Below are 43633 nucleotides of genomic sequence, written 5' to 3'. Positions count from 1 at the left end.
CCCCCCGCCCCTCCGCCGCCCTGCCCGTCCGGTCAAGATCCGGGCAACTTCCGGGATGTAGCGGCCTCCGAGACCGCAGAAGGCACCTACATCCGGGAAGTTGTCCGGATCATGGTGGAGGTGTGCGGGCTCGCGGTGGTGGTGACCGGTCAATAGGATCGACGCATGGTGGCCGAGGGGAGCGCGGGCGGCAGCCTGCTCGCCATCAGCGACCTGCACGTCGGGCACCCGGGCAACCGGGCGGTGGTGGAGGGGCTGCGTCCGGGGTCGCCGGACGACTGGCTGATCGTCGCCGGGGACGTGGGCGACACCGTGGCCGACGTCGAGTGGGCCCTCGGGCTGCTCAGCGACCGCTTCGCGCGGGTCGTCTGGGCGCCGGGCAACCACGAGCTGTGGACGCCGCCGGCCGACCCGGTGACGCTGCGCGGCGTCGCGCGGTACCAGCATCTCGTCGACCTGTGCCGGCGCCTCGGCGTGCTGACCCCGGAGGACCCGTACGCGCAGTGGCGCGGGCCGGGCGGGCCGGTGCTGGTGGCGCCGCTGTTCCTGCTCTACGACCACAGCTGGCGCCCGGAGGGGTTCGACACCCCGGAGGCGGCGCTGGCCGAGGCGTACCGGACGGGGATCGTCTGCACCGACGAGTTCCTGCTGCACCCCGACCCGTACCCGAGCCGGTCGGCGTGGTCCGCGGCCCGGGTCGCCGAGACCGCCCGGCGCCTCGCCGGGCGGGCGCCGGGGCTGCCGACCGTGCTGGTGAACCACTGGCCGCTGCTGCGCGAGCCGACCCGGATCCTGCGCTACCCGATCTTCGCCCAGTGGTGCGGCACCGAGGCCACCGCCGACTGGCACCTGCGCTTCGACGCCGCGGCGGTGGTCTACGGCCACCTGCACATCCCCCGCACCACCTGGCACGACGGGGTGCGGTTCGAGGAGGTCTCGGTGGGCTACCCCAGGGAGTGGCGGTCCCGCGCCGTACCGCCGTCGCTGCGGCGGATCCTGCCCGCGCCCCCGACATGACGACGGGCCCCGGCGCACCGGGGCCCGTCGGCGTCGTCCGGCTCAGGCCGTCACGGCGTCCAGCGACTTCTTGATCGCCTTCGGGTCGGTCGGCTTGCGCGGCGCGTCCGCGCGCAGCTCGATCATCCGCTCGCCGATCTCCTGGAGCTGCTTACGGCCGAGCGCCTCGCGCACCTTGGGGAACCACTCCTGCTCCTCCTCCTCGACGTGGTGCAGGACGCTCTCGATCAGCACCGTGGTCTTGGCGTTGAAGCGCTCGTCGTCGGCGTCCATGGTGAACAGCTCGGCGCAGAGCACGTCGGCGACGTGGTGCTCCTCGTACGACTCGAGGATGTCGTCCTCCAGGTCGGGCAGGAGCTTGCGGATCTCCGGGTACATCACCTCGTTCTCGAGGTAGGTGTGCACCGTGAGGGCCTCCAGGATCTCGCTCACCAGCTTCTGCCGCTGCGCGGCCGGCCCCTCCTCGGCATCCTGGAAGGCCTTGAACAGGCGGCGCATCTCCTTGTGATCCTCTTTCAACAGGACGATGGCATCGGTGGACACCGTTGACCTCCTCGGCTCGTTCGACGCCTTCTCCCGTACCCCCGCTGTGAGCAGCGAAAACGGGTGGGGCCCGGCGGATCACCGCCGGGCCCCACCACGGGTCGTGCCGTGCTGTCACCTCACCACGTTGTACGCGTTGACCATGCCGGCGCCGTAGAACGAGTTGCGCTCGCCCCCGGTGCAGGTGGCCGGGAAGCCCGGTCGCGGCTCCCAGACACCCTCCTCACAGGGGACCGACTCGGCGGTCCGCTCGAGGAAGGACGCCAGCTGGCCCGGCGCCATGCCGGGGTGGGCCGACAGGGCCAGCGCCGCGACGCCGGCCGCGTGCGGGCTCGACATCGACGTGCCCTGCTTGTAACCCCAGCCGTTGGTCTTCGTCGCCGTGTTGAAGGTGGTCGACAGGATGCCGTCGGTCGGGGTCGAGCTGGCGCCGTTGGTGCGGTACCGGGTGTCGCCGCCGGGCGCGGTGACGTCCACGACGCCCAGGCCGTACGAGGAGTAGTAGCTCTTCTTGCCGGTCGGGGCGACCGCCGACACCGTCACGACACCCGGCGCCTCGGCCGGCAGGACGAGGCAGGAGTTGGTGAGGTTCTCGCGGTCCTCGGGCGTCCCGTTGTTCGGGCTGCCGGTGTCGGTGATCTTATGGGCGAGGTCCCAGTTCGAGTTGCCCGCGGACGCGATGTTCAGCACGCCCTTGCTCTGCGAGTAGCGGATGGCCCGCTGCACGGCCTGCCACACCGGACGCTGACGCGCGTCGTTGCGGCAGTTCAGCTCCCACGGGTCGATGAAGTAGCTGTTGTTGGTGACCTGCATGCCGTGGTCGGCCGCCCAGACGAAGCCGCAGAGCGCGGCCTCGGGGAAGATGTAGCCGTCGTTGTTGACGACCTTGACGGCGGCCACCTTGACGCCCGGCGCCACACCGGTCACGCCGACGCCGTTGACGGCGGCGGCGATGGTGCCGGCCACGTGGGTGCCGTGGTCGGAGGTGGTCGGGTTCCAGGCGGACTCGGTGGTGTCGGAGACCCCACCGATGCAGGACGTGCTCTTGTCCTTGGCGATCTGGCTGGCCAGGTCGGGGTGGCTGGAGGAGATGCCGCTGTCCAGCACGCCCACCACCACGCCGGCGCTGCCGGCGTTGACGGCGTGGGCCTGCGGGACGTCGATCATCGGCATGTCCCACTGCTGACCGAAGAGGGGCTCCTTGGTCGGGTCGGCGGTCGCGTTGGCCGCCGCGGCCGCGGGGACCTCCAGGGTCTCGCCCTCGTCGAGGGCGGTGCCCAGGCCGGCGGTGGACGCCACCGACTCGATGCCCGCGCCCGCCACGTCCGTGACGAAGTCGGGGTTGGTCGAGCGGACGACGAGCACGCCGATCTGGTCGTAGCTGGCCACCACGGTGCCCTTGGCGGCGGCCACGCGGGCGGCCGCCTTGTCGGTCTTGGCGCCCTGCGGGGCGAGCACCAGGAACGTGGTGTCCGGCCCGGCGGCCGACGCCGCCGGGGCCAGCCCGCCGGTGACGGCGAGGCCGACACCGAGCGTCACGGCCGACGCGGCAGCCAGTGTCTTGCGACGGAGGTTCTTCACACAGACTCCCAGGGGGATGTTTCCAGCCGGGTACGCCCCCTGGCGGGGAGCGGCCGGCGGGAGGCGGGCGGGACGCCCTCCTCCGATCCACCAGCGTAGGAGCGGAGTGTGGCGTTACACACATCCGTTCGGCCAGACAGGAAGTGTCAGACGGTGGCGAGCGTGTGGGGGATCTCGTCGAGCAGCTCCCGGGCGAGGAACCCGATCCGGCCGAACCGCGGCACCAGCCGCTGGCCGCTCACCGCGTGGGCGAACGCCGCCCAGCACGCGGCCTGCGCCGGCTCGGCACCCCGGGACAGGAGTCCGGCGAGCAGTCCGGCGCGGACGTCCCCGCTGCCGGACGTGCCGAGCCCCGCGTCGCCGCTCTCCTCCCGCCAGCTCCGGCCGTCCGGTGTGGCGATGTGGCCGTAGAGCGAGACCACGGCCTCGTACCGGCCAGCCAGCTCGATCGCGTCGGCGTCCAGGTCGTCGCCGGGATCGCGGCCGAGCAGGTGCCGGGCCTCGGTCAGGTTGGGGGTCAGCACCACCGGCCGCCCGGAGCCGACCAGCAGGTCCGGGGCGTGGCTGAGCGCCCCCAGGGCGTACGCGTCGAGCACCAGCGCCGTCTCCCGGGCGGCCGCGTCGAGCACGAGGCGCAGCAGGCGCGCGGTCTCGTCGATGTCCTTGAGGCCCGGGCCGACGGCCACCACGTCGGCCTCGGCCACCAGCTCGGTCAGCCGGTCGCCGGGCCGGCCGGCGACCGCGCCGTCGGCGGTCTCCGGCAGGCCCACCACCAGCGCCTCGGGCACCTGGATGCTCAGCGCGGCGGCGGTGGACTCGGCGGCGGCGAGTTGCAGCACGCCCGCCCCGGCCCGCAGCGCGGCCACGCCGGCGAGCAGCACCGCGCCGGGGGCGAACCGCGAACCGCCGGCCACCAGCACCGTGCCCCGCGCCTCCTTGCCCCCGGTCGGCACGGGCAGTGCCCAGTCGCGCAGCAGGCCGGGGGTGATCACCTGGGTGTCAGACCGGTTCGGCATGGACCTCGTCCTCCCTGGTCGGCCGGGCGCCCTGCTGGCGCAGGTGACCGACGTCGTTGAACACGTCCGGGACCAGCCGGCCGTCGGCCCCGGCGGACCAGCCGGTGACGGAGCAGTTCGCGACGACCTGCTCCCGAGTCAGCGCCATCAGCTCCGCCTCGGTGAGCCCCTCCACCAGGTAACGGGTCAGGAAGACCAGAGCGTCGTGGCCGAACAGCAGCACCCGCCGGCCCGCGTGGTCGCGGCGCAGGTCGCCGAGGAGGGCGCGCAGGCGCAGCGCCACGTCCGTCCAGGACTCGCCGCCGGGCGGCCGGTAGTAGAACTTGCCGAGCCGGTCCCGGCGGGCCGCCTCCTCCGGATGTCGGCGGCGCACCCCGTGCCCGGTCAGCCCGTCGAGGATGCCGAGCTCCCGGTCGCGCAGCCGCTCGTCGCGGCTGAGCGGGATCCCGGTGCCGGCCAGGGCCAGCTCGGCGGTCTGGACCGCCCGCAGGTACGGCGACACCACCGCGACGTCCGGCCGGCGGGCCTCGGGCAGCCCGGCCAACCACCGCGCGGTGGCGCGGGCCTGCTCCTCCCCGGTCGGGCTCAGCGGCACGTCCGCGTCCCGGTGGGTCAGGTCGATCAGCTCGGCGCCGGACGCCTCGGCCGCCGTGGCCGCCACGTTCGCCGTGCTCTCGCCGTGCCGGACGATCCAGAGCGCTGCCAGTTCCGCCATGCGGCACCCCTACCCGGGGCCTGCCCCGGATAACCGCGCCGCCCACCGCGGGGCGTGAACGGGGACAGGCCGGGTAAGCGCTGCCTCCACCTGACACCGAGACGGGGGAGGTAGTCCGTGGCCACCATGACCAAGGAACAGATCAGCCCGGTGAAGGATCAGAACTACGACCTGATCCACGTGCTGCAGATGTCGCTGAAGCACATCTGGAAGCTGGACACGTACATCGCCGACGCGGACGAGCGGGGCGACACGGAACTGGCCACCTGGTTCCGGAAGATGCAGGAGAACAACCGCAAGGCGGGTGAGCAGGGCAAGAAGATGCTCCTGGCGCGCCTGCAGGAAGACATGAGCTGAGCACGGCCGACCACCGCGCGTAAGACCGGCGCACTCGGGGGCAGCGCGGCCGGGCGTCGACGTGGAGAATGTCCATCCGGGTCGCACGGGATGGAGCCGCCGATGACGGTCGTCAGGGGTCTGCGCGAGGCGCTGGTGTTGTTCGTGATCGCGCTGGTCGTGGTCGCGGCCGCCGCCGGGCTCTGGGTCGTCCTGGGCGGCGGCGACTTTGCCTACCGGTTCGGTATCGCCCTGGTGGTGGTCGGCGGGCTGCTCGGGGTCACCGGTGACCTCACCCTGAGCCGCGTCGGCATGCTCGGGGCGCGGGCCACCTTCGGCGCGGCGCCCGAGCGCGAGGCCGCCGGCGAAGGGCGGGTGCTCACCGGGATCGGGATCTTCCTGTTCGTCGGCCTGCCGCTCATGGCCGTGGGCATCATGCTGATCGCCTGAGCCGGCGCGACGCTGCGCCCGCCGGCCGGCCCGCCGGGTTACGGTGTCAGGCGTGGCGACGCCGGCGGAGGAGATCCGGGTGGGGGAGCGGCTGGTCCGCGTCTCCAGCCCCGACAAGCCCTACTTCCCGCAGCTGGGGCTGACCAAGCTGGACGTGGTGCGCTACTTCCTCGCCGTCGGCGACGGCGTCCTGCGCGCCCTGCGGGACCGGCCCACCATGTTGGAGCGGTGGCCGCGCGGCGTCTTCGACGGCGCGCGGATCGGCACGCGGCAGGACAACCGGGGCGACGCCTTCTACCAGAAGCGGCTGCCGGCGGGGGCGCCCGAGTGGGTGCGCACCGCCCACATCACCTTTCCGAGCGGGCGTACGGCCGACGAGGTCGCGCCGAGCGAGCTGGCCGTGGTGATCTGGGCGGCGAACCTCGGCACGCTGCGGTTCCACCCGTGGCCGGTCTCCGCCGCCGACGTCGAGCGCCCCGACCAGCTGCGGATCGACCTCGACCCGATGCCCGGGGTGGGCTTCGACCAGGTGGTGCCGGTGGCCCACGAGGTGCGCGCGTTCCTCGACGAGCTGGGCCTGACCGGCTACCCGAAGACGACCGGCGGGCGGGGCCTGCACGTCTACCTGTCGATCGAGCCCCGGTGGAGCTTCGGCGACTGCCGGCGGGCGGTGCTGGCGTTGGGCCGCGAGATGCAGCGCCGGCTGCCGGAGCTGGTCACCACCACCTGGTGGCGGGAGCAGCGGGACCGCCCGGTCTTCATCGACTACAACCAGATGTCCCGGGACCACACGATGGCCTCGGCGTACTCCATCCGCCCCACTCCGAAGGCGCTGGTCTCCGCGCCGCTGGACTGGTCGGAGCTGGGCGACGCGCGGCCGGAGGACTTCGACGTCACCACGATGCCGGCTCGCTTCGCCGAGCGCGGCGACCCGCACGCGGGGCTCGACGAGCGGCGCTTCTCCCTGGAGCCGCTGCTGGAGCTGGCCGATCGGGAGGGGCTGGAGGCCCCGCCGGAGCGCTGAACCCGTCGCCGTCGGGCCCGCGCCCGGGCACCGCGGGTGTCTTACCGCCGGCGGCGCGCTGAAGGCACCCGCCCGGGTGTCGGACCGCCGGCGGCGCGCTGAGGGGCACCCGCCGCGCCGCTCACTCCCATGGGCTGCGTTCGCCGTCGAACTCGTCGAAGACCAGCCAGGTGCGGGTGGAGAGCACCCCGGCGATGCTCTGCACCCGGCCCAGCACCACGTCCCGCAGGGTGGCGTTGTCCGGCGCCCGGACCAGGGCGAGGACGTCGTGGTCGCCGCCGAGCAGCGCGGCGTGCTCGATGTAGCGCACCCGGGCCAGCTCCGCCGACACCTCCCGCCACGTGTTCTGTTCGATCTTCAACGCGACGTACGCCGAGGTGCCCAGCCCCGCCGCCTCGGGCGCGACCTGGGCCCGGAACCCGGTGATCACCCCGTCGCGCAGCAGCCGTTCCACCCGGGCGTAGGCGTTGGTGCGGGAGATGTGGATCCGCTCGGCGAGGGTGCGCACCGAGGTGCGCCCGTCGCGGACCAGCTCGTCGAGGATCCGCCGGTCGACCTCGTCCAACGGCCGGGCCGAACGTCCCGTTCCGGCCGCCGGCTCCCCACCCGGTGCGGATTCCTGGCTCATCTCGATGCCTCCCGCATGCCATCCGTCCCGCGTTTGTCATGGATCTTGAGTCAATCATCCGACGGCAGGAGCATAGGCCCACCACACGTCCCAGGAGGTCCCGCCGTGACGACCACACCCGAGGCGGTCCGCAGGGCATCCCCGCGCAGCCGCCGGGCGGCCACCCCGCCCGACCCGGCCAAGCCGCTGCTGCCGGCCACCGAGCCGGTCCGCCTGCTCGATCCCACCGGCACGCCGCTGCCCGCCCCCGCCGACTACCCCGAGCCGCCCGTCGAGGCGCTCGCCGAGATGTACCGGCGGATGGTCGTCGGTCGCCGTTTCGACATCCAGGCCACCGCCCTGACCAAGCAGGGCCGCCTGGCGGTCTACCCGTCCTCGCGCGGCCAGGAGGCCTGCCAGGTCGGCGCCGTCCTGGCCCTGCGCGAGGACGACTGGGTCTTCCCGACCTACCGGGAGTCCATGGCGCTGGTCTCCAGGGGCATCGACCCGGTCGAGGTGTTGACGCTGCTGCGCGGCGACTGGCACTGCGGGTACGACCCCGCCGCCCGGCACACCGCCCCGCAGTGCACCCCCCTGGCGACCCAGTGCGTGCACGCCGCCGGGTTGGCCTACGGCGAGGCGTACCAGGGGCGGGACACCGTCGCGCTGGCGTTCATCGGCGACGGTGCCACCAGCGAGGGCGACTTCCACGAGGGCGTGAACTTCGCCGCCGTGTTCAAGGCCCCTGTCGTCTACTTCGTGCAGAACAACCGGTACGCGATCAGCGTCCCGCTGTCCCGGCAGACCGCCGCGCCGTCACTGGCGTACAAGGGCGTCGGCTACGGCGTGCCCAGCGAGCAGGTCGACGGCAACGACCCGGTGGCCGTCCTCGCGGTGCTCACCCGCGCGGTCGAGCACGCCCGCTCCGGCAGGGGCCCGTTCCTCGTCGAGGCGCACACCTACCGGATGGAGCCGCACACCAACGCCGACGACGCCACCCGCTACCGCGACGGCGCCGAGGTCGAGGCATGGCGGGACCGGGACCCGGTCGCCCGCCTGGAGGCGTACCTGCGGGCCCGCGGCGTGCTCGACGACGCGGGCGTCGCCGCGATCGCCGAGGAGGCCGAGGCGTACGCCGCCGACCTGCGCGCCCGGATGAACGCGCAGCCGGCGGTCGACCCGATGAGCCTCTTCGAGCACGTCTACGCCGAGCCCACCCCGCAGTTGGTCGAGCAGCGCGAACAGGTCCGCGCCGAGCTGGCCGCCGCCCAGGACGAGGAGGGTGAGCGCTGATGGCCGCCCTGACCATGGCGAAGGCGCTCAACGCCGCGCTCGCCGACGCGATGCTCGACGACGACCGGGTGGTCGTCTTCGGCGAGGACGTCGGGGCGCTCGGCGGCGTCTTCCGGATCACCGACGGCCTCCAGGCCCGCTTCGGTGACAAGCGTTGCTTCGACACCCCGCTCGCCGAGGCCGGCATCGTCGGGTTCGCCGTCGGCCTGGCCATGTCCGGGCTGCGCCCGGTGGTCGAGATGCAGTTCGACGCGTTCGCGTACCCGGCGTTCGAGCAGATCGCCTCGCACGTGGCGAAGCTGCGCAACCGCACCCGGGGCGCGTTGAGCGTGCCGATCGTCATCCGGGTGCCGTACGCCGGCGGCATCGGCGGGGTGGAGCACCACTGCGACTCCAGCGAGGCGTACTACGCGCACACCCCCGGCCTGAAGGTGATCACCCCGGCGACGGTCGAGGACGCGTACTCGCTGCTGCGCCAGGCGATCGACGACCCGGACCCGGTCGTGTTCATGGAGCCGAAGAAGCTCTACTTCTCCAGCGCCGAGGCGGAGCTTCCCGCGGCCACCGCGCCGATCGGCCGGGCCGTCGTGCGGCGCCCGGGCCGCGACGCCACCCTCGTCGCGTACGGGCCGGCGGTGCCGGTCGCGCTGGAGGCCGCCGAGGCCGCCCGCGAGGAGGGCTGGGATCTGGAGGTGGTGGACGTGCGCAGCATCGTGCCGTTCGACGACGAGACGGTCACCGCCTCGGTCCGCCGCACCGGTCGGTGCGTGGTGATCCAGGAGGCCCAGGGCTTCGCCGGGGTCGGCGCGGAGATCGCCGCCCGGGTGCAGGAGCGTTGCTTCCACGCCCTGCACGCCCCGGTGCTGCGGGTGTCCGGGCTGGACATCCCGTATCCGGCGCCGATGCTGGAGCACACCCACCTGCCGTCGGTGGACCGGGTGCTCGACACGGTGGCCCGGCTCCAGTGGGACGACCAGCCGGACGAGCGCTGGCTGACCCGGGGGAGCGCGGCGTGACCACCGTGGACGGGACGCAGGTCTTCCTCCTGCCGGACCTGGGCGAGGGGTTGAGCGAGGCCGAGATCGTCGAGTGGCGGGTCGCCGTGGGCGACGTGGTGACGGTGGACCAGAGCGTCGTCGAGGTGGAGACCGCCAAGGCCGTCGTCGACGTGCCCTGTCCGTACGCCGGGCGCGTCGTGGCGCTGCACGGCGCGGCGGGTGAGGTCCGCCCGGTCGGCCAGCCGCTGATCACCATCGCGCCGCTGGACGGCCCCGGCGGGACCGCCGACGAGCCCGCCGGGCACGCCACCTACCGCGAGGAGGAGCGCGCCGGCTCCGGCAACGTCCTGATCGGGTACGGCACCGGCCACGGCGGCGCGGGTCGCCGGCGTCGCCGACCCCGCCTCGCGGCCGCCCCGGAGCCCCGGCCGGCCGAGCCCTCGGCGCAGCGGACCGCCCCGGCGGTGGCGACGGACCGCCCGCGCGACGGGGCGCCCCTGGTCATCTCGCCGATCGTGCGTCGGCTGGCCCGCGAGCACGGCCTCGACCTCGCCGCCCTGCGCGGCAGCGGCCCCGGCGGCGTGGTGCGCCGGGCCGACGTGGAGGCCGCCCTGGCCGAGGCGTCCTCGCCGGCCGCCCGGCTCGCCGCGGTGCCGGACCAGCCCGCCGAGCCGGCCGCGCCCGGGGCGGCGGACGTGGTCGTCCCGCTGACCGGCATCCGCAAGGCGATCGCCGACAAGCTCTCCCGCAGCCGGCGGGAGATCCCCGAGGTGACCATCTGGGTGGACGTGGACGCCACCGGGCTGCTGGAGACCCGGGCCGCGATCAACGCGGCGACCCCGGACGCGCCGGTGAGCATCCTGGCCCTGCTGGCCCGCATCTGCCTGTCCGGGCTGCGCCGGTACCCGCAGCTCAACGCCCGCGTCGACACCGAGGGCCAGCGGATCGTCCAGTCGGCCGGCGTGCACCTGGGCATCGCCGCCCAGACCGACCGGGGGCTGGTCGTGCCGGTGCTGCGCGACGCGCAGCGGCTCACCACCGCCGAGCTGGCCGCCGAGTTGGCCGCGACCACCACGGCCGCCCGGGCCGGCACGCTGCCCCCGGCCCGCCTCACCGGGGGCACGTTCACGCTCAACAACTACGGCGTCTTCGGCGTCGACGGCTCCACGCCGATCATCAACCACCCGGAGGCGGCGCTGCTCGGGGTGGGCCGGATCGTGGACAAGCCGTGGGTGGTGGACGGGCAGCTCGCGGTGCGGAAGGTGACCCAGCTCAGCCTGACCTTCGACCACCGGGTCTGCGACGGGGGCGTGGCCGGCGGCTTCCTGCGGCACGTCGCCGACTGCGTCGAGCAGCCGGCGCTGCTGATCGCCAACGTCTGACCCGCCGCGACGGCCCCGGTCCCGCCTCCCGGCGGCGCCGGGGCCGTCGCCGTCGCGGCGGGCGTTTCCCCCGACGCGGGCAGGGAATGCCGGCCGGGCAGGCTCGCCGAGGGGAGGACGAGGTGGCGTACCCCGACATGCCCTCCGCCGGTGGCGTACGCCGCCACGCGGTCGCCGGCGCCCCGCTCCTCTGCGACGCCCGGGAGCACGGTCTCGTCGGCGACGGGGCGACCAACGACCAGCCGGCCCTGGCCGCGCTGGTGGACCGCCTCGGCGACGCGTACGCCGCCGACGGCCGCGTCCGGATCATCTACTGCCCGCCCGGGGTGTACTCGATGCGGGACTCCGGCACGGTCTGGCGTTCCGGGGTCTCGCTCATCGGCGCCGGCCCGGGGGCCACCCGCTTCGTGCTCAGCAACTCCGGCAACCGGGCCGACCCCGCGCCGCTGGCGTTCTACACCGAGCAGCAGCACGGGGCCGACCGGGACCGCCACCTGGCCGACTGCACCTTCGCCGACTTCGAGATCGACGGCTCCGGCGTGGCGTCGGCCGACTACAACCCGTTGGCGAAGGGACTCGGCCTGCAGTACGTCGTCCGGGGCGTGTTCCGCAACCTGTACATCCACCACACCGCCGCCACCGGCCTGGGCTGCGACTTCCTCCAGGACTGCCTCATCGACGGGGTGCTCGTGGTCGGCTGCGGCCGGCTGGACAACGGCACCGAGATGGGCGGCGCGGGCATCGGCGTCGGCATCGGCGGCTGGGGCAGCGTCGAGCGGTTCAACATCGTCAACTGCAGCGCGGTGGCCAACGCGACCAACGGGATCTTCCTGGAGCTGCAGAAGGCGAGCCATCTGCGTCCCCGGGGAGTGCGCATCATCGGCTGCCACGCCCAGGGCAACCGCTTCGGCATCTCCGACTGGGGCGCGAACGGCCTGATCGTCTCCGCCTGCACGATGACCGGCAACCTCGAGGCGGGCTTCCACGTCTCGGCGAAGGGCACCACGCACACCGCCGGGCGGGGCGGCCTGCTCACCGACTGCGTGATCGACGGCAACCTGCGCGACGGGGTGAGCATCGGCAACACCCCCGGTCCGTACACGATCCGCGGCAACCGGATCAGCGGTAACGGCCGGCACGGCTACCACCAGCGCAACCTCGGCGGGGTGGAGGAGCAGATCGCCGAGGAGATCGTCATCGAGAGCAACGACTTCTACGGCAACAGCGCCGACGCGATCCGCATCGACCGCCCGCTGCGCGACGTGATCCTGGTCGGCAACCGCATCCGCAACAACGGGCGGCAGTGGGCGCCGGCGATGAGCGGGCACGGCGACTCGGTGCGCTACAGCGAGCGGACGGTGGTGGACCGGCGGGCGACCTGGCCGAACGACGGCCACCGGGGCAAGGTGGTACGCGTCGGCGACCGGATCGCCGTCGTGGCGGCCAACGACGACACCGAACTCACCCTCGCGCCCATCCGTCCCGACGCGTCCAGCGCGTGGAGCGGCGCCACCCCGCCACCGGGAACGCCGTACGAGCTGCCGGCCGGGCCGCCGGTGCGGGCCGGCATCACGATCAACGCGGCGGTCGACTCGGCCACCATCCGGGGCAACCGGATCTGGGACAACAAGAACCCGAGCACCCAGAACCACGGCCTGTGGATCACCGACGAGGGTAGCTGCGTCGACTGCCGGGTGGAGGACAACGACCTCGCCGGCAACGCCGACTCCGCCATCCGCATGGACACGCCGCCCGTCGGCGGCCGGTGGGAACGCAACCACGGCGACGACGACTGGACGTGAGCCCGCGCGGGCGCGCGCCCGACCTCCGGGTCTGCCGGAGTCCGTGCGGCGGCGACGGGAGGCTCCTTCCCGGCGCAAGGCGCGCGGGCCGGCGCAACCGGGACAGGCCGGCACTCTCCGCTCCGGCGGTGGCGGGTCGGGCCTATCCCGGACGGACCCGGAAACCGGGCCCAGCCAACCCATTTCGCGCAGTCCGGCAAATGCTTCCCATAATTGATTTCCCGTTTCGCCGAAATTGCGCCGGTCCCCGAGTGGGATGGAGAGAATGTGGCGGAGGGACACCAATTAACGGGGGGACGCATCATGAAGTTGAGGCGGCGACTGACGGTGTTGGCCGTGACCATCGCGGCCACGCCGTTGGCCCTCGGCGGGTGCACCGCCGACCGCAAACCGGGTGACCGGCCGGCCGAGGGCCGGGCGGCGGCGCCGGAGCTGACCGTCACGCCCACCGACCGTGCCCGCGAGGTGCCGGTCAGCGCCGAGGTGGGAACCGCCGTCAGGGGCGGGCGGGTCACCGCCGTGCGGATCACCGACGACAAGGGCGCGCGGGTCGAGGCGGAGCCCCGGGAGGACGGGTCGGCCTGGGTGCCGAGCCGGCCGTTGCAGCCGCGGCGGACCTACACCGCGGAGGTGACCGCCACGGGTGACTCGGGGAAGACCACCACCCGGAAGACCACCTTCACCACGATGCCGGAATCGACGAAGCCGGAAATCACCAGCACGTTGTATTTCGCCGGCAACCGGACGTACGGCACCGCCATGCCGGTGACCGTCGCTTTCGACCCGCCCATTCCGAAAGAGGCCAGGGCGGACGTGCAGCGCCGATTGTTCGTGAAGACCGACCCGCCGCAGCCGGGCGCCTGGTCGTGGGTGTCCGACGGCAGTCAGGTCTATTACCGGGCCCCCGATTTCTGGCGCCCGGGGACAAAGATCAGCGTCCGGGCCGGGCTGGAGGGCCTGCCCATCGGCAAGGACCGCGTCGGCGACTCCGACCGGACCGCCACCTCGAAGATCGGCCAGCAGGTGGCCCTGGAGATCGACAACGCGACCAAGCAGATGTCCGTGCTGCGCGACGGCAAGGTCGTCCGCAAGATCCCGGTCAGCATGGGCAAGCCGAGCACGCCGACCTCCAGCGGCAAGATGGTGATCATGGAGAAGCACGAGTACACGACGTTCGACACCCGGGGTTCGGCCGACCCCTACGTGGTCGACGTCGAGGACGCCCAGCGGCTCACCTGGGGCGGTGAGTTCATCCACGCGGCGCCCTGGTCGGTGGGGGACCAGGGCAACACCAACGTCTCGCACGGCTGCACCAACGTCTCGAACGAGGCCGCGGACTGGCTGATGGGCGTCACCCAGGTCGGCGACCTGGTCACCATCAAGGGCACCGAGGTGCAGTTGAACGAGGGCAACGGCTGGACGGCCTGGAACGTCAGCTGGGACGAGTTCGTGAAGGGCAGCGCGCTGCCCGTGCCGGCCGGGCTCCGGCCGGCCCCCTCGCAGGCCCCGCACCCGGGCGCCGTGGCCGGGGGCTCGCCGGCGCCGGCGCCGTCCGTCCGCGGCGGCTGACCCGGCGGTACGCACACCGGGGGACCGGTCCGCCGCCGTGCGGGCCGGTCCCCCGGCGCCACCTGGCGGCGGACCGGGGCGCTCAGGCCAGCGGCACCCGGGCCACCCCGCGGCCGGTGAGGCTGCCCAGCCAGAGGCGGTCGCCGTGCTGACGCACGCCGGTGATCATGTCGTAGCTCCCACGCGGCCCGTGCAGCGTCCGCAGCACCCGCCCCTCGCCGTCCACCAGCGCGACCAGGCCGTAGCGCAGCGGCTTCGGCTGCACGGCGGCCGGCAGCACCGCCACGAGCTGGCGCAGCCGGGGGTGCGGCAGCAGCCGCTCGACCACCGGCACCCGGGGGCTGGGCAGGGCGATCCAGTACGTCCCGTCGCCGACCGGCGTGAGATTGTCCGGGTACGCCGGCAGGTCGGCCAGCACGGTCACGGCCCCGTCGGGCAGGCTGACCCGCACCAGCCGGTGCGTGGCGGTCTCCACCAGCATCAGCGCCGACTCGTCCGGGGCGAGCGCGATCCCGTTGGGAAAGTAGAGCCCCGCGCAGACGACGTCGGTGCGCCCGCTGCGCGGGTCGTACGCCAGCACCCGCCCGTTGGGCCGGTGCTCCAGCAGGTCCCGCTTCCAGTGCGACAGCGGGAAGCGGTCGGACGAGTCGGTGAAGTAGACGGTGCCGTCGCGGGCGATGGTGGCGTTGTCGGCCAGGTGCGCCCGCGCGCCGAGCCCGCCCAGCTCCCGCACCGCCCCGTCGCCGGTCACCCGCAGCAGCCCCCGGTACGCGTCGCACACGACGAGGCTGCCGTCGAGCGGGTCGACCTCCACGCCCAGCGGCCGGCCACCGGTCTCGGCGAGCGGCCGGGGCCGGGTGCCCGGTGGCGCGTCCACCGGCCACCACCAGAGCCGGCCGTCCTCGGCGCCGCTGACCACCCGCCCGGACGGGTCGACCACCACGTCCTCGGGGCCGGCGACGCCGTCGGGCAGGGGCAGCAGCTCGGCGGAGTCGAGCCGACGGTCGCTCGGGGCCCACGGCCCGTCGAGCGGGGGCGGGACGGTGGCGGGCTCGCGGACGGGGCGGATCAGCCGGGGCGCGCGGGCACGGGGAGCGACCATGGCCCATTCTCGCCCGTCGCTGCCGCACCCCGCCGACCCCGGCGCCTCCTCCCTGAGGAGGATCGGGGACGCCCCCGAGGGTGACCCTGGGCGGACCCGGATCCGGTCCCTGGGCAGGGCGGAAATGTCGGTGGTGGGGGCTAGATTCGTCGGCATGAGGCAGCGTGCGGACCGGTTCCACGTCGAGATCAGCGTGGACGACCACGTGGTGGACGTGCGGGCGACCGGCGAGGTCGACATCGCCACGGTCGCCACGTTCCGTTCCGCGCTCTGGGCGGCCCCGGCCCGGCCGGTGCTCCGGCTGGATCTGTCCGGCGTCCGGGTGCTCTCCGCCGCCGGGGTCCGGACGCTGGTCGCCGCGCACCTGCGTGTTCGCGCCCGGGGCGGCGAGCTGGTGCTGCTGCACCCCGACCCGGTGGTCGCGCGGGTGCTGCGGGCCACCGGCCTGCACCGGGTCATCCCGATCGTCGACCCGTGCGCCCCGACCGCCGACCCGCGCTCAGACCGGGAGCTGGTGGCCTGCTGACGCCCTTCGAGGGCAGCGTGCGGGGCGCGAGCGACCGATTGCCGCCCCGGGCCGACGGCGGCGTCGGGATCGATCAGATGTGGAACCGGGGCCGACGGCGCGTGGGCGCGCCGACCCCGGGTCGTTGGCTCAGCGGCTCAGCGGACGCCGACCAGGTCGACGACGAAGACCAGCGTCTCGCCCGGCTTGATGACGCCACCGGCACCCCGGTCGCCGTAGCCCATGTGCGGCGGGATGGTCAGCTTGCGCCGACCGCCGACCCGCATGCCCACCACGCCCCGGTCCCAGCCGGCGATGACCTGCCCGCCGCCGAGCGGGAACTCGAACGTCTCGCCCCGGTTCCAGGAGGAGTCGAACTCGCGGCCGGTGGAGTGCGCGACCCCCACGTAGTGGACGTCGGCCAGCTGTCCCGGCTGGGCCTCCGGCCCCTCGCCGACGGTGATGTCCTCGATGACGAGATCGGCGGGTGGCGCGCCCTCGATCGGGCCCACCTCGGGCTTGCCGGAGCGGGCGCCTGCTGCCTGGTTCATGCGGGAGTCTCCTGCCGTTCGGTCCTGATGTCCCGGTCACCAGAGATCCTGCCGGATGCCCCCCGCCCGGCGCGCGGCGGTCTCCAAAGCCGCCCGTGGGCCCGCTGACCGACCCGGCGCGGTCAGCGGGCGCACAGACCAGCGGGCGTCACCGGTGGTGACGCCCGCTGGTGGCGATGCCGGATCAGGTCACCGCAGCCAGGGGAAGCGCTGGACGAGGGGGAGCTTCGCCCACGTCGCGCCCAGGCCCAGGGTGGCGCCGGCGTCGACCAGCGCGAGACCGGCCAGCAGGGCCGCGTTGAGCAGGTGGTCGTCCAGGAAGGGGTTGTTCTCGGGAGGCAGGACGACCGTCCACATCATCACGTAGAGCACCGCGCCGGCGACGGCGGCCACGCGCATGCCGATGCCCAGCAGCAGCGCCACGCCGATCGCGGCCAGGCCGGTCATGAAGAGCACGTCCGCCCAGGCGGCTCCGGCGATGCCCTGGTAGAAGCCCTTGAACGGGCCGGCCGCGCCGAAGGTCAGGAAGCCCTTGGTGGGGCTGCCCCCGTTGATCCAGGCGTTCTTCGCCTCGGTGGCGTGTCCCAGACCGAAGACCTTGTCCAGGAACGCCCAGAGGAAGGTCCAGCCGAGGGCGATGCGGATGCCGGCGAAGACGTACCGGGTGGCACGCTCGCGGGCGGTCTCGCCGGTGTGCCGGGTCTGCGCCGCCGGTGCGGTGGTCTCGGCGGTGATCCGCTTGGTTGTCGCGGTCATTGTCTCCACGTCCCTTCGGTGTGCCTCGCACCGCGCTTCCCGGTGGCATCTCCATTGGACGCCCGTCGGCGGCCGGCGGGCAGGGCCGACCGGGCCCCGTCGGGCCGGGACCTTCGACCTCTTCCGCACCGGTCCACCCGGCCGTGCCGACCCGGTCCCGCGACCCTGCCCGGGGGACCGTCGCGGGACCTGATGACCGCGCCGCCGGTGACCACCTGGCCGGAGGCGACCGTCTCCGCCGCCGCCCGGCAGTTGGACCGGGAGTCGGTGAAGCGGCTGCCGGTGCTCGACGACCTGGGCCGGCTCGTCGGCATCGTCACTCGGGGCGACCTGCTGCGGGTGCACCTGCGCACGGACGCGGAGATTCGCGAGGACGTCGTGCAGGAGGTGCTGCGCCGGGTGCTCGGGGTGCGGGACGGCCTGGTCACCGTCCAGGTGCGCGACGGTGAGGTGACGCTCGACGGCCGGCTGGACCGGCGCAGCGCGGTCGAGCTGGCGGGCCGGCTGGCCGGGCAGGTCAGCGGCGTGGTCCGGGTGACCAGCACCATCGCGTACGACGTCGACGACAGCGCCCTCGCCGAGGTGGACCCGGGCCGGGTCACCCCGGTGGCCTGACCCGCGGCGCTCCTCCCGGCCGGCGGGGCCCGCGGACTTGGCCGGACCGCCGTCGGCCGGCGGGCGGCTCGCCTAGGCTCGGGGGCGGACGCGGTCCGGTTCCGCCGCCCGGCCCCGTGCCGAGGTGATCGCGCCCGCGCCGGAGCCGCACGGGCGCCACGTCGCGCGTGGGGAGCGGAACCACCTGTCGTGGATGCGGAGGGCGCCGGGTGGACGAGGCGACGTTCGCGGCGCCGCTGTGGGCCTGGGCGGCGGTGGGCGCGGTCATCGCCGTCATGCTGGCCGTGGACATGCTCTCCCACCGTGACAACCACGTGATCGAGCTGCGCGAGGCGCTGGTGTGGAGCGGCGTCTGGATCACCGCCGGGCTCAGCTTCGGCCTGGTGGTCTGGCTCTGGCGGGGCGGCGAGCCGGCCGTGGCGTACTTCTCCGGTTACCTGCTGGAGAAGGCCCTCTCGGTCGACAACGTCTTCGTCTTCGCGCTGCTGTTCGGGTATTTCCGGGTGCCTGCCGCGTACCAGCACAAGGTGCTCTTCTGGGGGGTCGTCGGGGCGCTCGCGTTCCGGCTGGCCTTCATCTTCACCGGCGCGGAGCTGCTGGAGCGGCTGGCCTGGGCCGGGGTGGTGCTCGGCGCCTTCCTGATCTGGACCGGGTGGCGACTCGCGGTGCGCGGCGAGCCGGACGTCGCGCCCGACCGCAACGTGGCGGTCCGGTTGTTCCGGCGGATGGTCCCCACCGAGCCCCGCTATTACGGCGGGCGGTTCACCGCTCGGGTCGACGGTCGGCGCAGGGCGACGCTGCTGCTGGTGGCGCTGGTCGCGATCGAGGCCACCGACGTGGTCTTCGCGATCGACTCGGTGGCGGCGATCCTGGCCATCACCACCGACACGTTCCTGGTCTGGACGGCGACGGCGTTCGCCGTGCTCGGGCTGCGCAGCCTCTACTTCTGCCTGGCCGGGCTGCTGCGGCACTTCGGCTACCTGCGGTACGGGTTGGCCGTGCTGCTGGCCTTCGCCGGGGCGAAGCTGATCCTGGCCGAGACGCCGGTGGGGAAGCTGCCGGTCTGGCTCACCCTGATGGTGGTCGTGGTGACCCTGTCGGCCGCGATCGGTTGGAGCGTGTTCGCCGCCCGTCGGGAACGACGCCGGCACGCGGGCGGCTGACCCACCGTCCCGGCGTGGGACCGCCGCCCCGGCGGCGGTCAGCCCGGCCGCACGACCGGGTCGGCGAGCTGGGCGGAGAGCACGGCGGGCGCCGCCGCCAGGGACGGGCCGTACCAGGTCAGGTGTCGCCCGGAGAGCAGGGCGCAGGGGACGCCGGGGAACGCCTCCGGCCCGTCGTCGGCGGTGAACCGGTACGGCTCGTCCGGCAGCACCACCAGCTCCGGCTCCCGGGCGCGCAGCTCGTCGAGGCCCGGCCGGGGATAGCGCTCGGCGTCGTCGGCGTACAGGTTGGTGACGCCGAGCCGGCGCAGCACGTCGCCGGCGAAGGTGTCGCCGCCCAGCACCACCCAGGGGCGGCGCCAGACCGGCACCACCGCCCGGCGGGGTGGTCGTGCCGCCGGCACGTCGGCCCAGGCCCGGCGGGCCGCGGCCAGCCACTCCGGTTCGGCCGGTGCGCCCAGCTCGCGGAGCAGGTCGGCCAGCTCGGCCAGCGCTCCGTCGACGGTCCGCGGGTAGGTCACCCGCACCGGTACGCCGGCCGCGACGAGCGCGTCTGCGTCGGCGCGGCGGTTCTCCTCGACGTTGAGCAGGACCAGGTCCGGTCGCAGCGCGAGCACCCGGTCGAGGTCCGGGTACTTGCTGCCGCCGACCCGCGCGACGTCCAGCCCCTCCGGGTGGGCGCACCAGTCGGTGGCCCCGACCAGCAGGCCGGGCAGCGTCAGCGCCACGGCCTCGGTCAGCGACGGCACCAGCGACACGACCCGCACCCCACCCACCTCCCGTCGGCCGACCGCCGGCCCGGGTCGATCATGCCTCGACCGTGGCCCGGTCGGCCGGGCGACCCTTGCGACGCGTGTACAACGTTGTAATACTCGCCTCATCCCCCAGGAGGTGCGATGAGGTCCCACGCCACACCGCCCGCGCCGCCCACCGGCCGGCCCCCCGTACCCGCCGACGACGAGGTTCCGGTGGAGGCGCTCGGCGACCTCTACCGGGACGGCATCACCGCCTGCCGCGGCGCCTTCGCCGTGGAGTGGGTGGACCGCGTCGGCGAGGACATCGACGCGGCCTTCCGGGAGGCCCGCTCCCGCCCGGACGGCGCGGTCGGCCGCGGCCCGCAACGGTGGTACGTGGAGATCCACCCCGAGCAGCTGCGCGGCTTCGTCGACCTGGTCACCCACCCGTGGGTGGTCTCGGTGTGCCGGGCCGTGCTCGGCCCCGACTACGAGATCGTCGAGCTGGGTTTCGACATCCCGTTCCCCGGCGCGGCGATGCAACCGTGGCACCGGGACTTCCCGATGCCGGAGGACACCCGGCGGCAGCGGCGGCTGACCTCGCTGGCGTTCAACCTCACCACGGTCGACACGGTGGAGGAGATGGGGCCGTTCGAGATCGCGCCGGGCACCCAGTGGGACGACGGCCGCGACTTCGACCACGAGATGTTCCCGCCCAAGGAGCGCTACCCCCGCTACGAGCAGCGGGCGGTCCGCAAGTACCCGAGGCGCGGCGACATCTCCGCCCGATCGGCGCTGACCATCCACCGCGGCACGCCCAACGTCTCCACGCTGGCGCGTCCGGTGCTGGTGCTCGGCGTCGACGCGCCCGGCGCGGGCAACGCCGGCCACCACGACATGGCGGTGACCCGGGGGTACTGGGAGAGCCTGCCCGAGCTGGTGCGTGCGCACCTGCCCTGCCCGGTGGTCGACGCCCTCACCCCGATCCGCCAGAAGCACACCATCGAGGGCCTGGTGATGGGCGCCGAGTGACCGTCAGGCGGGGCGGGGCTCGCGGCGTACGTCGTCGCTGTCCGGCCGCAGCCACTGCTGGCGGGTCAGCGCGTACTCGACCTCGCCGTGCTCCGCCCCGTCGATCATCTCCGGCCAGTCCCCGACGTACGTGCGCACGTAGCGCAGCCCGGCCTTCTCCATCACCCGGCGGGACGCCGCGTTGACGGTCATCGTGTTCGCGGTGACCCGTTCCACGCCCAGCTCGGTGAAGCCCTTGTCGATCAGCGCCCGGCAGCCCTCGGTGGCCAGGCCGCCGCCCCAGGCCGCCCGGCGCAGCCGGTAGCCCAGCTCCACCTCGTGGGCGTCGCCGTCGCGCGTCGGGCGGAACTCGAACCAGCCCAGGAACTCGTTCGACGCGCGGCTCAGCGCGGCCCACCAGCCCAGGCCCGGCGGCCGCCGGTAGTGGGCGAGGATCCGGGGCAGGGTGCGCTCGCGGATCACCTCGGGCGGGGTGGGCCGCCCGCCGGTGAGGTACCGCATCACCTCGGGGTCGCCGTCCAACTCGACGAGCAGGCCCGCGTCGTCGGCGGTGAACTCGCGCAGTGCCAGCCGGTCGGTGCTCAGGAAGATCGCCACCGGCCCATCCCAGCGTCGAGATCCGGGCGGCTCAACCGGATTTCCCGCCGCACCACCGCGGCACCGGCCATGATCGACGGCCTAGACTCGCCCCGGCCGACGGGTCGGCCCGGGTCGACGGCAGGACGGACGGATCAGGCGCATGACGAGCACCGGTGGCGGGGACGGTTCCTGGCTGCGCGTGGTACCCGGGGAGGGCGGACGGGGCCCGCTGCTCACCCGGGCCGGCCAGCTCGTGCACGGCGCCCGCCGCCTCGGCGAACTCGCGCACCGGCGCCCGACCGGCATCACCGGCCACCAGTGGAGCACGGCCACCCGGGAGGGCTACGACTTCGTCGTCTGCGCCGCCGACACGGCCCGGCCGGTCTTCGCCGTCGAGATCGGCCCGGTCGCGCCCGCCGGCTCCGCCGGGCAGCGCGCCGAGCGGATGAAGAACGTGGTCGCCGAGGCGGTCGGCCTGGCGGTGCTGCGGATCGGGTCGCCCACGCTGCGGGCCGACGAGCACGGGCGGCGGATCGTGGCGTACGTGATCGACGCCCGCGCCTACGCGGCGCTCGGGGCGGGGGAGCCGGAGGCGGCGGACGCGCCCGCGGTCGGGTTCCGCGACATCCTCGGCCGGCTCCCCGACGGGCGGACCGGCCACGTCAACGACCTCGGCGCCCTGGCCCGGGCCGCGGCGGTCGACGCGTACGTGTCGCGACGGTTGGTGGACCCCATCGTCCGAGGGCTGCACGTGAGCTGGCGGGGCGGGCCGGCCGAGGGGTGGAGCTGGGTCGAGGTGCGTCCCGGCGCCTGCCTGGTGGAGCGGGTGACGGTACGCGAGGAGCGCCTCTCCGCCGGCGTGGACCCCGCCCGTCTGGCCGAGGATCTGGCGGCGATGGCCGTCGGCGAGCGGCTGCACCACCTGGAGACGGCCGAGCCGGCCCTGACGCCCCGCGACGAGCTGCTCGCCGACATCCGCCGGCTGGAGTCGCGGCGTGACGAGATGGTGAACGGATTCGCCTTCGCGCACCTCTGCGCGGACTGAGCCGTCCGGTCGTCGCCGGCGCCACGACTGCCTCGAATTCTCCGGGCCGCGTTGAACCTTCGCGGCCGTCGTGCCGTACTCCTGCGGGAATGGACAGGATCTCCCCGTCCGCGCCCGGCGGCGCGGAAGACGGTGCGGAAAGGGCATCGTCGGTCATCGACGTGTCAACGGTCCGCCGCGACGACCTCCGTCGGGGTGTGCCATCTCAATTCCGTCGGTCCGCCCGAGGTCTCGAATCAACCACCGGATCGAGAAGGAGAGCAATTCGATGCGCAGGTCCACACGGGCGCGCCGGTCATCCGGTAACGCGCGGAGCAAGCGGCTGCTGGCCGTGGTCGGCACGCTCGCGGTCTTCGGCGGAGTCGTCGCCGTCACCCAGATCTCGTCGGCCCAGGACCGCCGGTCGGCCGCCACCCGGCCGGCCGCCGCGGCCTGCGTGGAGCCGAGCCCCGGCGCGACCGCGCCGAGCGGGCGTGGCACCACCCGGACCTGGCAGGACGGCCGGTGGGTGCGCAACCACTGGGGTGACGGGCAGCAGTCGGTCGCCGAGTGCCAGCAGGACCGGGCCGGCGGCGCCGACAACGGCGGCTCGGCGATCGCCTGCCCGGACGTGGCCGGCCGGCTGCCGCGGGTGCCCGACCGCGCGCGGGCCGAGGTCGACCGGAACCTGAGCCTGTTGCAGACCCAGATCGCGGAGGCCGACCGGCGGCTGGCCGCCGAGGGCCGCCGGGGGCAGGACTTCGTCCGCAGCGCGATCCTCCAGCCGCTGGCCGGGAAGCGTCGGGCGACGCTGGAGCGGATCACCATCGCGATCGACCGGGTCGGCCCCCGGCCGCAGGGCCTGGCCCGGCTGGCCGAGTGCCAGGTCGCCCCGACCGGCGGAAACAACAACGGCGGCGGCAACAACGGTGGGAACACCGGCGGTGGCAACAACGGTGGGAACACCGGGGGCGGAAACAACGGCGGGAGCACCGGAGGTGGCAACAACGGCGGCGGAAACAATGGTGGGCCGGGCGCCGGACTGGGTGTGATCGCGAACGACTGCGACGATAGCCGATTGCAGCCGCACGACGGTTTCCAGAACGGCAACCGCTGCGTCAGCACCGCGTTCGGCGAGGTCGGCGCGGCGGCCAACAACCCGTCGCTGCTGATCACCGACTTCCCCGGCGAGGTGAACGCCAACCAGCCGTTCACCCTCCGGGTGGCGACGCGGAACCTGGTCCGGGACCGCTTCCTCGCCGCCGGCCAGGGCGGCTACTACGTGGAGAGTTCCCTGCTCAACGAGCAGGGGCTGGTGCGGGGCCACTTCCACACCGCCTGCCGCATGCTGGACAGCCTCCAGCAGCCGCCGGAGCCCCAGGAGGTCCCGGCGTTCTTCGTGGCCACCGAGGACAGCCGCGGTGGCGCCGAGCCCGACGAGGTGACCATCCAGATCCCCGGGCTGCCCGAATCCGGCGTCGCCCAGTGCGCGGTCTGGGCCGGCGACGGCTCGCACCGGGTGCCGATGATGGAGCGCGCCAACCAGACCCCGGCCTTCGACGTGGTGCGCATCGAGGTGAACTGAACCCGCGCGGGGCCGTCCGGGGTACGCCCCGGCCCGGCCGGGTCGGCCCGGCGGCGACCCGAGCGGCACCGCGAGCGGTCAGGACGCCCCGACCGGCGTTGCCGTCAGCGCCGGCGCAGTGGTGCGAGCGCCTCGGCCCACGCGACCACCTCGGTGAAGAGCTGTTGCAACGCGGCGTCCTGGCGCTCCCCGGGGGTGAGAGTCGTAAATGCTTCGAAGTCCGTTCCGAGCGAGAGACTGACCTGGGTGCGAACGCCGGCCAGCTGAAGCGACGCCGCGATGAGCCGCAGATGCTCCACCGCGCGGGCGCCGCTCACACTGCTGCCGTAGGAGACGAATCCGGCGGCCTTGTTGTTCCACTCGCCGTAGAGGTAGTCGATGGCGTTCTTCAATGCCGAAGGGATCGACCGGTTGTACTCCGGCGTGACGAAGACGTACCCGTCGAACTCGGCGATCTTGCTGCTCCACGCCCGCGTGTGTGCGTGCGCGTAGTCGCCGAGCAACGGGGACCGTGGTTCGTCGAACACCGGTAGCCCGTAGTCCTCGATGTCCACCAGTTCGACGTCGATGCCGTCGCGCTTCCTGCCGTGCTCGGCGACCCACTCGGCTACCTGGCGGCCCACCCTGCCGGGACGGGTACTGCCGACGATGATTCCGATGCTTGTCACGTTGTTCCTCTTCCGCGCTCGTGAGCGCCTGCGGGCCGCTTCGGCGGCCGACCCGATCGTTGCCGAAGGCGGAAACGAACCGCGAACGCGCTCTACTCCCACCCCGCGAAACGCACTTTCGCCGCCGCTACTGACGACGGAGGAAGTGTTGCGAACGCCGACCGGACCCGGCCGGTGGCGTCAGGACCGCGTCGAGACCGTTCAGGCGGAGCCGGGTCGCGCCGCGCAGGTGCGCCAGGTCGGTGTCGCCGTTCCCCGTGTACGCGAGGAACGCCACCTGCTCGGTCCAGTCCAGGCGGGTCCCCTCCGACTCGGCGCGCAGGTGAACCGTCACCAGGGAGGTCCACCGCAGCACCTCGTCGACGATCGCCTTGTAGGCGTAGACGATCCGGTGAGGTGCCGCGATGTCGATGTACCAGGACCGGTACTCCAGCCGCTCCGGCGCGGTGTCCAAGGCGGTGAACGTGCTGCGCGCCGTCTCGCCGCCCCCCACCCGGAAGTCGTGGTCGTACGACGCGTCGGCGCCGGGGAGCCGGAACCATCGCCGCCGGAGCGCGGGGTCGCCGAACGCGGCGGCGACATCGACCGGTGGCGCGTCGACGTGGCGCGAGATCGTGAATGTCTCGTGCCGGACGCCCGAAGCGCGTCCCGCCGTACCGTGGTCGGCATTCTCGGTGACCATGCGTCCTCCCATGGCATCGCGCCACCCGGAGGGTGGCCGCCCGTCACTTACCATCAGTAAGAAACGTGCGGGGGCGGGGTTTACTCCGGCCCGGCGATACGCACTTTCGGGTCAGCTACGCACGTGGGAGGAAGAAACAGCATGGACACCGCGCTGCGCGCCGAGCTCGAATCGCGTGGAGTCGCCCCGGACTGCGTGGCAACCATCGTGCTCGTGCGCGACGTGCTCGCCCGCGTCGGTGACAAGTGGACCGTCTTGATCATCACAGCCCTGGCGTCCGGGCCGCTGCGCTTCACCGCCCTGCACGAACAGGTCGTCGGCATATCCCAGCGGATGCTGAGCCAGACGCTGCGCGCCCTGACCCGTGACGGCCTGGTGACGAGGACCGCGTACGCGGAGGTGCCACCCAGGGTCGAGTACGCGCTGACCCCGCTCGGCCGCTCGCTGAGCGAGGCCGTGGACGGCCTCGTGCGCTGGGTCCAGGATCACCAGGGCGACATCGTCGGCAACCGGGACGAGTTCGACCGGGCGCCCGCGGCGGAAGCAGCCGCGCCACCCGGCGCGTAGACCGGACGGCGTGCGCCCTCACGCGCCGAGCTGTGGTGGCGGGGTGGGCCCGTGCCGCCATCGCACCGCCGCCCGGCAGCCGGTCGACGGCCGGACCGAGGAATGCGTCGGCCGCTGAATGCGCCCGCTGCCGGACGCGGACCGAGGGAATGGCCGGCCGTGGGAAATGACCGGCGGGGCCCCGCTGATTCCGCAGCGTGACCCCGCGGGAACGCGAGCGTGAACCCGGCGGCCGGTCAGCGGTTCTTGTAGGCCTCGACGACCTCGACCGGGATGCGACCGCGCTCAGAAATCTTGTAGCCGTTCTTGACGGCCCATTCGCGGATGGCCCGGTTCTGCTCCCGGTCCATTCCCGAACTGCCCGGGGTGCCCGCCCGACGGGGTGCCCGCGTGGCGTCGATCGCGCCGCGACCGATCCGCCGGCCAGCGCTGATGTACGGGTCGAGGGCCTTGCGCAGCACGCCCGCGTTCTCGTCCGAGACGTCGATGGTGTATGCCACGCCGTCCAGGCTGAACTCGACGGTCCGATCGGCCTTTCCGCCGTCGAGGTCGTCGGTCAGAACCGTGATTACTTTTCTCGCCATCGCCGATTACTCCCTGTGTGGGGCGGGGTGTGGTCAAAGTTTGACCTATGCCGCAGCAATTGCGCAACAATACGCGTCGTTTTCATTTCGGCGGGTCGCGTTATCGCGGGAAAACCGCGTGGACGGCGCGCAAAGGCTGGGCAGTTCAGTCGCCCAGCAGGCCGGCCTGGCCGGCGAGCGCCGCGGCCTCGGCCCGGCTGGACACCCGCAGCTTGCGCAGCAGCGCCGCCGTCATCCGCTTCACGGTGCGCTCCGAGACGTGCATCCGCTCGGCGATCTCCACGGTGCTGTGACCTCCGGCGATCGACCGGAGCAGGCGCTGCTCCTCGACGTCGAGGTCGACCGGGCTCGCCCGGCCGGGTCGCAGCAGCGCGCGCAGCAGCTCCGCCGGCAGCACCGCCCAGCCCTCCAGGACGGCCAGCAGCGGAGGCAGCAGCTCCTCCGGCTCGGCGGTCTTCGGCAGGTACGCCTCGGCGCCGGCCCGCAGCGCCTCCAGCGCGGGTTGGGGGTCCGTCCCGCCGGACATCGCCACCACCCGCACCCGGGGCATGGTCCGGCGGATCGCCGCCACCGCCCGGATCCCGCCCGGCGGGGGCATGTGCAGGTCCACCAGCACCAGGTCGGGCAGGCACCGGCTGACCAGCGAGGCGGCGGACGAGGCGTCGCCGGTGGACCCCACCACCTCCGCCCGCCCGTCCGTCGTGGCCGGCAGCAGCAGCTCCAGCCCACGGACGAAGAGCGGGTGGTCGTCCACGACGGCCAACCGGACGACGGGGAGAGCGGGCATGTCTGGACCCTTCCCGAGCGGGTACCGATCATGCGGCGACGCGCCGAACGAGGGGGGACGGGCGGATGCGGGGACGGCACGGGTTCCAGGGACCGCGGCGAGGGCTCCGACGGGCGGGGCCGGGCCCGGACGCCGGGGACCTGGCGCTCACCGACGCCGACCCGGACCTGCTGCTGCGCGTGCTCTGCCACGAGTTCCGCACCCCGGTCGCCACCCTCACCTCGCTCACCCGGGCCCTCGCCGACGACCGGAGCCCGCTGACCGGCGACGACCGGCGGGCCGTCACCGCGCTCGCGCACGACCAGGCCGTACACCTGGCGGACCTGCTCCGGGTCGCGGTGGCCGGCAGCTCGGCCCTCGCGCCGGCCACGTGGCCGGCCGAACCGGCGGCGCCACTGGCGGAGATTCTGCGCGGGGCGGCGGTCCTCGTGCCCCGGCACCGGCGCCGGATCCGGGTGACCCGGCGGGCCGGCGGCTGTCCCGTGCCCGAGCGCCGGACCCGGCAGGTGCTGACCAACCTGGTGGAGAACGCGCTGCGCCACGGCCCGCCCGAGGGCCGGGTGGGGATCCACGCCGCGCTGCGCGGCTCCGGCCTGAGCATCCTCGTCGTCGACGAGGGGCGTGTCGACGCGGCGCTGGTCGAGGCGCTGCGCCGGCCCGCTCCCGCCCCGGGGGTGTCCGGCCTCGGGCTCTGGATCGTCCGGCGGCTCCTCGCCGCCGACGGCGGGCGGCTGCACCTGCACCGGCTGCGGCCGCGCGGGGTGGCCCTCGAGGCGGTGCTCCCCCGCGCCGCTCCGACAGGTTGACCCCGCCGGGTCACCGGTCGGCCCGGACGGGCCGCCGTCCCCGGGAACCTCCTCGGCGACAGCCGACCGCACCGAGGAGGACAGGTGTTCAGCCACATCAAGGACCTGCAGTTCGAAGCCAAGCCGGACGGCCCCGACGCCGCGTTCGCCCGCCGGCTCCAGGAGATCCTGGGCGGCAAGTGGGGTGAGATGACCGTCGCCAACCAGTACCTCTACCAGGGCTGGAACTGCCGGCTGCCGGGCAAGTACAAGGACCTCTTCCTCGACGTGGGCACCGAGGAGATGGGCCACGTCGAGATGATCGCCACGATGATCACGCGACTGCTGGAGAACGCGCCGCTCTCACTCCAGGAGGCCGCTGACGACAACCCGATGGTCGGGGCGATCTACGGCGGGTCGAACCCGGCGCACTTCATCCACGGCGGCGGCGGGGCGCTGCCGACCGACAGCAACGGCGTGCCGTGGAACGCCGCCTTCATCACCGCCAGCGGCAACCTGATGGCCGACTTCCAGCTCAACGTCACCGCCGAGGCGCAGGGCCGGCTCCAGGTGGCGCGGTTGTTCAACATGACCGACGACCCCGGGGTCAAGAACATGCTGCGCTTCCTGCTGGCCCGCGACACCATGCACCAGAACATGTGGATGGCGGCGATCGAGCAGCTCAAGGAGGACGGCCTGGAGGAGATGCCGGTGCCCGACGCGTTCCCGGACTCGAAGGAGTTCACCGAGAAGTTCAGCTACACGTACCTGGACTTCTCGCCGGGCACGGACGCCTCCGAGGGGCGCTGGGCGTCCGGGCCGGCGCCCGACGGCAAGGGCGAGTTCCGCTACGACCACAGCCCGCGCGCGCACGCGCCCGAGCCGGTCCTGCCGCCCGGCGACCCGCGCCTCTACGGCACGAACCCGAGCCTCGCCGGGGGAGTCGTCAACAAGGTAAAGAGCAAGATCACCTGACGTCCTCGCGCCGGGCCGTCCGCGAGCGGCGGACGGCCCGGCGACGCCCGTACCCGGAGGAGGTGTGCCGTGACCGAACTCGTGCTCCGCCCGCTCGCGGACGCGTTCATGCAGGTGGGTGTCTACGTCGCCGTCATGGTGGCGCTCTTCGGCTGGCTGCGCTGGCGCTACGGCGACCGGGTCACCGACGGGCTCACCAACCGGCCCCGGCTCGGCCCGCTGGTCGGCGCGCTGCTGGGCGTCAGCCCCGGCTGCGGCGGGGCGATCGTCCTGATGCCGCTCTACGCCCGGGGGAAGGTCTCCTTCGGCACCGTGATCGCCGCCCTGGCGGCCACCATGGGTGACTCGTCCTGGGTGGTGCTCGCCTGGAACCCGCTGTTCGCCCTCCAGATCCACGCGCTGCTCTTCGCGGTGGGCCTGGTGACCGGGTACGTCGTCGACGCGCTCGGCATCGACCCGGCCCGCGCGGCCGACCGGCGGGCGGCCAGCCCCGCGCCGGTCGGCCTCGCCGCCGTCGGCGGGCCGGACCTCGCCGGATCGCGGCGGCTGCTCGGCGGGCTGCCCCGGGTGCCCGCGTCCACGGCGTTCTGGGGGTTGACCACGCCCGCGTTCGCGGTGTCGGTGCCGGTGGTCTTCCAGATGGTCGACCCGGCCGCGCTGACCCGTTCCCTCGGGGGCGTCGACCCGTACCTGGCGCTGGGGGTGCTCGGCGCGCTGACCGCGGCGCTGATCTTCGCGGCCGGCCGGGGACGGCTCGCCGACGACACCCTGGAGACCGCGCAGCCCCGCTCGCTGCGCCAGACGCTGCGGCACAGCGCCCACGAGGCGTCCTTCGTCACCGTCTGGGTCGCCGTGGCCTACCTGGGCTGGCAGGTGGTGACCACCACGACCGGTTTCGACGGCTCGCAGCTCGCCCTCACCGGCCTCGCCGGCGTGCTCGTCGGCGCGGGGATCGGCCTCATCCCCGGCTGCGCCGTGCAGATCGTCTTCACCGGCCTGTACGTCAGCGGCGGGTTGCCGCTGCCCACGCTGGTCGCCAACGCGATCAGCCAGGACGGCGACGCGCTGATCCCACTCGCCGCGCTGCGCCGGCACTCGGCGGCGCTGGCCACCGTCATCACCACCGTGCCCGCGGCGGCCGTCGGCGCCGCCCTGCTCGTCCTGCTCTGACGCGACCGGAGGGAGATCCCGATGTCCGTGGCGGTCCCGATGCCCCGCGTGCGGCGCAAGCTCGTCGTCTTCGCCGCGCTCACCGGCGTCGCGGCGCTGGCCGGGCTGCCCGGCTGGACGGTCGCCGCGCTGGCGCTGACCAGCCTGGCGATCCCGTTCGCCGTGGCGGTCGCCGAGGGCGGCGCCCAGGTGCGTGAGCTGCTGTTTCCCTCGCGGGCCGCGACGCGGCGCAGTGGTGTGGGTCACAGTCAGGAACAAGGGGAACGCTTTGTTACTTGAGTTGGACACGCTCAACTCAACGCGATAGCAGGTGTTCGATGGCAACTCTCCCGGTACTGCCCCTGACCGACGCCGTGCTGCTGCCCGGCATGGTCATCCCGGTGACCCTCGACCCGACCACCCAGGCCGCCGTCGACGCGGCCCGCGCCACCGGTGACCACAAGCTGCTCGCGGTGCCCCGCCTCGACGGCGAGTACGGCCCCGTCGGCGCGGTCGCCACCATCGAGAAGGTCGGCCGGCTGCCCAGCGGCGAGCCGGCCGCCGTCGTGCGCGGCCTGTCCCGTGCCCGGATCGGCTCCGGCGTCCCCGGGCCCGGCGCCGCCCTCTGGGTCGAGGCGACCGAACTCGACGAACCCGCCCCCGCCGGCCGCGCCCGCGAACTCGCCCGCGAGTACCGCGCCCTGATGACGTCCGTGCTCCAGCAGCGCGGCGCCTGGCAGGTCATCGACGCGATCGAGCGGATGACCGACCTCTCCGAGCTCGCCGACTCGGCCGGCTACGTCTCCTGGCTCAGCCTCGCCCAGAAGACCGAGCTGCTCGCCGCGCCGGACGTCACCGCCCGGCTGGAGCTGCTCGTCGGCTGGGTGAAGGACCACCTGGCCGAGCAGGAGGTCGCCGAGCAGATCAGCACCGACGTCCGCGAGGGGCTGGAGAAGTCCCAGCGGGAGTTCCTGCTGCGCCAGCAGCTCGCCGCCATCCGCAAGGAACTCGGCGAGGACGAGCCGGACGGCTCCGCCGACTACCGCGCCCGCGTCGAGGCCGCCGAGCTGCCCGAGAAGGTACGCGAGGCGGCGCTGCGCGAGGTCGGCAAGCTGGAGCGGGCCAGCGACGCCTCCCCGGAGGCGGGCTGGATCCGCACCTGGCTCGACACGGTGCTGGAGATGCCGTGGAGCACCCGCACCGAGGACAACACCGACCTGGCCGCGGCCCGCGCGGTGCTCGACGCCGACCACGCCGGCCTGGCCGACGTGAAGGACCGCATCCTGGAATACCTGGCGGTGCGCAACCGCCGCGCCGAGCGCAACCTCGGCGTCGTCGGCGGCCGCGGCTCCGGCGCGGTGCTCGCCCTCGCCGGCCCGCCCGGCGTCGGCAAGACCAGCCTCGGCGAGTCGGTCGCCCGCGCGCTCGGCCGCAACTTCGTGCGGGTCTCCCTCGGCGGCGTCCGCGACGAGGCCGAGATCCGCGGCCACCGGCGCACCTACGTCGGCGCGCTGCCCGGCCGGATCGTGCGCGCCCTGCGCGAGGCCGGCTCGATGAACCCGGTGGTGCTCCTCGACGAGGTGGACAAGCTGGCCGTCGGCTACTCGGGCGACCCGGCCGCCGCCCTGCTGGAGGTGCTCGACCCGGCGCAGAACCACACCTTCCGCGACCACTACCTGGAGGTCGACCTCGACCTCTCCGACGTGCTCTTCCTGGCCACCGCCAACGTGGTGGAGACCATCCCCGGTCCGCTGCTGGACCGGATGGAGCTGGTCACCCTGGACGGGTACACCGAGGAGGAGAAGGTCGCCATCGCCCGGGACCACCTGCTGCCCCGGCAGCGGGAGCGGGCCGGGCTGACCGCCGAGGAGGTCACCGTCGACGACGAGGCCCTGGCCCGGATCGCCGGCGAGTACACCCGGGAGGCCGGCGTCCGGCAGCTCGAACGCTCGCTCGCGAAGATCCTCCGCAAGGTCGCCGTGGCGCTGGCCACCGAACCGGGCCCGGTCCGCGTCGACACCGGCAACCTCGCCACCTACCTCGGGCGGCCGAAGTTCACCCCGGAGTCGGCGGAGCGGACGGCGGTGCCCGGCGTGGCCACCGGCCTGGCCGTCACCGGCGCCGGCGGCGACGTCCTCTTCATCGAGGCCACCAGCATGGAGGGCGAGCCGGGGCTGACCCTGACCGGTCAGCTCGGCGACGTGATGAAGGAGTCCGCACACATCGCGCTCTCCTACCTGCGCTCCAACGGGCGCCGGCTCGGGCTGGACCCGAACGCCCTCGCCGGGCGGCGGATCCACCTGCACGTGCCGGCGGGCGCGGTGCCCAAGGACGGCCCCAGCGCCGGCATCACCATGGTCACCGCCCTGGCTTCGCTGGCCAGCGGGCGGCCGGTGCGGCCCGAGTTCGGGATGACCGGCGAGGTGACCCTCTCCGGCCGGGTGCTGCCCATCGGCGGGGTGAAGCAGAAGCTGCTCGCCGCCCACCGGGCCGGCCTGACCGAAGTGATCATCCCGGCCCGCAACGAGCCGGACCTCGACGACCTGCCCGCCGAGGTCCGGGAGGCGCTGACCGTGCACACCCTGGCCGACGTCGCGGACGTGCTCGCCCTGGCACTGCGGCCGGCCGAGGCCGACACCGAGTCGCTGGACGGCCCGGCGCTCGCGGCCGTCTGAGCCTGCCGGGCGCTCCGGCGTGGCGGGGCCCCTGTCGTCGGGACGGACGACAGGGGCCCCGTGCTAGGCGGCGGCGCGGGTGCGGCCGAGCCCGAGCCGGCGCGCACCACGCCCCATGGCCCGCGACAGCCGGGCGGGCGCCGAGCCCGGCGCGGGGATCCGCACCGGCCGGACCCGGCCGTTGTGCAACGCGGTGAACCGCCACCCGTGGGCAGTCCGCACCACGACCAGGGTCTGCCGGGACAGCCGGCGGCGCGGCAGGCGCGAACGCCAGGGCATCAGCACCGAACCGGTGCCGTGCACGATCGCCACGTCGGCGGTCACCGCCCGGATCGACTCCACCTCGCCGACCAGCGCGGAGCCGGCGAGCACGCCCCGGAAGAGCCGGTCGTGCGCGTCCTGCATCGGCGCCCGCCCGGCCGCCCGGGTGCCGTCGTACGACACGTAGTCGGAGTCCTCGGTGAAGCAGGCGCCGTACGCGATCGCGTCGTTGTCGGTCCACGCCCGCAGCAGCCGGTCGAAGAGGTCGCGGATCTCCCTGTGGTCGTTCTCGGTCATGGTCGCCCCCTGCTAAAGTTCGACTGTCGAAATCTAAGCTAGCAGGAAGTTTCGAATGTCGAAAGATGAGCTGATCCGCCAGGTGGCCGGAGAGATTCGGCTGCTGCAGCAGAGCTTCGACGCCTTCGACGAGGCGGCCGCCGGCCGGCTGGGCATCAACCGGACCGACCTGCGGGCACTGGACGTCGTCCTCGGCCGCGGCCCGGTGACGGCCGGCGAGTTGACGACGGCGCTGCGGCTGAGCCCGGCGGCCACCACGACGGTCATCGACCGGCTGGAGCGGGCCGGCCTGGTGGCGCGCACCCGGGACGCCGCCAACCGGCGTCGGGTGCTGGTCGAGGCGACCGAGGCGGCCCGGGCGGCCGAGCGGAGCATCTACCGGCCCGTCGGGGAGGCCGGCCTGCGCGCCCTGGCCCGCTACGACCAGCGGCAACTCGAAACGATCATCGACTTCCTCGGCACCGCCCGCGCCGTGCAGCAGGAGCACACCGAACGGGTGACCGGGGAGCCGGCTGACTGACTCCCGCCCGCAAACGGGCGTGGCCCCCGCCGCAACGGGGGGGGCCACGTCGGTGCGTCAGCGCCGGTTGCGCCGGTCGTCGAAGTCGCGGTCGCGGCGCTCGCGCCGGTCGGCCCCGTCGAAGCGGCGCTCGCCGCCCCCGTCGCCGTCACGGTCCCGGCGTACGGTCGCCTTGCGGCCCTTGATGGTGCTGCCGCGCAGCCCCGCGATCACCTCGTCGGCGACGCCCTGGGGCACCTCCACCAGCGAGAACCGGTCGGCGATCTCGATCGACCCGATGTCCCGGCCGCTGACGCCGGTCTCGCCGGTGATCGCGCCGACCAGGTCCTGCGGGCGGACCCCGGCGCGCCGGCCCAACCCGATGAAGACCTGGGTGGTGCCGCCGGTACGGGGCCGGGCGCCGCCGCGCCGCTCGCCGCGACCGCCGCCCTCCGGCCGCCCCTCGCGCGGACCCCGGACCGGGACCTGCGGGATCTCCTCCTCGTCGTCCGAGCCCGGCGAGGTCGCCTCGTGCGCCAGCTTCACCGCCGCGAGCGCCACCTCCACCAGGTCGAACTCGTCGGTCAGCGACTCCACGATCGCCCGGTACGGGTCGAGGTCGTCCTCCAGCAGGCTCTCCCGCAGCGCCCCCTGGGTCAGCTCCAGCCGCCGGGTGCGCATGTCCGCCACCGTCGGGATCTTGTCGATGGCGATCCGCTGGCCGGTGACCCGCTCGATGGTCTTGAGCATCCGGTGCTCGCGCGGCTCGGCGAGGGTGATCGCGACGCCCTCCCGCCCGGCCCGGCCCACCCGGCCGATCCGGTGCACGTACGACTCGGGGGCCGACGGGACGTCGTAGTTGACCACGTGGGTGAGCTGCTCGACGTCCAGCCCGCGGGCGGCCACGTCGGTGGCGACCAGCAGGTCGGCGGTGCCCGTGCGCAGCCGGCCCATCACCCGGTCGCGCTGCTCCTGGCTCATCCCGCCGTGCAGCGCCTCGGCCCGGTAGCCCCGGCCGTTCATGGTCTCGGTGAGCCGGTCGACCTCCTCCCGGCTGCGGCAGAAGACGATCGCCGCGGTGGGCGACTCGACGTCCAGCACCCGGCCCAGCGCCGCCGGCTTGTGCCCCCGGGCGACGATGTACGCGCTCTGCCGCACCCGGGGCGCCTCGCCGGCGACCGGCTGCTCCCGGGCGATGAGGATGCGCACCGGGTCGGTCAGGTGCTGGCGGGCCAGCCCGTCGATGCGCGCCGGCATCGTCGCCGAGAAGAGCACCGTCTGCCGCTGCGCGGGCGCGTGCTCCAGGATCGCCTCGATGTCCTCGGCGAAGCCCATGTCGAGCATCTCGTCGGCCTCGTCGAGCACGACCGTGGCCAGCGAGCCCAGGTCGAGCGTGCCCCGGGCGATGTGGTCCAGCGCGCGGCCCGGGGTGGCCACCACGACGTCCACCCCCGCGTCCAGGGCGCGCAGCTGCCGGCCGATCGGCTGCCCGCCGTAGATCGGCAGCACCCGCGCGCCGAGGTCCTTGCCGTAGCGGTGGAACGCCTCGGACACCTGCACCGCGAGCTCGCGGGTCGGCACCAGCACCAGCGCCACCGGGGCGCCGGGCCGGTCGTCGGGCATCCGCTGCAGCAGCGGCAGGGCGAACGCGGCCGTCTTGCCCGTACCGGTCGCGGCCTGACCGAGCAGGTCCCGGCCGGCCAGCAGGGGTGGGATCGCCTCCCGCTGGATCGGCGTGGGCTCCTCGTAGCCGAGGGCGGAAAGCGCGCCCAGCAGCTCGGCGCGCAGCCCGAGATCCGCGAAGGCGGGCGCCTCGTCGGGGGCGTCCGGGGAGGGGTCGGTCGGTGGGTCGTGCCGTACGGGTGCGGAACTCATACGACAAGTTTTTCATCACCACCGGCCGGTGGTTTCGCCGACCGGCACAACAGCCCGCCCGGGGTGGGGCGCCGCCCCGTGCCGGCGACCCACCCCGGGCGGGGTCAGCGAGTCAACAGGGCCAACACGACGGCGAGCCCGATGACCGTGTCGAAGACCGCGCACCACTCGGCGTAGCCGCGCGGGACGACCCTGTCGGCGCGGTGGTGCGCCACGTCCCAGACCGCGTGGCCGAGCCAGCCGGCGGCCACCAGCCAGCCGGCCAGCTCACCGTCGACCGTCATGGCGGCCAGGACCAGTGCCGCCCAGGCGACCAGGCCGGCCAGCTGGAGGGCGAGCGTCCGGCGCTCGCCCAGCCGCCCGCGCGCCGCGCCGATGACCAGGTAGGCCGCCGGCAGCGCCAGCAGGAACAGCGCCGGGGGCACCGCCGGGGAGAGGAGCATGTCCAGCGTCATCAGCAGCGCGAGCCCGGTCGGCCAGCGGCGCGCCAGCGCCGCGACCAGCCGGTGACGCCGGACGGCGGGGGCGGCGGCCGGGTGCCGGGCGTACTCCGCCCGCCGGTGCAGCACCGCGAGCGCCATCGCCGGGACCATCAGCAGGTGGCTGCCGAGCAGCAGGGCGTCCGCCCCGAGCAGCCCGACCTCGAACGGTACGAGCAGCACCAGGACCGGCAGGTACATCGCCGCGGTCATCTCGCCGACGGCGGCCCAGGAGTGGCGCCGGTACCGCATCCACACCGCCATGCCGATGCTCATGTCCGTCGCCATCAGCACGGCGTCGACGTCGGCCCGCCCGAGGAGGGCGGACAGGCCGAGCGAGGTGCCCACGTTCGTCCGGAGCGGCCCGAGCAGCAGCATTCCGGCGACCATCGCCAGCGCCATCTCCAGCAGGTGCCGCAGCAGCGCGGCGTGCGGTCGCGCGGTACGGGGGTGGCCGGCGTGCGGCGCCGTCCGGCAGGTGTTCGTCGTCATCTCCGTCATGCAGTCGAGCCTGCTGTCGGGTGGGCGCGGAGAACACCCGCGCGGTGTCACCCGTCGACGGTGCGGAACGCACGGCCGATCCGTGCGTCCGGCGGTACGGCGGTGCGCCGGTGTCGCCCCTACCATTCGGACCGTGGCGTTCGACCCGACGGTGTCCGGACCGGACCGGCACCTGCGTCGGGCCCGGGCCGGCGCGCTGGTGTCCCTGGCGGTCGGGGCGGCCTCCGCCCTGGCCCTGCCGGCGGTCGGGCTGGCCCGGGAGCCGGCGGGCCTGCGGGTGGCGCTCGGTTCGGCGGGGCTCGCCGCGGTCGCCGTGGTGCTGGCCGGGGCGTTGTACGCGGCCGTCACGCCGGACGTGACCGACCGGGTCCGCCGCCGGTGCCGCCTGGCGTTCGCCGTGGCGGCGGTGCTGAGCGTGCCGCTGGTCGCGCCGGTCGCCGCCGGGACGTGGCCGACGTGGGCCTGGCTGGGCGCGTCGATCGTCGGCGCGGTGCCGCTGGTCGCCCGGCTCCGGGCGGTGCTGCCCGTGGCGGCGGCAACCGTGGCCGTCGCCGCGGCGGTGGCGGCGGCCACCGGGACGTCCGTCGGCCGGTCCCTGGTGGTCAGCGGCGGCGTCGGCCTCGGCCTCGCCGCCGTGACCGGGTTCCAGGTGTGGTTCTGGGACCTGCTGGTGCAGGCGGGCCGGGGGCAGGTCGCCCAGGCCCGGCTCGCGGCGGCGCAGGAGCGGCTGCGCTTCGCCGGCGACGTGCACGACCTGCTCGGGCACCACCTCACCGTCATCGCGCTGAAGGCGGAACTCGCCGCCCGGCTCGCGCCGACCGACGCCGAGCGGGCGGGCCGGGAGGCGGCCGAGGCGCAGCGGTTGGCCGCCACCGCGCTGACCGAGCTGCGCCGCACGGTGCACGGCTACCGCCGCGTCGACCTGGCCGAGCAGGTCACCGCCGTCGGGCAGGTGCTGCGCTCCTCCGGGGTGCGCTGCACGGTGGTGCCGCCCGCCGGCGAGCTGCCGGCGGAGGCGGCCGCCCAGCTCGCGGCGGTGCTCCGCGAGGCCGGCACCAACGTGCTGCGGCACAGCCGGGCAGGCTGGTGCCGGATCGAGATCGACCAGGAGGCGGACGTGGCGCGGATGACGGTGACCAACGACGGCGCGGGCGCGGCCACCGCGACCGACCGGCACAGCCACGGGCTGCGCGGGCTTGCCGAGCGGCTGGCCGCCGTCGGCGGTGAGCTGCGGACCCACCAGGAGGACGGGGTCTTCACCGTCGAGGCGACCGTGCCGACGGCGTCATGATCCGGGTCCTGCTCGCCGACGACGAGGAGCTGATCCGGGTCGCCCTCGCCGCCCTGCTGGACCTGGAGGAGGACCTGACGGTGGTGGCGCAGGCGGCCGACGGCGCCGGCGCGGTGACCGCCGCCCTGGCCCACCGCCCCGACGTCGCCGTGGTCGACCTGACGATGCCCGGCCCGGACGGCTTCCAGGTCGCCGCCGAGCTGACCCGGGTGCTGCCGTCCTGCGCGGTGGTGATCCTCACCGGCCAGGGCCGCCCCGCGCACCTGGCCCGTGCGCTCGCCGCCGGGGCCCGCGGGTTCCTGCCCAAGGGCGCGCCCGGCGGGGCCCTGGCCGACGTGATCCGGCGGGTGCACGCCGGCGGCCGGTACGTCGACCCGGCGCTGGCCGCCGACGCGCTGACCATCCCGCCGTGCCCGCTGACCCCGCGCGAGCTGGACACGCTGCGGTTGGCCGAGGACGGCGCCCCGGTGGCGGTGGTCGCCCGCCGGGCCCACCTGTCCAGCGGCACGGTCCGCAACTACCTCGCCGCGGCGGTGCAGAAGCTCGGTGCGACGAGCCGGGCGGAGGCGGCGCGGACCGCCCGGGACAACGGCTGGCTCTGACCGGGCCGCCCCGACGTGCCCGGGGCGCGGACCGGTCGGGGACGACGGCTGGCGCGGGGCGGGTCATGCCTGCGCGCCGGGCGCGGACGGCGCCGAGCGGCTCGCGCGGGCAGGCCGCCGGCTAGCCTGGCGGCGTGCGTACGGTCGAACTGCTCTGCTCGCCGGGCCTGGACGCGGCGGTACGCGGGGCGTGGGCGCGGCTGGCCGCGGCGGGGCTGCCCAGCCTGGCCCGCAACGCCCACCCGACGAACCGGCCGCACCTGACCCTCGCCTCGGTGGACGAGTTCCCGCCCGGCGCGCGGGAGCGGCTGGCGGCCCTGGTCGACGCGGCGGTGCCGCTGCCGGTGCGGCTGGACCGGATCGCCGTCCTCGACGGCAGCGCCCCGCTGGTGTGGCTGGTCCACCCGTCGCCGGCGCTGAGGGCGCTGCACGCGGCGGTCTGGGACGTGCTCGCCGGGGCGACGGGACAGCATCCGTGGCATGCCCCGGGGCGGTGGCTGCCGCACCTGAGCCTGGCGCTGCGCTTCCGCGACGCCGACCGCCGGCTCGCCCGCGCCGTGGCGGGCGTCGACCGCCCGGTCGGCGCCTTCGTGGCCGGGCGCAGCTACGACGGGGAGAGCCGGACGGTCAGCCCGCTCGGCGGCGCCGAGGAGTGACCGGCGGCATCGTCGTGACCGGCGCTGGCGGGTCCACGCTGCTGCCGTCCGACCGCGTGGCATCGGCACCCGGCCCGGCGGCTCCCGTCACCTCGGTCACGGGAGCCGCCGGGCGGCCGGCACCCTCGTCGCGGTCTCACCGGTCGGACGGCGGGCAGGCCCTGCTCAGCGGTGGAAGCGCAGGTAGTCGAACTGTGCGGTGACGGCCGGTTCGGCGCCGCCGTGCGCGACCAGCCCGATGCGGGGGGTGGTGTCGGCCGGGAAGGTCCACACCCCGCCCCACGTCCAGTTCCGCCCGTCCCGGCTGGAGCCGGCCCGGAACTCGTGCTCGCCGGTGGCCGGGTCGACCCGGTGCGCCAGCCGCAGCCAGGTGGTGGTCGCCGGGGTGCCGACGATGTTGCCGCCGTACACCGGCCGGCCGGCGAAGGGCAGCTCGTAGCCGTACTCGACCTGGCGGGTGTTCCAGATGGCGACCTGCGCCAGCCGGGCGAAGCGGTCGTCGTCGACGTAGGCGACCAGGCCGGCCTGCTGGTAGTTGCGCACGGTCTCCTCGCCGAGGTCGAGGGTCACCTTCGTCTCCACCACGTAGTCGCCGGTCGGCGCGTCGCGCAGCAGCACGCCGGCGGTGTTGCCGGTGCCGGTCAGGTCGGCGCCCTGCACCGGCCAGCGCAGCGCCCCGCCGGAGACGGTGGCCGCCGGGTCCGGTCGAACCCACCGCCACGCCGGGTCCAGCCCGTCGGTGAACTCGTCGGAGAACGCCGGCAGCAGGCCGCCGGCCCGGGGCCCGGGCACGGTGTGCCGCACGGGCCGGTGCAGCCGGGCGACGCTGACGTTGTCGAACCCGGCGTCCCCGCCGGTGGCGGTCAGCGCGATCCGGCCGACGACCGGCCGCTCCAGCCGCAGCGAGACCACGGCCACCTGGTCGCCGAGCCGCGCCGGGCTCAGTTCGGCCGTGAGCTGCCGGCCGCGTACCTCGACGGCGAGGTTGTGTCCGGCCGCCGCGTCGAAGCCGGCGGGCAGCGGCGCGCTGGCCGTGCGGGCGCCGTCCCGGGCGACCAGCCTGCCGGCGGCGGCGTCCACCCGCACGGCGACGCGGTCGCCGAGGGTGAGCCCGGCCGCGCCGGCGGCGGCCGGGCGCAGGTCGGCCTCCGCCCGCACGTCGCCGCCGACGGCGGTACGACCGGTCAGCGTGCCGTTGCCGGTGAGCCGGCCGTCGGTGATCCGCCAGTCCCCGACGGTGTCGCGCCAGTCGGCGAGGCCGGCGTCGAAGCGCTCGTCCACCCGGCCGGTGGTGACGGGCGCGGGCCGTGCGCCGTCCGACGGGCCGGCGCCGGCGTTCACGGTCGGCCAGCCGTCGATCCAGTCGAGGCGGTCCAGCAGCATGGGCCGCTCGTTGATGCCGAACGGCTCGTCCAGGTACGGGTCGGCCCGGTCGATGGCGTGGTAGACGATCCAGTCCTGGCCGGACAGGTCGGTCAGGAAGCCGTTGTGGCCGGTGCCGATCCAGCGGTTGCCGTTCTGGGCGAGCACGGGGGTGCCGCCGGCCCGGGACGCGGTCAGCGGGATGCCGTCGCGGTCGACGAACGGGCCGCGCGGGCTGCGGGACCGGCCGACGTGGACGGAGTAGCCGGTGGCCGGGCCGGCGCAGCAGTTCGCGGTCGACGCGAACAGGTAGTACCAGCCGTCACGGCGCAGCACGTAGCTGCCCTCGAACTTGTTGTCGATGGCGACCAGGGTCGGCGTGCCGACGGCGCGCAGCCCGTCGGGGGAGAGTTCGGTGACCGAGATGCCGCCGTAGTAGCTGCCGTAGTAGAGGTAGTGCCGGCCGTCGACGTCGGTGAACTGGCTCGGGTCGATGGTCCACAGCCAGCCGCCGCCACCGCCGGGGCGGGGCGCGACCACGGGTTCGTCGGCGAAGGTCCAGGGGCCGGTCGGGGTGGGCGCGGTGGCCGCGCCGACGGCGAAGTCGCCGCCGTCGGGGGAGACGGTGGTGTCGGTGACGGTCACGTACATGACCCAGCGGTCGCCGACCCGGCGCACGTCGGGGGCCCAGAAGCCGGCGCCGGGCGCCGCGTACGCCGGGCGCTGGTCGGCGCCGAAGGCGTCCCCGACGTACGTCCAGTCGACCAGGTCGGCGGAGCGGGCGGTGGGCACCCGGTGGAAGGTGCCCTCGCCCTCGCGCAGCGGGTCGGTGGTGCCGTACGCGTACCAGAAACCGTCCTCACCGCGGACGATGACCGGGTCGGCGAAGGTGTCGGCGAAGCCGGCGGAGACCGGGTTGCGGTAGCGGGGGTCGGGGGCGGCGGCGGCCGGCGCGGACGCCGTCCCGGCCAGGACCAGACCGATGACGGCGGCGAGCGCGCCGGCGCGGCGGAGATGTCGCATCAGACCTGCCTCGGGTGGGGGATGTCGACCAGGATCAGTGCGTCCGTTTCTACAACGTTGGATACAACGTTGTAAAGACTCGCTGAACCTTCGGTGGGCGCCGCAGAGTGCCCGTGCCAGCATGGGCCGGTGACTACCGCCGCCACGGACGGCCGGGCTCTGGCCCGGCTCGCCGCCCTGCTCGCCGACGACACCCGAGCCACCATCTGCCTGGCCCTGCTCGACGGCCGGGCGTGGACGGCCGGGGAGCTGGCCCGGCTCGCCGGGGTGGCGGCCTCCACCGCCAGCGACCACCTCACCCGCCTGGTCCGGGGCGGCCTGCTGGTCGAGCAACGGCAGGGGCGGCACCGCTACGTCCGGCTCGCCGACCCCTCGGTGGCCCAGCTGATCGAGGACCTGGCCGGCCACGCGCCGGCGCGGCCCGAGCCGGCCCGGTCACTGCGCGCCGCCCGCGCCGGCGCCGCCCTGGCGTACGCCCGCACCTGCTACGACCACCTGGCCGGCCGCCTCGGTGTGCTGCTGCGCGACGCGATGCTCACCGGCCGGCTGCTCGACGGCGCCGACGGGCTGGCGCTGACGCCGGCGGGGCTGGGCTGGCTGGACGGGCTGGGGGTGCCGGTCGCGCCGCTGCGGGCCGCCCGCCGTCCGCTGGTGCGCGACTGCCTGGACTGGACCGAGCGCCGCCCGCACCTGGCCGGGGCGCTGGGCGCGGCGCTGTGCGACCGCTTCTTCGAGGTGGGCTGGCTGACCCGGGGCGGGGGCCGCGCCGTCCGGCTGACCCCGGCCGGCGCTCCCGCGTTGGCCGCCGCGCTCGGCCTCGCCCCGGCCGACCTCGCGCCGGACGCCGCACCGGACACCGGCGGGGGCCGCGCCTGACCCGGCAGCCCGGCATGCCGGCGGTAGTCAAGTCCGATCACCGACGGGTGCGCGGTTGCGCTGCACCGGCCGCCGCCACCGCGACCGACCCCGGCCGGGCCGCACCCTCCGGCCGACAGTTCGGCGGGCGCCGAAGGAACCAGGCCCTACCGTCGCGGCGTGACCGTCAACGACCTCGTCATCGCGCCGGCGCCCGGCACGCCGCCCTGCGCCCCGCCCGCCTTCGACCCGGACACCGGCTGGACGGTGACCCGGCACGCCGACGTGCGGGCGGTGCTCGCCGACGCGTCCTGCCAGGTGCCCGTCGCCCCGGCCGGAGCGCCCGGCACCCTGGCCTGGCTGCGCGGCTCCGTCAGCCGGTTCAGCCATCCGCGCCGGCACCCGGCCCGCCGGGCCGCCGGCGTCGCCGCCCTGGCCGCTCTCGACCCCGACGAGCTGCGCGCCGCCGCGGCCCGGCTGACCGGGGACGCGCTCGACCGGGCCGGTGACCGGCTGGACGTGATGGCGACCCTCGCCCGGCGCGTACCGCTGTCGGTGCTGGCGGCCCGCCTGGGGCTGGCCGACCCGGACGCGGCCGTGCCGGCGGTGACCGCCGTGGCGGCCGCCTACCACCCGGGTGCGGACGCCACCCGGGTCGCCGTGGCCGACCGGGCGGTGGCGGCGCTGGTGGCGATGACGCCGCCGGGCCCGCCCGAGGAGATGGCGAACCGGATCGGCCTGCTGGTCCAGGCGTGCGACGCCACCGCCGGATTGATCGGCGCGGCCACCCGCCACGGCCTGCCGCTGCCCTCGACCGTGCCGACCGGCGACCTGCTCGCCGAGGTGCTGCGCCTCGACCCGCCGGTGCGCGGCACCCGGCGGGTCGCGGTCGCGCCCGTCCGGCTCGCCGGCCGCGACCTCGCGCCGGGCGACGAGGTGCTGCTGCGCTTCGACGCGGCGAACCGGGATCCCGCGGTGCACGCCGACCCCGACCGCTTCGCGCCCGGCCGGCCGGGGTGGTGCAGGGCGTGGAAGGCGGCGCAGCGTTCGTTCATCGGTTCTCCACCTCGATCTTCGTGGG

Annotated in this window: 45 protein-coding genes; 27 read left to right on the top strand and 18 right to left on the bottom strand. The window is 74.6% G+C overall.

Translation table 11 applies throughout. From position 1 onward, the window contains the following. Positions 1 to 165: 165 nt before the first annotated feature. Positions 166 to 1017 (top strand): metallophosphoesterase family protein, encoded by an 852-nt coding sequence (locus tag ACSNOB_RS17295; RefSeq protein WP_436687579.1) that lies wholly within the window; start codon positions 166 to 168, stop codon positions 1015 to 1017. A 42-nt stretch (positions 1018 to 1059) separates the two neighbouring features. On the opposite strand, the gene ACSNOB_RS17290 is transcribed toward ACSNOB_RS17295, so the two are convergent. The 4 genes from ACSNOB_RS17290 to ACSNOB_RS17275 form a co-directional block, all read right to left on the bottom strand. Further along, on the bottom strand, positions 1060 to 1560 hold the full coding sequence (locus ACSNOB_RS17290; RefSeq protein ID WP_436687578.1) for a hemerythrin domain-containing protein: 501 nt from the start codon (positions 1558 to 1560) through the stop codon (positions 1060 to 1062). A 114-nt stretch (positions 1561 to 1674) separates the two neighbouring features. After that, positions 1675 to 3141, bottom strand: coding sequence for a S8 family peptidase (locus ACSNOB_RS17285; RefSeq protein ID WP_436687577.1), 1467 nt, complete (start codon positions 3139 to 3141; stop codon positions 1675 to 1677). 146 nt (positions 3142 to 3287) lie between these two features. Further along, positions 3288 to 4157, bottom strand: coding sequence for an NAD(P)H-hydrate dehydratase (locus ACSNOB_RS17280; RefSeq protein ID WP_436687576.1), 870 nt, complete (start codon positions 4155 to 4157; stop codon positions 3288 to 3290). Further along, positions 4141 to 4872, bottom strand: a complete 732-nt coding sequence (locus ACSNOB_RS17275; protein WP_436687575.1) for a histidine phosphatase family protein — start codon at positions 4870 to 4872, stop codon at positions 4141 to 4143. Before ACSNOB_RS17275 ends, ACSNOB_RS17280 begins: the two co-directional genes overlap by 17 nt. 126 nt (positions 4873 to 4998) lie before the next feature. Here ACSNOB_RS17275 and ACSNOB_RS17270 point away from each other — a divergent pair, with 126 nt between their 5' ends. The 3 genes from ACSNOB_RS17270 to ACSNOB_RS17260 all read left to right on the top strand — a co-directional run bounded on the left by ACSNOB_RS17270 (position 4999) and on the right by ACSNOB_RS17260 (position 6682). Then, positions 4999 to 5229, top strand: a complete 231-nt coding sequence (locus ACSNOB_RS17270) for a hypothetical protein (RefSeq protein ID WP_436687581.1) — start codon at positions 4999 to 5001, stop codon at positions 5227 to 5229. Positions 5230 to 5331: 102 nt separating this feature from the next. Then, positions 5332 to 5658, top strand: a complete 327-nt coding sequence (locus ACSNOB_RS17265; RefSeq protein ID WP_436687574.1) for a hypothetical protein — start codon at positions 5332 to 5334, stop codon at positions 5656 to 5658. A 52-nt stretch (positions 5659 to 5710) separates the two neighbouring features. Further along, a complete protein-coding gene (locus ACSNOB_RS17260) occupies positions 5711 to 6682 on the top strand; it encodes a DNA polymerase domain-containing protein (RefSeq protein ID WP_436687573.1) in 972 nt (323 codons plus the stop codon). A gap of 121 nt (positions 6683 to 6803) precedes the next feature. Here ACSNOB_RS17260 and ACSNOB_RS17255 read toward each other — a convergent pair whose 3' ends face one another. Continuing rightward, complete coding sequence (locus ACSNOB_RS17255; protein WP_436687572.1) at positions 6804 to 7310, bottom strand: Lrp/AsnC family transcriptional regulator; 507 nt, start codon at positions 7308 to 7310, stop codon at positions 6804 to 6806. 105 nt (positions 7311 to 7415) lie between these two features. On the opposite strand from ACSNOB_RS17255, the gene pdhA reads away from it, so the two are divergent. From pdhA to ACSNOB_RS17230, 5 genes are all read left to right on the top strand, one after another. Then, a complete protein-coding gene (gene pdhA, locus ACSNOB_RS17250; RefSeq protein ID WP_436687571.1) occupies positions 7416 to 8582 on the top strand; it encodes a pyruvate dehydrogenase (acetyl-transferring) E1 component subunit alpha in 1167 nt (388 codons plus the stop codon). Continuing rightward, positions 8582 to 9598 carry an alpha-ketoacid dehydrogenase subunit beta gene (locus ACSNOB_RS17245; RefSeq protein ID WP_436687570.1) on the top strand — a complete coding sequence of 339 codons (1017 nt, stop codon included), beginning with the start codon at positions 8582 to 8584 and terminating at the stop codon, positions 9596 to 9598. Before pdhA ends, ACSNOB_RS17245 begins: the two co-directional genes overlap by 1 nt. Next, the gene (locus tag ACSNOB_RS17240; RefSeq protein WP_436687569.1) at positions 9595 to 10962 is read left to right on the top strand and encodes a dihydrolipoamide acetyltransferase family protein; all 1368 of its coding nucleotides are present in this window, start codon (positions 9595 to 9597) and stop codon (positions 10960 to 10962) included. Before ACSNOB_RS17245 ends, ACSNOB_RS17240 begins: the two co-directional genes overlap by 4 nt. 137 nt (positions 10963 to 11099) lie before the next feature. After that, positions 11100 to 12764, top strand: a complete 1665-nt coding sequence (locus ACSNOB_RS17235) for a right-handed parallel beta-helix repeat-containing protein (protein WP_436687580.1) — start codon at positions 11100 to 11102, stop codon at positions 12762 to 12764. A 303-nt stretch (positions 12765 to 13067) separates the two neighbouring features. Next, positions 13068 to 14333 (top strand): Ig-like domain-containing protein, encoded by a 1266-nt coding sequence (locus ACSNOB_RS17230; RefSeq protein WP_436687568.1) that lies wholly within the window; start codon positions 13068 to 13070, stop codon positions 14331 to 14333. A gap of 82 nt (positions 14334 to 14415) precedes the next feature. Here ACSNOB_RS17230 and ACSNOB_RS17225 read toward each other — a convergent pair whose 3' ends face one another. After that, entirely contained in the window at positions 14416 to 15435 is a 1020-nt protein-coding gene (locus ACSNOB_RS17225) for an SMP-30/gluconolactonase/LRE family protein (RefSeq protein WP_436687567.1), read from the bottom strand. Between the two features lie 154 nt (positions 15436 to 15589). Here ACSNOB_RS17225 and ACSNOB_RS17220 point away from each other — a divergent pair, with 154 nt between their 5' ends. Continuing rightward, positions 15590 to 15961 (top strand): STAS domain-containing protein, encoded by a 372-nt coding sequence (locus ACSNOB_RS17220; protein ID WP_393109077.1) that lies wholly within the window; start codon positions 15590 to 15592, stop codon positions 15959 to 15961. Between the two features lie 137 nt (positions 15962 to 16098). Here the strand turns inward: ACSNOB_RS17220 and ACSNOB_RS17215 are convergent, their stop codons facing one another. Both ACSNOB_RS17215 and ACSNOB_RS17210 read right to left on the bottom strand, forming a co-directional pair. After that, positions 16099 to 16491 (bottom strand): FKBP-type peptidyl-prolyl cis-trans isomerase, encoded by a 393-nt coding sequence (locus ACSNOB_RS17215; RefSeq protein WP_393109079.1) that lies wholly within the window; start codon positions 16489 to 16491, stop codon positions 16099 to 16101. A 189-nt stretch (positions 16492 to 16680) separates the two neighbouring features. Further along, positions 16681 to 17256 carry a hypothetical protein gene (locus tag ACSNOB_RS17210; protein WP_436687566.1) on the bottom strand — a complete coding sequence of 192 codons (576 nt, stop codon included), beginning with the start codon at positions 17254 to 17256 and terminating at the stop codon, positions 16681 to 16683. A gap of 183 nt (positions 17257 to 17439) precedes the next feature. Between ACSNOB_RS17210 and ACSNOB_RS17205 the strand changes: the two genes are divergently transcribed. After that, the gene (locus ACSNOB_RS17205; protein ID WP_436687565.1) at positions 17440 to 17862 is read left to right on the top strand and encodes a CBS domain-containing protein; all 423 of its coding nucleotides are present in this window, start codon (positions 17440 to 17442) and stop codon (positions 17860 to 17862) included. A 209-nt stretch (positions 17863 to 18071) separates the two neighbouring features. After that, positions 18072 to 19025: a TerC family protein gene (locus ACSNOB_RS17200; RefSeq protein WP_436687564.1), complete on the top strand. Its 954-nt coding sequence runs from the start codon at positions 18072 to 18074 to the stop codon at positions 19023 to 19025. 38 nt (positions 19026 to 19063) lie between these two features. Here ACSNOB_RS17200 and ACSNOB_RS17195 read toward each other — a convergent pair whose 3' ends face one another. Continuing rightward, entirely contained in the window at positions 19064 to 19792 is a 729-nt protein-coding gene (locus ACSNOB_RS17195) for a helical backbone metal receptor (protein ID WP_436687563.1), read from the bottom strand. A gap of 129 nt (positions 19793 to 19921) precedes the next feature. On the opposite strand from ACSNOB_RS17195, the gene ACSNOB_RS17190 reads away from it, so the two are divergent. After that, positions 19922 to 20791 carry a phytanoyl-CoA dioxygenase family protein gene (locus ACSNOB_RS17190; RefSeq protein WP_436687562.1) on the top strand — a complete coding sequence of 290 codons (870 nt, stop codon included), beginning with the start codon at positions 19922 to 19924 and terminating at the stop codon, positions 20789 to 20791. A gap of 3 nt (positions 20792 to 20794) precedes the next feature. Here the strand turns inward: ACSNOB_RS17190 and ACSNOB_RS17185 are convergent, their stop codons facing one another. Beyond that, the gene (locus ACSNOB_RS17185) at positions 20795 to 21388 is read right to left on the bottom strand and encodes a GNAT family N-acetyltransferase (RefSeq protein ID WP_436687561.1); all 594 of its coding nucleotides are present in this window, start codon (positions 21386 to 21388) and stop codon (positions 20795 to 20797) included. Positions 21389 to 21530: 142 nt separating this feature from the next. Between ACSNOB_RS17185 and ACSNOB_RS17180 the strand changes: the two genes are divergently transcribed. Next, the gene (locus ACSNOB_RS17180; RefSeq protein WP_436687560.1) at positions 21531 to 22415 is read left to right on the top strand and encodes a hypothetical protein; all 885 of its coding nucleotides are present in this window, start codon (positions 21531 to 21533) and stop codon (positions 22413 to 22415) included. A 268-nt stretch (positions 22416 to 22683) separates the two neighbouring features. After that, positions 22684 to 23979 carry a hypothetical protein gene (locus ACSNOB_RS17175; RefSeq protein ID WP_436687559.1) on the top strand — a complete coding sequence of 432 codons (1296 nt, stop codon included), beginning with the start codon at positions 22684 to 22686 and terminating at the stop codon, positions 23977 to 23979. 104 nt (positions 23980 to 24083) lie between these two features. On the opposite strand, the gene ACSNOB_RS17170 is transcribed toward ACSNOB_RS17175, so the two are convergent. Continuing rightward, positions 24084 to 24647, bottom strand: a complete 564-nt coding sequence (locus tag ACSNOB_RS17170) for an NADPH-dependent FMN reductase (RefSeq protein WP_436687558.1) — start codon at positions 24645 to 24647, stop codon at positions 24084 to 24086. 127 nt (positions 24648 to 24774) lie between these two features. Further along, the gene (locus ACSNOB_RS17165; protein WP_436687557.1) at positions 24775 to 25329 is read right to left on the bottom strand and encodes an SRPBCC domain-containing protein; all 555 of its coding nucleotides are present in this window, start codon (positions 25327 to 25329) and stop codon (positions 24775 to 24777) included. Between the two features lie 141 nt (positions 25330 to 25470). Between ACSNOB_RS17165 and ACSNOB_RS17160 the strand changes: the two genes are divergently transcribed. Next, complete coding sequence (locus ACSNOB_RS17160) at positions 25471 to 25896, top strand: winged helix-turn-helix transcriptional regulator (protein ID WP_436687556.1); 426 nt, start codon at positions 25471 to 25473, stop codon at positions 25894 to 25896. A 236-nt stretch (positions 25897 to 26132) separates the two neighbouring features. Here ACSNOB_RS17160 and ACSNOB_RS17155 read toward each other — a convergent pair whose 3' ends face one another. Further along, entirely contained in the window at positions 26133 to 26480 is a 348-nt protein-coding gene (locus ACSNOB_RS17155; protein ID WP_436687555.1) for a histone-like nucleoid-structuring protein Lsr2, read from the bottom strand. A gap of 145 nt (positions 26481 to 26625) precedes the next feature. Further along, positions 26626 to 27267, bottom strand: coding sequence for a response regulator transcription factor (locus ACSNOB_RS17150; RefSeq protein WP_436687554.1), 642 nt, complete (start codon positions 27265 to 27267; stop codon positions 26626 to 26628). Between the two features lie 65 nt (positions 27268 to 27332). Here ACSNOB_RS17150 and ACSNOB_RS17145 point away from each other — a divergent pair, with 65 nt between their 5' ends. The 5 genes from ACSNOB_RS17145 to lon all read left to right on the top strand — a co-directional run bounded on the left by ACSNOB_RS17145 (position 27333) and on the right by lon (position 32851). Next, on the top strand, positions 27333 to 28073 hold the full coding sequence (locus tag ACSNOB_RS17145) for a sensor histidine kinase (RefSeq protein WP_436687553.1): 741 nt from the start codon (positions 27333 to 27335) through the stop codon (positions 28071 to 28073). Positions 28074 to 28157: 84 nt separating this feature from the next. After that, entirely contained in the window at positions 28158 to 29027 is an 870-nt protein-coding gene (locus ACSNOB_RS17140; RefSeq protein ID WP_393109109.1) for a manganese catalase family protein, read from the top strand. Between the two features lie 69 nt (positions 29028 to 29096). Then, entirely contained in the window at positions 29097 to 30197 is a 1101-nt protein-coding gene (locus ACSNOB_RS17135; protein ID WP_436687552.1) for a putative manganese transporter, read from the top strand. 21 nt (positions 30198 to 30218) lie between these two features. Next, the gene (locus ACSNOB_RS17130) at positions 30219 to 30476 is read left to right on the top strand and encodes a hypothetical protein (RefSeq protein WP_436687551.1); all 258 of its coding nucleotides are present in this window, start codon (positions 30219 to 30221) and stop codon (positions 30474 to 30476) included. Between the two features lie 38 nt (positions 30477 to 30514). Further along, a complete protein-coding gene (lon, locus tag ACSNOB_RS17125; RefSeq protein ID WP_436687550.1) occupies positions 30515 to 32851 on the top strand; it encodes an endopeptidase La in 2337 nt (778 codons plus the stop codon). Positions 32852 to 32914: 63 nt separating this feature from the next. On the opposite strand, the gene ACSNOB_RS17120 is transcribed toward lon, so the two are convergent. Beyond that, positions 32915 to 33409, bottom strand: a complete 495-nt coding sequence (locus ACSNOB_RS17120; RefSeq protein ID WP_393109117.1) for an SgcJ/EcaC family oxidoreductase — start codon at positions 33407 to 33409, stop codon at positions 32915 to 32917. A gap of 55 nt (positions 33410 to 33464) precedes the next feature. Here ACSNOB_RS17120 and ACSNOB_RS17115 point away from each other — a divergent pair, with 55 nt between their 5' ends. After that, the gene (locus ACSNOB_RS17115; RefSeq protein ID WP_393109119.1) at positions 33465 to 33929 is read left to right on the top strand and encodes a MarR family winged helix-turn-helix transcriptional regulator; all 465 of its coding nucleotides are present in this window, start codon (positions 33465 to 33467) and stop codon (positions 33927 to 33929) included. 57 nt (positions 33930 to 33986) lie between these two features. Here ACSNOB_RS17115 and ACSNOB_RS17110 read toward each other — a convergent pair whose 3' ends face one another. Together ACSNOB_RS17110 and ACSNOB_RS17105 are read right to left on the bottom strand one after the other, a co-directional pair. Further along, positions 33987 to 35783, bottom strand: a complete 1797-nt coding sequence (locus ACSNOB_RS17110) for a DEAD/DEAH box helicase (protein ID WP_436687549.1) — start codon at positions 35781 to 35783, stop codon at positions 33987 to 33989. Positions 35784 to 35887: 104 nt separating this feature from the next. Beyond that, positions 35888 to 36763: a hypothetical protein gene (locus tag ACSNOB_RS17105; protein ID WP_436687548.1), complete on the bottom strand. Its 876-nt coding sequence runs from the start codon at positions 36761 to 36763 to the stop codon at positions 35888 to 35890. Between the two features lie 133 nt (positions 36764 to 36896). On the opposite strand from ACSNOB_RS17105, the gene ACSNOB_RS17100 reads away from it, so the two are divergent. The 3 genes from ACSNOB_RS17100 (at position 36897) to ACSNOB_RS17090 (ending at position 39312) form a co-directional block, all read left to right on the top strand. Next, positions 36897 to 38054 carry a sensor histidine kinase gene (locus ACSNOB_RS17100; RefSeq protein WP_436687547.1) on the top strand — a complete coding sequence of 386 codons (1158 nt, stop codon included), beginning with the start codon at positions 36897 to 36899 and terminating at the stop codon, positions 38052 to 38054. Continuing rightward, entirely contained in the window at positions 38051 to 38656 is a 606-nt protein-coding gene (locus tag ACSNOB_RS17095) for a response regulator transcription factor (protein WP_436687546.1), read from the top strand. Before ACSNOB_RS17100 ends, ACSNOB_RS17095 begins: the two co-directional genes overlap by 4 nt. 134 nt (positions 38657 to 38790) lie before the next feature. Next, on the top strand, positions 38791 to 39312 hold the full coding sequence (locus tag ACSNOB_RS17090; protein WP_436687545.1) for a 2'-5' RNA ligase family protein: 522 nt from the start codon (positions 38791 to 38793) through the stop codon (positions 39310 to 39312). A 165-nt stretch (positions 39313 to 39477) separates the two neighbouring features. Here the strand turns inward: ACSNOB_RS17090 and ACSNOB_RS17085 are convergent, their stop codons facing one another. Further along, positions 39478 to 41697, bottom strand: coding sequence for a family 43 glycosylhydrolase (locus ACSNOB_RS17085; protein ID WP_436687544.1), 2220 nt, complete (start codon positions 41695 to 41697; stop codon positions 39478 to 39480). A 129-nt stretch (positions 41698 to 41826) separates the two neighbouring features. Here ACSNOB_RS17085 and ACSNOB_RS17080 point away from each other — a divergent pair, with 129 nt between their 5' ends. Further along, complete coding sequence (locus ACSNOB_RS17080; protein WP_436687543.1) at positions 41827 to 42573, top strand: ArsR/SmtB family transcription factor; 747 nt, start codon at positions 41827 to 41829, stop codon at positions 42571 to 42573. 159 nt (positions 42574 to 42732) lie between these two features. Further along, on the top strand, positions 42733 to 43633 hold a 901-nt coding region (locus ACSNOB_RS17075; RefSeq protein WP_436687542.1), incomplete at its 3' end, for a cytochrome P450.

The organism is Micromonospora sp. URMC 106, assembly GCF_051386395.1.
In the GTDB taxonomy this organism is placed as follows: Bacteria; Actinomycetota; Actinomycetes; order Mycobacteriales; family Micromonosporaceae; genus Micromonospora.
This window is presented reverse-complemented; position numbering and strand designations above follow the sequence as displayed.

Coding starts and splice junctions, on each gene's coding strand:
- ACSNOB_RS17145 (WP_436687553.1), top strand. CDS start 27,333: ATGCGGGGACGGCACGGGTTCCAGGGACCGCGGCGAGGGCTCCGACGG.
- ACSNOB_RS17150 (WP_436687554.1), bottom strand. CDS start 27,267: ATGCCCGCTCTCCCCGTCGTCCGGTTGGCCGTCGTGGACGACCACCCG.
- ACSNOB_RS17275 (WP_436687575.1), bottom strand. CDS start 4,872: ATGGCGGAACTGGCAGCGCTCTGGATCGTCCGGCACGGCGAGAGCACG.
- ACSNOB_RS17255 (WP_436687572.1), bottom strand. CDS start 7,310: ATGAGCCAGGAATCCGCACCGGGTGGGGAGCCGGCGGCCGGAACGGGA.
- ACSNOB_RS17110 (WP_436687549.1), bottom strand. CDS start 35,783: ATGAGTTCCGCACCCGTACGGCACGACCCACCGACCGACCCCTCCCCG.
- ACSNOB_RS17085 (WP_436687544.1), bottom strand. CDS start 41,697: ATGCGACATCTCCGCCGCGCCGGCGCGCTCGCCGCCGTCATCGGTCTG.
- ACSNOB_RS17295 (WP_436687579.1), top strand. CDS start 166: ATGGTGGCCGAGGGGAGCGCGGGCGGCAGCCTGCTCGCCATCAGCGAC.
- ACSNOB_RS17270 (WP_436687581.1), top strand. CDS start 4,999: ATGACCAAGGAACAGATCAGCCCGGTGAAGGATCAGAACTACGACCTG.
- ACSNOB_RS17095 (WP_436687546.1), top strand. CDS start 38,051: ATGATCCGGGTCCTGCTCGCCGACGACGAGGAGCTGATCCGGGTCGCC.
- lon (WP_436687550.1), top strand. CDS start 30,515: ATGGCAACTCTCCCGGTACTGCCCCTGACCGACGCCGTGCTGCTGCCC.
- ACSNOB_RS17245 (WP_436687570.1), top strand. CDS start 8,582: ATGGCCGCCCTGACCATGGCGAAGGCGCTCAACGCCGCGCTCGCCGAC.
- ACSNOB_RS17155 (WP_436687555.1), bottom strand. CDS start 26,480: ATGGCGAGAAAAGTAATCACGGTTCTGACCGACGACCTCGACGGCGGA.
- ACSNOB_RS17160 (WP_436687556.1), top strand. CDS start 25,471: ATGGACACCGCGCTGCGCGCCGAGCTCGAATCGCGTGGAGTCGCCCCG.
- ACSNOB_RS17190 (WP_436687562.1), top strand. CDS start 19,922: ATGAGGTCCCACGCCACACCGCCCGCGCCGCCCACCGGCCGGCCCCCC.
- ACSNOB_RS17165 (WP_436687557.1), bottom strand. CDS start 25,329: ATGGTCACCGAGAATGCCGACCACGGTACGGCGGGACGCGCTTCGGGC.
- ACSNOB_RS17265 (WP_436687574.1), top strand. CDS start 5,332: ATGACGGTCGTCAGGGGTCTGCGCGAGGCGCTGGTGTTGTTCGTGATC.
- ACSNOB_RS17180 (WP_436687560.1), top strand. CDS start 21,531: ATGACGAGCACCGGTGGCGGGGACGGTTCCTGGCTGCGCGTGGTACCC.
- ACSNOB_RS17175 (WP_436687559.1), top strand. CDS start 22,684: ATGCGCAGGTCCACACGGGCGCGCCGGTCATCCGGTAACGCGCGGAGC.
- ACSNOB_RS17205 (WP_436687565.1), top strand. CDS start 17,440: ATGACCGCGCCGCCGGTGACCACCTGGCCGGAGGCGACCGTCTCCGCC.
- ACSNOB_RS17115 (WP_393109119.1), top strand. CDS start 33,465: ATGTCGAAAGATGAGCTGATCCGCCAGGTGGCCGGAGAGATTCGGCTG.
- ACSNOB_RS17280 (WP_436687576.1), bottom strand. CDS start 4,157: ATGCCGAACCGGTCTGACACCCAGGTGATCACCCCCGGCCTGCTGCGC.
- ACSNOB_RS17230 (WP_436687568.1), top strand. CDS start 13,068: ATGAAGTTGAGGCGGCGACTGACGGTGTTGGCCGTGACCATCGCGGCC.
- ACSNOB_RS17130 (WP_436687551.1), top strand. CDS start 30,219: ATGTCCGTGGCGGTCCCGATGCCCCGCGTGCGGCGCAAGCTCGTCGTC.
- ACSNOB_RS17225 (WP_436687567.1), bottom strand. CDS start 15,435: ATGGTCGCTCCCCGTGCCCGCGCGCCCCGGCTGATCCGCCCCGTCCGC.
- ACSNOB_RS17105 (WP_436687548.1), bottom strand. CDS start 36,763: ATGACGGAGATGACGACGAACACCTGCCGGACGGCGCCGCACGCCGGC.
- ACSNOB_RS17220 (WP_393109077.1), top strand. CDS start 15,590: ATGAGGCAGCGTGCGGACCGGTTCCACGTCGAGATCAGCGTGGACGAC.
- ACSNOB_RS17120 (WP_393109117.1), bottom strand. CDS start 33,409: ATGACCGAGAACGACCACAGGGAGATCCGCGACCTCTTCGACCGGCTG.
- ACSNOB_RS17235 (WP_436687580.1), top strand. CDS start 11,100: ATGCCCTCCGCCGGTGGCGTACGCCGCCACGCGGTCGCCGGCGCCCCG.
- ACSNOB_RS17215 (WP_393109079.1), bottom strand. CDS start 16,491: ATGAACCAGGCAGCAGGCGCCCGCTCCGGCAAGCCCGAGGTGGGCCCG.